We start from the raw sequence: 57671 nt of genomic DNA on the forward strand, positions 1-57671 counted from the left end.
GCCGGATCGGCCAGCAGCCGGTCGAGCGCGCCCCCGGCCCGGCCCGGCGTGAAACGGCGGCGGCTCACGCTGGTGCCGAGGCCGAGCCGGTGCAGGCGCCGCGCCTCGTCGAAGTGATCGAAGGCGACGGGGACCACGAGTTGCGGGATTCCGGCCGCGAGCGCCTGGGCGACGGTGCCGATTCCGCCGTGGTGGATCAGGGCCGCGCAGCGCGGCAGCAGGCGGCTGAACGGTGCGTAGGACAGATGCAGCACGTTCGGGGGCAGAGCGCCGGGCACCTGCCCGCCCTGCGGCGCGAGGAGGATGCCGCGGCGGCCCGTGCGTGCGCAGAGGCGGAGCGCCGTCCGGAAGAAATCCTGCGCCCGGCCCATGGCCGATCCGTAGGTGAAGGCCAGGGGCGGCGCGTCCACATCCAGGAAGGCGGAAACGGACGGGTCGAGTTCGGCCCGATCGCCGAAGCGGTCCGCGAGCGGAAAGCCGGTCTGGATCGCCTGGGGCGGCCAGTCCGGCTGCGGCGCGGCGTACCAATCGGGGAAGGCGAGGAGCACGCGCTGCGGGCTGCTCCACCAGTGGCGCAGCCGGCGCACGGGGGGCAGGCCGAGACGCGCACGGAATGCGTTCAGAGGCGGCAGGGCGGCCGGGTCGATCACGGTGCGATCCGCACCGCGCCCGATCCAGTGACGGAAACGGGGCGGCAGCCATTCCGGAAGCGGCAGGCCCGGCAGCATCGGCGGATCGCTGCGGCTCTCGACCAGCAGCGGCATCAGATGCAGCGTGGCGAGGCTGACGCCGAGCTTGTCCTGCGCCACGCGGGCGCCGAGCGCCAGCGTCGAGGCGAGCACGACGCTCGCGCCGGGGCGGACGGTCCCGGCAAGCCAGTGATAGGTCGGCTCGGTCAGCGCCGAGACGTGTCGGAACATCGCCCACGCTCCGCGCCAGGGGCGCCACAGGCTCGGCTCGGCCACGACACGGCGGTAGTCCGCCTCCGTCCCCAGGGCGAAGAAGGGAAGTCCGGCCCGGGCGGCCATCGCCGCGAAGGGGGCGGGGGCCGCGAGCGTGACCGCGTGACCGCGTGACCGCAGCGCGCTTCCCATGGCAAGCAGCGGCAGCACATCGCCGTGGCTGCCGACGGCAACGATGAAAACCTGCATGGATCTCGACTTCGGCTTGCACTCGTCGTGCGCGGGACGGGGCAGACAGCCGGCTTCGCCGGATCAGAGCGGAAGGGCCGGTTCGAGTTCGAGAGAGAGGGCCGGGACGGGGGCCGGGGCCGGGACCGGCGCGAGCACGCGCTCGCGCAGGCTTTGAGATCCGAGCGTCATCGCGAAGAAGTCGTAGGCACCGGGCCGCTCGTTCGCGAGGAGGAACTGGAAGTGCATGCGGAAGGGACGGAAACGCACCCGCCGGTAGGTTTCGGGGCGGAGCAGGTCGCGGAAGCGCGCCGAGCGGACCAGCGGATTGGCCACGGGCCGCCCGCACAGGCCGAGATCGAGATCGTGCAGCGGGTTGAAGCCCGGAAAGTTCATCCAGTCCTGCGGCGCGTGGAAGTCGCACCAGACCACGCGCCGGTCGGTGACGAGGCGGGCGATCTGCGCCCGCAGAGGCCCGGCCGAGGGCTGCATCGCCACGAGCGGGAGCCCGGACCCCAGCGTCACGAGCGACAGGGCTGGGCACGGCGGGCCGATCATCGCCTCCTCCCCCGCCTCGCGGGCGAGGAGGCGGGCGGCGATCTCGACCGCGGTCAGCCCACCCGAGGAATGGCCGACGATCATGACCTCGTCGATCCGCTCGCCCCCCTCCCCGCGCGCCTGCGCCAGACAGGAGCGGACGTGATCGGCGAAGGCGTCGAGGCGACGGTCGTAGTCCGGCCGGCGACCCCCGCCGTGCTGCCAGTTGAAGACCCAGTCGTTCAGGAGCTGCCAGAAGAAGACGCGGTTCAGGAAGGCCTCGATGGCCTTGATCCAGGCGAGGCCGGCGGCGATGCCGAGCGGCAGGGACACCCAGATCGGCAGGCCGAGGCTGTGGCCGAGATGGGCGTGAACCGTCCCCCCGATGAGGATCGACAGGAGTCCGAGGAGGACCACCATCGCGAACGGGTAGAGGATGACGTTCCCGTATTTCCAGTTCAGCCGGTAGAAGCGGAACAGCAGGCCGCTCACGAGAGCGTGCAGGGTGCCGACGATGAGGAGCGCCACGCTGACGAAGCGGGAGCGGGCGAAATCGGCGGCGACGATATCGTCCCACAGGAGCACGTCGTAGCGGGTCTCGGCCCCCTCACCCCGGTCGGGCGCACTCACGGTCCAGCTCTGAACCAGTCCGTCCCCGCTCAAGCAGGCGCGGGAGATCTCCCGCTTCCCGCCGCCGAAGCGCTTGGTGTAGCGAGACCATTCCCGCACGAAGAGCAATCGATAGCGGGTCCGCGCCTCGGGATCGTAGCCGGGAGCATAGAAGACGTGACGGCGCCGCACCGTCTCGAACGGCGTTCCCTGCAAATCCGGCGGCGTGAAGCTCAGAGAATTTCGCATACGCTCGAGCGCCTTATCCGGATCAATGCTCTCACGCGGCGACGACAAGTTCACGCGCAGCCTTCAATGAGCATCGATGCTCTGCGAAGCACATCATCATACGATATAATTCCACGACTCGTGATTCGAACCCGTCACGGCAAGCAGGAAATGTAATATCCATTCCGCGGGCATATGCCCGGGCTCTGCATTCGCTCCCACGAGGGGTCACGAACGCGCCTGCGACGTCGCTGCCACGATCTCACGCTTCGTCATCCCGGGACGCCGACAAGCGAACCCGGACCCGAAGGGGCGCGCCAGGGGCGTGCCATCCACGACGGGCCGCGACGCCGCATCACGGGTGGATTTCCGGGTTCCGCTGCGCGGTCCCGATGGGAGCGTCAGCCCGAGTTCGGAGCCCTGGGCCGGCGCGCCGGACGCTTGAGCGCGCCCGTTCCGTCGCCCAACCCGTCGGCCCGCCCCTCACAGGGGGCGGGCGAGTCTCCGGCAGCCGATGACGATCCCGGACACGGACACCAGCAGGCCGCCGAGGGCGAGGAGCAGCATGAGCGCATCCCAGGCCGGACGGTTGCGGACGAGGACGCGGACGTCGAGGCTGTGCAGGCCGTTGAACAGCCAGCGCTGGATCCGGTTCGAGCGATCCATGCGCCCCAGAATCTCGCCCGTCGCCGGATCGATGTGGAACCATGTCGCGGCCGGATCGGCGAATGCGACCCGCAGAACCGGGAGCACCGGCTCGTCGTGGTGCCCGTACCAGTAGGCATCCTCCTGCCCGACGACCCTGATGCCGGGCGGTGGGGCGTCGGGCAGGAGACGGCGCGCCGAGGCCGCGAGCGCCGCCCTCGGCAGCGCGTCCGCCCGGCAGCAGAGGCGCGACCGGCCGTCGGGACACGCGAGAACCACGACGGGCCGGCCGTCGACCCGGCTGAAGCGCCCCTCCACGGCACCGGGACACGCGGCGGTCAGGGCCGCGCGGTCGTCGGGAAACGGGATGCCCGCGGGGCCGGCATACCGCACCAGGGCCGCGCGGTCGGGCTCGGGAGCGGAGAACCAGCGGTTGGGGTTCATCGAGAGCCAGCCGCTGACGATGAAGGTGAGGACCGCCGTGCCGGCGACGAGGCCGCCGAGATGGTGCCACGCCATCCAGCCGCGATAGGGCGTGACCGCCCCCCGGGCGTAGCGCCGCCGCAGCCGCACGCGGATCAGGCCGACCGTCAGGCCGGTGGCCGCGCCGAGGATCGCGACCCCGGAGAGCCACAGGATCACGTCGCGCCACAGCCCCTGCCGCGCCCGCAGCGGCGTGAAGTAGAGCCAGTGCGGCACCGCGCCGAACCAGTTCCAGAACCGCTCGCGCCGCGTGGTGTCGAGAACGATCTCGCCGCTTGCGCGCGAGACGTAGAGCTGCGTACCGGCCTCGTCCCCGAGGGCGATGCGGTGGAAGGGCCGCGAAGCGTCGAAGCGCTGATGGACCGACCACTGGTCGCGCTCGACCACGCCGAGATCCACCGGCGCACGGGCCGCCGGGTGAGCGGAGGCCGCCGCCAGGGCCCGCTCCGGATCGATCCCGGCGATCATGCCGCCGTCCACGGCCGAAACCGTCCGGGCCGGCCCGTCCCACGGCACGATCCGGTAGACCGGCCGGTCGACGAGCATGGACAGCGTGATCCGCCGCGCGTCGCGCTCGCCGAGGCCGGCGCGGCCGAGCGCCGCCTCGGGCGTCAGGGCGACCCGGTCCCAGGCGATGGCGGGAAGGGCGGCGCGGCGCTCGGCCTCGGTCAGGCGCGGGAAGCCGACATACATCATCACCACGCCGGACACGAACCAGACGGCGAAGAACAGGCAGGTCACGATGCCGAGCCAGCGATGGCCGAGATAGAGCCACCGCCGCAGGCGCTTTCCCGGCCGTGTCATGGCCCAGCGTGTCATGGCCCAGCGTGTCATGGCCAGGGCGCCACCGGACGCGACCGCCTCACAGGAACTTCGCCGGATCGGACTCCGGCGGCGGCGGGGCGACGTCGCTGCGGTTCCACCAGCCGCCGCCGAGGGCCTGGAACAGGGCGGCGGTGTCGGCGTACTCGGTCGCGCGCGCGCCCGCCGAGGTGACGAGCGCCGAGAGGTAGCCCTGCTGGGCGATCAGCACCTGCGTCGCGTTGACGGCGCCGGCCGAATACTGCTTGCGGACGAGCCCGAGGCTCTCGCCCGTCGCCTTCTCGGCGGCGGAGGCCGCCGCCACCGCTTTGGCATCGAACTGGAGCGCCCGCAGGCTGTCGGCCACGTTCTGGAACGCGGCGATCACCGTGGCCCGGTACTGCGCCTGGGCCTGGTTCAGGGTCTCCTCGGAGGCGCGCTGGCGCCGATAGAGCGTGCCCGCATCGAAGATCGGCTGCGTCGCTTGGCCGATGATGGTGAAGAAGCCCGCCGCCGGATTGGTGAGCTGGGCGAGCCGCACCGCGCTGGAACCGCCCGTCGCCGTGATGTTGAACTGCGGCAGCCGGTTGGCGACGGCGACGCCGACATTGGCGCTCGCCTCCTTCACCTGGGACTCGGCGGCCTTCACGTCGGGCCGCTGCTGCACGAGGCGCGAGGGCAGGCTCACGGGCAGCCGCGTCGGCAGGCGCAGCGCATTCAGGGTGAAGGTCTCGGCGACCTCGTCGCTCGGCAGACGGCCGGTCAGGGCGGTGAGCAGGTTGCGCTGCTGCGCCAGTTGCTTCTCCAGCGGCGGCAATTGCTGCTGCGACAGCGAGAGCGCGGCCTGCTGCACCACCACGTCGGCGCCCGCGATCTGACCGAGCTTGAGCTGCTTGTTGTAGAGTTCCAGCACCTCGGTCTGCGCCTGGATCACCCGCTTGGTCGCCTCGATCTGGGCGCGCAGGGCCGCCTCCTGGATCGCGGCGGTCACGACGTTGGCGGTGAGGCTGAGATAGGCCGCCTCGAGCTGGAAGCGCTGGTTCTCGGCCTCGGCCTCCAGCGCCTCGATCTGGCGGCGGTTGCCGCCGAACACGTCCGGGTTGAAGGCGACGGTCACCTGCGGCGTGTACAGGCTGTAGAGATAGCGGCTCTGGTCCTGCAGCGGCGATTGCAGTTCGAGCCCCGGCGCCCGGGCGCCGAGCGCCTGCGGGTTGGCGGTCAGCGTCGGGAACAGCGTGCCGCGCTGGGCCAGAACGTTCTGCTGCGCGATGCGCAGGGAGGCCTGCGCCGCCTCCAGGGTCGGGTTGTTGGCCAGCGCCTCCTCCACGAGGCGGTTCAGCGCCTTCGAGCGGAACAGGGTCCACCACGCCCCCGGAATGTCGGCCCCGGAGACGAAGCTCTGGTCGGCCGAACCGCCCTGGCCGGTGCGGATCGCGTCGGCCGCACTCGGATTCCTCAGCGGCTCCCTGGTGTAGCGCGTCACCGGCGGATCCGCCGGAGGCCGGTAGTCCGGTCCGACCATGCAGCCGCCGAGCGCGCCGCAGAGGCCGGCGATGCCCAGGCCGGCGGCGAGACGAGCCCTCCGCCGCACGTTCCGCTCCTGACGACCCATCACGCGGCAACCCGGTTTGCGGCCGGCACGGCCCCGTCGTTCGGCCGGCGGCGGGAGAACAGGGAGATCAGGACCGGCAGCACCACGAGGATCAGGTTCGGGGCGAGCAGGATGCCGCCGACCACCACCAGCGCCAGGGGCTTCTGCACCTGGGACCCGATGCCGGTGGAGACCGCCGCGGGCAGGAGGCCGACGCAGGCCGCCACGCAGGTCATCATCACCGGCCGCATCCGCACGATCGAGGCGTGGCGGACGGCCTCGGCCCGCTCCCAACCCTCGTCGAGGAGCTGGTTGTAGTAGGCGAGCAGGATCACGCCCTCCATCGTCGAGATGCCGAACAGGGCGATGAAGCCGATCGCCGCCGAGATCGAGAACGGGGTGTCCGTGAAGAACAGGGCGAAGATGCCGCCGATCATCGCCATCGGGATCACCGAGAGGGTGAGCAGCATGTCGGTGACGGAGGAGAAGTTGACGAACAGGAGCAGCGCGATCAGCCCCAGGGTGATCGGCACGACCACGCTGAGCCTCGCGACCGCCTCCTTCAGGTTGGTGAACTGGCCGACCCATTCGAGGTGGAAGCCGGGCGGCAGCGCCACCGTCTCCGCGACGCGGGCCTGCGCCTCCAGCACCGCGCCGCCGAGGTCGCGTCCGCGCACCGAGAACTTCACCGGGATGTAGCGCTGCTGGTCCTCGCGGTAGATGAAGGCGGCGCCCGAGACGAGCTCGACGGTGGCGATCTCCGAGAGCGGGACCTGCACCACGCCGCCGTTCGGGTTCGGCGCCCCGACCGTGATGCTGCGGATCGTGTCGAGCGAGGAGCGGTACCGGGACGCGAGCCGCACCCGCATCGGAAAGTGGCGGTCGGAGCCGTACTCGTAGAGGTCGCCCGCGGTCTGGCCGCCGATCGCCGCCGCGACGGTGGTGTTCACGTCGCCGATCGAGAGGCCGAAGCGGGCGGCCTTGCGGCGGTCGACGTCGATCTGGACGGTCGGCTGGCCGAGGGATTCGAACACCGCCAGATCGGTGATGCCCGGCACGCTCGCCAGCGCCGCCTTCACGGCGTTGGCGGTGCGGGTGATCTCGGCGAGGTCGTTGCCGTAGATCTTGACCGAGTTCTCGCCCTTCACGCCCGATGCCGCCTCCTGGACGTTGTCCTCGATATATTGCGAGAAGTTGAACTCGATGCCGGGAAACTCCGCGTCGAGGCGCTTCGAGAGGTCGCGGATCAGCGTCTCCTTGTCCAGTCCCTTGCGCCACCGGTCGATGGGCTTGAGCGGCGCCAGGATCTCGACGTTGAAGAAGCCGGTGGCGTCGGTGCCGTCGTTCGGCCGGCCCTGATGCGAGATCACGGTGACGACCTCCGGCACCTCCCGGAAGATCTTGCGCAGGCGCTGGACGTAGGCGTTGCCGGCTTCCAGCGAGATCGAGGCCGGCATCGTGCCGCGGACGTAGAGGTTGCCCTCTTCGAGCCGCGGCAGGAATTCGAGGCCGAGGTCGCGGGTGGCGAGCCCGGACACCGCCAGGATCGCCAGGGTCACGCCGAGGGCGAGGATGCGGTTGCGCAGGCCGAAGCGCAGGACGATGCGGTGGCCGAACCGCAGGATCCGCACGATCGGCGTGTCGCGCTCCTTCACGCGCCTGGGCAGGATGATCGCCGAGAGCGCGGGCGAGACCGTGAAGGTGGCGAGCAGGCCGCCGACCAGGGCGTAGGCGTAGGTCTTGGCCATCGGCCCGAAGATGTGGCCCTCGACGCCGGTCATCGTGAACAGCGGGAGGAAGCCGACGATGATGATGGTCGCGGAGAAGAAGATCGCCCGGTTCACCTCGGCGCCGGCGATGGCGATGGTGCCGAGCCGGCCGGTCAGACCGCCGGGCGCAGGCACCCCCTCGGAATGCTCGGGCTCGGCCAGATGCCGGAAGATGTTTTCGACCATGATCACGGTCGCGTCCACGATCAGGCCGAAATCGATCGCGCCGAGCGACAGCAGGTTGGCCGAGTCGCCGCGCAGCACCAGAATCAGGATCGCGAAGCCCAGCGCGAACGGAATCGTCGCCGCCACGATGATCGCGCTGCGCAGCGACCCCAGGAACAGCCACTGCACCACGAAGACCAGCACCACGCCGAAGACGAGGTTGTGCATCACGGTGTGCGTGGTGGTGTGGATCAGTTCCGAGCGGTCGTAGATGCGCTCGATCTTCACGCCGGGCGGCAGGATGGTCGAGCCGTTGATCCGCTCGATCTCGGCCTCGACGCGCTGGAGCGTCGGCAGGCTCTGGCCGCCGCGGCTCATCAGCACGATGCCCTCGACCACGTCCGGGTCGTCGTCCTGGCCGACGATGCCGAGCCGCGGCGCGTGCGAGACGCGCACCTCCGCCACGTCGCGCACCAGCACCGGCACGCCGTTCACCTGCGTCAGCATGGTGTCGCGGATGTCGTCCATGTCGCGGATCAGGCCGATCCCGCGCACCACCGCCGACTGCTCGCCGACGTTGAGCGTCTGGCCGCCGACATTGATCGAGGAATTGTCGAGGGCGTTGACGAGCTGGACCAGGGTCATGCCCAAGCCTTGCAGCCGGGCCAGATCGACGGCGATCTCGTACTCCTTGGCCTTGCCGCCGAAGGCGGTGACGTCGACCACGCCGGGGATCGCCTTGAAGCGGCGCTGCAGCACCCAGTCCTGCAGCGTCTTCATATCGGCCGGGGAGAAGCCCGGCGGGCCGACGAGCTTGTAGCGCATGATCTCGCCGACCGGGCTCGTCGGGGAGATCTGCGGCTGGGCGCCGTTCGGCAGCGGCGGCAATTGCGACAGGCGGTTGAGGACGCGCTGGAGCGCCTCCTCATAGGTGAACTCGTAGTTGAACTGCACCTTCACGTCGGAGAGGCCGAACAGCGAGATGGTGCGCACCACCTGCGCGTTCGGGATGCCGGCAAGCTGGACCTCGATGGGGATCGTGATGTAGCGCTCGATCTCCTCCGCCGACTGGCCCGGATTCTGGGTGATCACGTCGACGAGCGGCGGGACCGGATCGGGATAGGCCTCGACGTTGAGTTGCAGGTAGCTCGCGTAGCCGAGCGCGAGCATCATCACGAAGCCCAGGAACACCAGCACGCGCTGGCGCAGGGCGAAGACGATCAGGCTGTTCATCGCCCGCCCCTTACGACGCCTTGTCGCCCGAGGCGGCACGGTCGATGAACAGGGCGCCGCGGGTGACGATCGCCTCGCCGGCCCGCAGGCCCTCGACGACCTGGGCGACGTCGCCGTTGACGAGGCCGATCCGCACGGGGCGGGCGGCGATCGTGCCGTCGGCCCCGGCGACCCAGACATGGGCGCTGGGCCCCTCGTAGACGATCGCCGCGAGCGGCACGGCGGGCGAGGGACGCGGCGGGCCGGTGACGATGGTGAAGGTGGCGAACATCTCCGGCCGCAGCACCCGGTCCGGGTTCTCGACCTCGCTGCGCACGGCGAGCCGGCGCGTCGCCGCGTCGAGGCTCGCGGCCATGTAGTCGATGCGGGCCTTGAACACCCGGTCGCCGAAGCCCGCCACCCGCGCCTCGACCGGCTGGCCGACATGCACCTTCGGCACTTCGCTCTCGCGGATGTTGGCGATGAGCCAGACCGTCGAGAGATCGCCGATGACGAAGGCGGGATCGCTCGACGAGGAGAGGAACTGGCCGACGCCGACCTTGCGCTGGACGATGGTGCCGGCGATCGGCGCGCGGATCTCGACGTCCGAGTTGAGATGACCGCTCTTCTCGAAGGCGGCGATCTCCGCGTCCGACTTGCCGAGGAGGCGCAGCCGGTTCTTCACCGCGTCGAGACTCGCCTCGGCGGTCTTCAGGTCGCTCTGCGCGGCGATGACGTCGTTCTGGGCCGACTGGTAGTCCTTCAGCGCGACGGCCCGGGCCGCGAACAGTTCCTGCTGGCGGGCGGCGATGGTCTGGTCGAGCTTGAGCAGCGCCTGCTGCTTCTGCAAGGTGTTGAGCGCGCTCTGGTAGTCGTTCTGCGCCTGGACCATGTCGCTGGCCTCGAGCGTCAGCAGGAGGTCGCCCGCCTTCACCTCCTGGCCCGCCCGGACCTGCACCTTGGTCACACGGCCCGAATAGGGTGAAGCCACCGGCACGTTGTCGTCCTCGTTGAGGGCGATGCGCCCCTCGGCCGACCCCTCGGGTCGGAACGTCACGGTCGCGACCGGCTGGATTCCGAAGGTGGCGCGCTGCTCCGGGCTCGGGCGGAAGACGCGGGCACCGGCCGCGTGCGCCTCGCCTGCGGGCTCCGAGGCCGGCTCCGCCGTGCGCCCGGTCAGCCGGGCGACGAGATCGATCGCGCCCTCGGCCGCGCGCCGCGTCGGCTGCGGAAAGGCGACGGCGGCCGCCACGAGAGCGACGACCGGGATCAGCACGACGACCGCGCGCCGCAGGCCGGTGCGGTGCCGGCGCGCGTCGCGAGCGCCCTCAGGGGTCTGAGGCGAACAGGGCTTACCCGCGTCCATGGTCGTCTCTGGTGGATCGGTTCGACCGAAGCCGAACCGGATGCGGCCTATCGTCGATCATTATGACAAGCCCAAGTCTGACCCGAATTCTGTCCCGAATTCCGTCGCCGGACGAGGACACGGCGCTTGAAGCTTTTCTGTGGCCATCGCGAGGGCGTGATCCACCGCGAGCCCGGCCTCATCCGGCGGCTCCGTCAAGGCGCCGGACGTGGGGTCAGGATCGGCAGGGATGGGATGGTGCCGGTTGCGGGACTCGAACTCGCGACCTACCGCTTACAAGGCGGTTGCTCTACCAACTGAGCTAAACCGGCAGTGCTCAACCCGCTACCAGCCCGACCCGGACCGCGCAAGCGCGCCCATGGGTATCGCCCCCGTCTCCACGGACCGCCCCTTGTATATTGCGCGCAACTGATCTTGCGTTTCACGGCCGAGTGCAAGCATTCGGCCCGAGCCGGCTCCGGGTCATCGCCTCGAAACCCTGTCGAGCCTGCGGTTCACGACGCATCGTCCGGCCTCGGTGCGGCGGCAACTCGCTGTCGGCGAGCATCTGCTCCGCCGTGTGGACGAAGCGGGCGCTGCGCAGTCGCGTCGCCGACAGATGGACTGCGACCGTGAGATGAGCGGGCCAGGCGGCCGCCTCGCGGCAAGGCCTCGGCCAGGATCCGGGCCCCGATCTCGGGCATCAGGCCCGCTTCCTCGGCGCCCGCTACGAACCCGGCGGGCGAGATCGCCACCCCGTCCGCTCGGCATCATCGGATCGACGGCCTGGGCAGCCGGCCAACGGCTTGCCCTGAAGTTGAACGTTTTCGGGAGAACCCGACCGTCCCGCCGCAACCCGTTACGAATCGCTCGGACCGCGCGTTCCTCGCCGCGGCGAAAGCGTAACCGCATCACACAGATGTGATACGATATCCGGTTGATGAGTTCGGCCTCTCCTCCGTCCTTGCGAGGCGAAGCCGTGGCAATCCAGGGCGCGTCCTTTCCGGACCTGTCGCGCCCTGGATCGCTTCGCGGCCGCTCGCGATGACGGAGGGTGGCCAAACCCTGAAGCAATCAATCGGAAACGGTATGATGCGTTTCGCACCTCTCCTGCGTGCGTGTTGGGCCGCGGCCGGCTCGCACGGCCTCACGGGGCCGAACCTTCCCGCATCGGCCCGTTCCGGACGCCTCCCGACCCCCGAGCCACGCGTGATCAGGCCGTATCGGCCGTCCGAGGAACCGCTCGCATGCCGCAGCGTCCCTACACCCTCGACGCGGACGGGCTCACCCTCGCGGTGCGGCTGACGCCGCGGGCAAGCCGCAGCGGGCTCGACGGCGTCCGCGCCGATGCGGACGGACGCCCGGTCCTGTGCCTGCGGGTCGCGGCACCGCCGGTCGAAGGCGCGGCCAACGCGGCGCTGACCGTCTTCCTGGCCAGGAGCCTCGGGCTGAGGAAGGCCGAGGTGACGCTCGTCTCCGGCGAGACGTCCCGGACCAAGCGGCTGCATCTCTCGGGTGAGCCGGGGGATCTCGCCGCGCGGGTGGAGGCGTGGCTCGACGGGGCGGAAGGAGGTCTCAGGCGGCCTTGAGCCGCTCCACGAGGACGACCGCTTCGGCGAAGGCGGCGTCGGCATCGAGTTCGGTGGTGTCGAGCACCACCGCGTCCGCGGCGGGCTTCAGGGGAGCGGCGGCGCGGCTCGAATCGCGGGCGTCGCGGGCGCGGATGTCGGCGAGGATCGCGGCGAGCGTGGTCTCCTCGCCGCGGCCGAGCAGTTCGCGGTGGCGCCGCCGCGCCCGCTCCTCGGGGGCGGCGACGATGAACAGCTTCACCCGCGCCTCGGGGCAGACCACGGTGCCGATGTCGCGCCCGTCGAGAACGGCGCCCTCCGGTCCTTCGGCGAAGCGACGCTGCCAGGACAGCAGGGCGGCGCGCACCGCCGGCACCGAGGAGACCCGCGAGGCCGCCTCGCCCATCGCCCGTTCCCGCAGGCGCAGGTCGGACAGCCGCTCCGCCGACAGGGCGGAGGCGGCCCGCGCCGCCGCGCCCGCATCGTCGAGATCGGCCCCGGCATCGATCAGGGTCAGGGCGACGGCGCGGTAGAGCAGGCCGGTATCGAGATGCGGCAGCCCGTAATGCCGGGCGAGCCGCCGGGCGAGCGTGCCCTTGCCCGAGGCCGCCGGACCGTCGATGGCGATGACGAGGGGAGTCATGTCGGCGTCGGGGCTCATGCCTCTCGGGATCATGCGGCGGCCCCGTCCTCGATCCGGGCGCCGAGCGCCAGCATGGTCGGCCGGAAGCTCGGGAAGCTCGTGGCGATCATCGCGCCGTCGTCCACGGTCACGGGCCTCTTCGCGGCGAGCCCCATGACGAGGAAGGCCATGGCGATGCGGTGGTCGAGATGCGTCGCGACCGTGCCGCCGCCCGCGGGTGCGTCGCCGCGCCCCGTCACGATCAGGTCGTCGCCCTCGATCGCGTGCGCGACGCCGTTGGCGGCGAGGCCGGCCGCGACCGCCGCGAGTCGGTCGGATTCTTTGACCCGCAATTCGTGCAGCCCGTTCATCCGGGTCGTGCCCTCGGCGAAGGCCGCGGCGACCGCCAGGATCGGATATTCGTCGATCATCGAGGGCGCGCGCTCGGCCGGCACCGCGACGCCCCTGAGGCGGCTCGCGCGCACGCGCAGGTCGGCCACCGTCTCGCCCCCCTCCTCCCGCTCGTCGAGGCGCGCGATGTCGGCGCCCATCTCGATCAGCGTGGCGATCAGGCCGATGCGCAGCGGGTTCATCATCACCCCGCGCAAGGTGACTTCGGAGCCGGGCACGATCAGCGCCGCCACCAGCGGGAAGGCGGCCGAGGACGGATCGGCCGGCACGATCACCGCGGTGCCGCGCAGGGTCGGCTGGCCGGTGAGCGCGATCGCGCGGCCGTGGCCGCCCGCGCCGCAGGGCGTCACGGACACCTCGGCGCCGAACAGGCGCAGCATCCGCTCGGTATGGTCGCGCGAGGCGGCGGTCTCGATCACCGTGGTGATGCCGGGCGCGTTCAGCCCGGCGAGCAGCACCGCCGACTTGATCTGGGCCGAGGCGACCGGCAGCTCGTAGCGGATCGGAATCGCCTCGCGCGGCCCCTTCAGGGTCAGCGGCACGCGCCCGCCCTCGGCCTCGGAGACGATTTCGGCGCCCATCGTCAGGAGCGGATCGAGGATGCGCCGCATCGGCCGCTTGCGGAGGGAGGCGTCGCCGTCGAAGGTCGCGGTGACGGGCTGACCGCCGACGACGCCCATCATCAGCCGCGAGCCGGTGCCGGCATTGCCGAAATCGAGCACGCCCTCCGGATCCTGCATGCCGCCGACGCCGACGCCGACGATGCGCCAGCGGCCCTCGCCCTCGCGGGTGACCCGAGCGCCCAGCGCCCTGGCGGCGGCGGCGGTGCGCAGCACGTCGTCGCCCTCCAGAAGGCCCTCGACCCGCGTCTCGCCGATGGCCAGCAGGCCCAGGATCATCGCCCGGTGGGAGATCGACTTGTCCCCCGGCGGCTTCAGGGCCCCGTTCAGGGCCCCTCCGGGAAAGGCGGTGACGGGCTGCGGTTCGGAATCGTGCGACACGGCAGGGAGTCTTGTGGCTCGAGTCTCGGGCTGAAGCTCTGCGCCGAAGCATCAGGGCGCCGACGGCCGTCCGCCGGACGGGGCCGGCGCGACGGGCGCCGCGTTAGCACGCGGACCCGGCGGCGTCATCCGGCGCGTCACCCGTTCTGCTAGCGCCGCTCCGTGGTGCATAGAGACCCAGGCGGACCGGCTCGGCGCCTCCCGAACCCTCGACAAATCCCAACATATGTTTATTCTCCGATCCATGACGCCGGTGAGCCAGTGCCTTCGCAAGATCGATCATGCCTCCGCCGTCGCCGATGCGACGGTCTCCGAGCGCGTCCTCGAAGCTCTCAACGAGCTGGAAAGCGCCTATCGCCGCCCCAGCGAGCGCATCGTCGCCCTCGAAGCCGTCCTGCAGGGATTCGACCGCGGCAGGCCGGCCGGCGGCACGCCCTTCGGCCGCTTCCTGCGCGTCAGCGTCGAGCGGCGGCAGAACAAGTGGTCGCGCCGCGCCTGAGGTTGCGGCCCCTCCCACGGCGGGCGACATGGCGTTTGACATGGGCGGAGGCTGCGACTAACGGGGCCGCTCTCCCGGACCCTTTCCCCCTATTTCGTCCCCAGAGGTTCGCTGCCGTGGCTAGACCGGAACTCGGCGTCAAGCGCCAGTGCATGAATTGCGGTGCCAAGTTCTACGATCTCGACCGCGATCCGGCGACCTGCCCGAAATGCGGCACGATCTATCAGATCGCGACGACCCGCGTCGCCCCGCCGGTCGCCAGCCGCTCGGATGACGACGAGGACGAGGACGAGAAGGGCGGCCCGGAGATCGTCTCCCTCGACGAGGCCGAGACCAACGAGGACGACTCGGACATCAACGTGGACGACGAGGAGGGCGGCGGCGATTCCAGCGGCGGCGGCGACGACGACACCTTCCTGGAGGAAGAGGACGGCGACGACGACGTCTCCGACCTGATCGACAACGATTCCGACGGCGACGAGGAGGGCTGACGCCCTCCGCTGCAGCGGCCGATCGGAGAGATCAGCCGCCGAACCGCTCGGTGCGGATCGTGCCGGGCTTCACGCCGGCATCGACCAGCAGGTCGGCCACGGTGCCGACGAAGCCGTTGCCGCCGCAGACGAAGCTGTGGCGCGGCATGCCGAGGCATTCGATCGCCGTGTCGATCATCACCCGGTCGATGCGCCGGCCCGCCGTCGGGCCCTCGCGGGTGAGGAGCAGGGTCAGGTCGAACCCGGTCTCGTCGCGGGAGCGCGCGGCGAGTTCCGCCCGGGCGATGGCCTCGGCCGCGCCGCGCACCGAGTAGATCAGCAGCATCGGCACCCCGGGCGCGCTCAGGGCGCGCGCGCGCACCATGGCGAGCAGCGGCACCACGCCGGAGCCGCCGCCGATCAGCAGCACCGGCCCGCCATCCTCCGGCTCCCAGGCGAAGGCGCCCAAAGGCCCGCGCAGTTCGATCGCGTCGCCGACCTCGGCGACCTGATCGAAGAAGCCCGAGACCTCGCCCGCCTCCAGTCCCTCGATCATCAGCTCGATTCCGGCGGGATCGCCGGGTGCCGAGGCGATCGAGTAGCTGCGCTGCGCCCGGTAGCCGTCGGGGGCGGTGAGGCGCACATCGACGTGCTGGCCGGCGCGGTGGGGCCGGTCCAGCCCATCGAAGCGGACGCTCTTCACCCGCGGCGTCGCGGGCGCGATCGCCCGGATCGTCGAGGCCCGCCAGGGAGAGGGCGCGGTGCCGTTCACTTCAAGGCCGCCCTCAATCGCCGCTGAAGCGCTGCTCGCGCCAGGGATCGCCGTACATGTGGTAGCCGCGCAGTTCCCAGAAGCCGGCCTCGTCCCGTTCGGTGAAGCGCAGGCCCTTCACCCACTTGGCGCTCTTCCAGAAATACAGGTGCGGCACGAGCAGGCGGGCCGGGCCGCCGTGATCGGGCGGGATCGGCCGCCCGTCGTAGAGGGTCGCCACCATCGCCTGGCCACCGATGAGATCGGCCACCGGCACGTTGGTGGTGTAGTCGTCGTGACCTTCCGCGAGCACGAAGCCGGTCGGCGCCTCGATCCCGGCGGCGGCGAGGATGTCGTCGAAGCTCACCCCCTCCCAGGCGGTGTCGAACTTCGACCACTTGGTCACGCAGTGGATGTCGCCCTGCCAGCGGGTGCGGGGCAGTTGCGCGAACGCGTCCCAGCTCCAGCTCGTCAGCGGGCGCGAGCCCTGGCGCAGGGTGAAGCGCCAGCCCTCGGTCGGGACCCGCGGCGTCGGCCCGAGTTGAAGCACGGGGAAGTCGTCGGTGAGGTACTGGCCCGGCGGCAGCCGCTCGCGGACCGCCGCGGCGGGGGGACGTCCGGTAAAGCCTCGCGTCGCCATCTCCGCTCCTCCATCGTCCCCAGCCGCGACCGTACCGCCCGACACACGTATCGGGCGATCCGACACGGCCCCCAGGCGCCGCAACGAGGCTTGGCCGGAAAGCGTTCCCCGCCATGCGGCCCTCGGCCGCCGGAAGATAGTCCGGCGTCGCTGGGGATCGGCCTTTTCAGGCCGGCCGCGACGGATCGGGGCGCGGCAGCCGCAGGATGCGGGGCCGCCAGATGCCGAGCACGACGTTCAGCACCGCCACCGCCAGCAGCACCCACAGGGTGTTGCGTTCGGCCGCCAGCGCGCCCGTGAGGGTGGCGGGGTCGATCTCCCCCGTCAGCGCGGCGGCGCTGCGGCGCGCCTCCTCCTGCATCGGTCCCTGGATGCCGACGAAGCCGCCCTCGAACACCAGCACGCCGGTGGCGAGCTTCACCCAGGCCCAGCCCGCCTCGCGGAACCCCGGATGCAGGGCGACCGCGAGCAGGCCGGCCACCAGCGTCAGGGCGAGGGAGGGCAGGAAGATCCAGGTGGCGACGGCGCCCATCGCCCCACGCATCAGGGCGTAGCCGGCGAGCGAGGCGGGCGGCGGCGTGAGACTCAGGAGGACGACGAGGCAGGCCATCGCCCCCATCAGCCCGATCGCCCCCATCGTATGGAGAAACTTGAGAAGGCGTCGCATGCCCGTGCGCCCCACCTCGGCCATCGTCCCGGGATTGTAGACGCGAAGACGGGGGCGGCGCGAGCGCTGCTCCCGCCGGGACGGAGCGGGCTTCGAAACGAGCACGGGCGGTGACGGCCGACGGCGCACCAAAGCTTTTACACGCGCGCCCGGCGCCGAGCCGTTTCTACTTTAGACTTGGAATAAAATGTTGTCCTGCCGCAACGACATGATCTCGCTCAGTCGAATCCCACAAAATATTCAGGAACACGCTTGCGATCGGGAGAGCAGCCTATGTAAACGCGCCGCACCGGCTTTGGCGAGCCGGCTCTCGAGACGGAACGGCGATGGGCAAGGCAGCGCGGGACGCGATCCGTCCCGAAACTCACAGGACCGTCGCCCTCCTCGCCGGCTCGGGCGTCCTGTTCGGTCTCGCATCGTCCTGGCCGCCCGTTGCCCGAGCACAGACGGTTCCGCCGGAGGCCGGCGAGACCGTCCTGTCCGAACTCTCGGTGACGGGCAGCGGCGAGCGGGCGGGCGGTCCGGTCGTCGGCTATCGGGCGACGCGCTCGGCCAGCGCCACCCGGACCGACACCGCCCTGCGGGACTCGCCGCAATCGGTCCAGGTCGTGCCCCGCGAGGTGCTGGTCGATCAGCAGAACGTGCGCCTGACCGACGCGCTCACCAACGTCAGCAACGTCCAGCCGGCGGGCACGATCCAGGGCCGTTCCGACACCTACATCCTGCGCGGCTTCCGCACCCAGACCTACGCCATCGACGGCCTGCTGCTGAACCCGGCCAACTCGTTCCAGCCGACGCAGCGCGACCTCGCCAACGTCGAGCGGGTGGAGGTGCTGAAGGGCCCGGCCTCGGTTCTCTACGGGCAGGGCGATCCCGGCGGCCTGATCAACATCGTGACGCGCCAGCCGACCTTCACGCCCTCCGCCGACGCCACCGTGCAGGGCGGCTCGTTCGGCTTCCGGCGGGTGCAGGGCTCGGTGTCGGGGGCGATCCCGAGCGTGGAGGGGCTCGCCGCCCGCTTCAGCTTCGGCACGCAGAACGAGGCGACCTTCCGCGATTTCGGCGGACCGGAAAACTCCCGCCACTTCTTCGCGCCGGCCTTCTTCTGGAATCCCGACCCGTCCACCCGCGTCTATCTCAACGCCGAGTTCAGCCGCCAGCACAGCCAGTACGACGAGGGTCTGATCGCCTTCCGCGGCCGGGTGCCCCTCGACAACGTCCGCCGCTTCTATGGCGAGCCGTGGTCCCGCTACTACGGCGAATCGAACATGATCACGCTGCTCGCCGAGCACGACGTGAACGAGAACCTGACCCTGCGGCAGGCGATCAACGGCCAGTGGGGCGGCTTCGACGTGTTCGCGACCCGCGCCACGGGCGTGAACGCCGCCGGCACCACGGTGACGCGCCGCCTCACGGAAGCGGAGTCGATCTACCACTCCATCGACAGCCGGACCGAGGCGGTCGGGCGCTTCGTCGATCCGTTCGGCTTCCGCCACACGGCGCTGGCCGGCTTCGAGGTGGTGGACGGCTTCCGCCACCCCTACTCGACGCAAGGGGCGGCGACCGCGGTCTCGTTCCTCAACCCGATCCGGGGCTCGGTGCCGCAGGTCGGCACACTCACCCTGCAGAGCGACCTGAGGCAGAAGCTCCACCTGTTCGGCACCTACCTGCAGGACCAGATCGAGTTCTTCCCCGGCCTGCAGCTCGTCGTCGGCGTGCGGGTCGACACGGCCAACCAGTTCTACTTCCAGCGCACGCCCACAAGTCAGACGCCGGCGCCGGATCAGAACCTGACGGGCGTCTCGCCGCGGGTCGGCCTCGTCTGGCGACCGGCCGAGCCGCTCACGCTCTACGGCAGCTACACCACCTCCTTCACGCCGCAGACCGCCAACCTCCTCGGCGGCACCGCGCCGCCGCCCGAGACCGGCGAGCAGGTGGAGGTCGGCGCCCGCTTCGACCTGATCCCCGACCGGCTCACGGTCAGCGGCGCCGCCTTCCGCATCCTGCGGGCGAACGTCGCCGTCACCGACCCGACCGACAGCCGCTTCTCGATCATCACCGGCGAGCAGCGCTCGCAAGGGTTCGAGGGCGACATCGCCGGCGAGATCCTGCCCGGCTGGAAGATCATCGGCGGCATCGGCTATCTCGACGCGCAGGTGACGCGGGACACGACGGTCGCGGTCGGCAACCGGCTGCCGGCGGTGCCGGTCTTCAGCGCCAGCGTCTGGTCGACCTACCAGTTCCAGGGCGGTCCCCTGCGGGGTTGGGGCCTGGGGGGCGGCGTCACCTATGTCGGCGAGCGCTTCGGCGACATCACCAACACCTACAAGGTCGGCGCCTATGCCCGCCTCGACGCGACCGTGTTCTACGAGATCGATCCGACATGGCGCTTCGCCGTGAACGGCCGCAACCTCACCGACCGGCGCTACATCGAGCAGCCGTTCAACGCGTTCAACAACCTGCCCGGCGCTCCCCTGACGGTGCTCGCCAGCCTGACGGCGCGGTACTGAGGGGACATGCCCGGACCTTCATCCGGACGCTTCATGCCGTCAGCCCCCTCCTTGCGCACCATCCTGTTTCGCCTGCACTGGGCGCTCGGCCTCACCGCCGGGCTCGTGCTCGCGCTGATGGGCGCGACGGGGGCGCTGTTGAGCTACGAGGAGGCGATCACGGCGTTCGCCAACCGCGACCGCGCGGTCGCGACGGTGCGGGGCGGGCGCCCCGCCCTCGCCCCCGCGACCCTCGTGGCGCGGATCGAGGCCCAGGCGCGGGAGGGCGGCCAACGAGGCGTGCGAGTGGCCGCGCTGACCCTGTCGGGCGACCCTGCGCAAAGCGTCGTGGCCCGCTTCGCCCGGGGGCGGGCGGGCGGCGAGCGTCCGCCCTCGGTCCATGCCGATCCCTATGACGGGACGGTGCTGGGCCCGGTCCGGCTCGAGGCCGCCTTCGCCACCGTGCGCGGGCTTCACCGCTGGCTTCTGATTCCCGGCGACGGCAAGGGCTGGGGCCGCACGATCACCGGCGCCGGCGCCCTCGCTCTCCTCCTCTTCCTCGGCAGCGGCCTGTATCTGCGCTGGCCCGGGCGGCACGGCTGGCGGGTCTGGCTGCGGCCGAACCTCGCCCGGCCCGGCCGGGCGCGCTGGTGGTCCCTGCACGCCGTCCTCGGCACGTGGCTGCTGCCGGTCTACGCGGTGATCGCCCTGTCGGGCCTGTGGTGGTCCTACGAATGGTACCGCGCGGGCGCCACCTGGATCCTCACCGGCCAAGCCCCCGAGACCCGTCCCGCCGCCCGGACGCCCGGACGTCCGGCGCCGGACGCGACGTCCGACGGCGCGTCCGCGATCGATGCGGCCTGGGCCAGCTTCTCGGCCACCCACGGGGCGGCGCTCGCCACCCTGACCCTGCCGGAGCCGGAGGCGGCGACGATCCGCATCCGCTGGCGCGCCGCGGACACGGTCCTGCGCCACGAGGCGACCTACGACGCGCGCACCGGCGCCCTCGCCGGCGAGCCGCATGCCGACGACGCCGGCCTCGGCCGGCGCATCGCCGGCAACATGCTGGAGGTGCATCGCGGCCGCTTCTTCGGCGCGCCCGCCGCCCTGCTGTTCTGCCTCGCCGCGCTGGCCATGCCGGGCTTCTTCGCCACCGGGCTGACCCTGTACCTGCTGCGGCACCGGGCGGGACGGCGACGGGCCTCCGGAACCGCATCCCGGCCGGTTGCGGCCGCCGGGCGAGGGTGACCGCCCGTTTGCCGTGCGGCCGCGCGAGGGCCATTCCGCGAAGCCGCGTCCGGGGTGCCGCCGGCTCCGGGACGGCTCGGCGCGTGGCGGCCGGACGGGTCGGCTCGGACGCGGGCCGTTCGAGGCGGTGACGTTGCGGGAGTGGTGTTTTGCGGTGCAATGCGTTTCGCGAGGCGCTATGGCATATATTATCCACCGGCGAGATCGCATGGATGCCACGCTCGCGGGGTGGGTTGCGCGGCGGGGCGCCAGTCTCCAGATGTGCGCCTCTGCCGCTGCCTCAGCGAGATTTGGCCCGTGCGTTGCAGCAGACGCCGACGGTCCGTTTCACCGGACGAATCTGCGGTGTTGGGACGAGGTCGAGACCCCGTCGGGGGCGCCCGGCATGCATGCGGATCGAGGCGGGCGTCGGACAAGGACGATGAGGTGAGTGAGGCCATGACCGACGCGGCCGAGCAAGAGGCGAGTTTCCTGAACGAGCTGGGCCGGCGGGTGCGCCACGCCCGGACGGTGCGCGGCCTGTCGCGCAAGCTGCTCTCGCAGACCTCCGGCCTGTCCGAGCGCTATATCGCCCAGCTCGAAAGCGGCCAGGGCAACGTCTCGATCATCCTGCTGCGGCGCGTCGCCAACGCGATGGGCATGCGGCTCGACGATCTCGTCGCCAGCCAGGAGGCCTCGTCCGACTGGCGCGTGATCCGCGACTTGGTCGATCAGGCCGATCCCGATCAGATCGCCCTGGCGAAGTCGGCGCTCGCCGGCTCGGCCGGCGCCGACACGCGGGCGATCCGGCGGCGGGTGGCGCTGGTGGGCCTGCGCGGGGCCGGCAAGTCGACCCTCGGGCGGATGGCGGCAGCCCATCTCGGCTGGCGCTTCGTCGAACTCAACACCGAGATCGAGCGCGAGAACGGCCTGTCGGTGCGGGAAATCTTCGCGATCTACGGCCAGGAGGGCTACCGCCGCCTGGAACAGAAGGCCCTGCGCGGTCTCGCCGAGCATCCGGGACCGATGGTGCTCGCCACCGGCGGCAGCATCGTCGCCGAACCGCTGACCTACGACCTGCTGCTGTCCTCCTTCTACACGATCTGGCTCCAGGCCCGGCCCGAGGAGCATCTGCAGCGGGTGCGCGACCAGGGTCATGTCGAGGGCAAGGGCGATCCGACCTCCGTCCTCGAGGATCTGCGCGCCGTGCTGCTCAGCCGGGAGCCGCTCTACGCCCGCGCCTCGGCCGTGGTGGACACCTCCGATGTGCCGGTCGAGACCATGGCCGCGCGCCTGATCGAGGTGATCGAGGATCGCTTCAGCGGCAACGACAACGGCGGCAGGCGCCCGGCCGCGTAAGGGTCGCGGTCACCATCCGATCCGCTCTTGATACGGGCCGGGGTCATCCCAAGCTGTAAGGCTTGACGCGGCGCGGGCGGAGACGTTTCTCTCACCCCGCGCCGCTCCCGCGACATCCGTCGTGCCCGGAAAGCCCGGCTCCGCGGCATATCCGTCTCGCCGCGGCCGCGCGTGCGGCATCGAAGCCGGATGGACGGCCGGTGCGTCCCGTCGAGGAGGAATGCATGTCCGCCAGTCCTTCGCTCAGCCCGGCCATCGGGCGCGAGGCGATCGCCGGCGTCGTCGATCCGCTCTGGACGCGCGTGCGCACCGAGGCGGAGGCGGTGCTGGGCGACGAGCCGCAGCTCGCCTCGTTCTTCGTGGCCACCATCCTCAACCACCCGACCCTGGAGGCGGCGGTGGCCCACCGCGTCGCCGCCCGGCTCGGCCACGCCTCGCTGCCGACCGAACTCGTCGCCCACGGCTTCCACGAGGCGCTCCAGGACGATGCCCGCATCGGCCAGAGCATGCGCGCCGACATCCTCGCGGTGATGGACCGCGACCCCGCCACGACCCGGGCGGTCGAGCCGCTGCTGTACTTCAAGGGGTTCCACGCGATCCAGGCGCACCGGCTGGCCCACTGGTACTGGGGCCAGGGCCGGCGCGACCTCGCCCTCTATCTCCAGAGCCGCTCGTCGGAGGTGTTCCAGACCGACATCCACCCGGCGGCCCGGATCGGGCGCGGCGTGTTCTTCGACCACGCCACCGGCCTCGTGGTCGGCTCGACCGCGGTGATCGAGGACGACGTCTCGATCCTGCACGCGGTGACGCTCGGCGGCACGGGCAAGCACGGCGGCGACCGCCACCCGAAGATCCGCCGCGGCGTGATGATCGGCGCGGGCGCCAAGATCCTCGGCAACATCGAGGTCGGGGCCTGCGCCCGGGTCGCGGCCGGCTCCGTCGTGCTGCGGCCGGTGCCGCCCCACACCACCGTCGTCGGCGTGCCCGCCCGCGTCGTCGGCGCCGCCGGCTGCGCCGAGCCCGCCCGCTCGATGGACCAGCTCGTGGCGATGAGCGAGTTCGTCGACATCGCCGGCGGGATCTGAAGCCCGGCATCGGGACCGGATCGGTCGCCGAGCGCTTGCCTGCCCTGCCCCGCCGTGGCAAGCCGCCCTCCACCAACTGAAAGCCCATCTGCGCTGCCGCCGGGACCGCCCGTCCCGGTACGCGGCGCCTCGCAAGAAGGTTGACGGCGTGACCAAGACCGAAGTCGCCAAGCTGCAGGACTATCTGCGCCGCAAGTTCGCCAACGCCAGCATCCGCGTGGTCGCGATGAAGACCGGCGATTCCGCCGAGGTGTTCATCGGCGACGAGTCGATCGGCGTGCTCGCCGACGACAAGGAGGACGGCGACGATTCCTTCACCTTCCGCATGGCGATCCTCGACATCGACCTCGAAGAGGACGCCTGAGACCGCATCCGCTCGATGGCTTCCATCTCCCCTCCGCCATCGCTTCGCTGACGCTCGCGATGACGGAGGGGAGCAAAACCCGAAGCGATCAACCGGAAACCGTGTAAAGCCCGCGCATCGTTCCGACGGGCTTTCCGGCCTGCGGACGAGGGCAACGCTCTGAAAGATGGCGGCTTCCAACGCCATGGACGGCGCCGCCCCGGGCTCCGGGCCTGTGGGCGGCGTTTACGTTAACGGAACGTGTTTCTTAACAAGCCGTAAACGATCGGCCAGACTGCGCGTCCATCCTGAGAAGGAGCGTCGAGCGCGTCATGACCGTGAGCCCGTCTTCCCTCGAATCGATCCAGGCCCTCCTCGTCGGGCTCGCGCTGGCCGGGCTGCTCGCGAGCGCCTTCGAATACGCCACCAACCGGCGGGCGAGCTTCCGCCTCCTCGAGGCGGGCGGCGTCTCGGCCGTCGCGGCGCTGCCGATGATCGCGGTCGTCGCGCCCTTCATCATCCTGCGCAACACCCTGCGCGGGCGGCGCCTGGAGCGTCGGCCGATCCCCTTCGTGATGATCGCGACGATGATCGCCTGCGGCTGGAGCCTGCTCTCGGGCCACGTCGCCCTCGACGTGGCCCACCGGCTGGCGGGCCTCTGACGACGGCCCGCTACTGCCGCACCCACATCACCCGGACCATCCAGGCGACGTCGGCGAGCGGCACCGTGCGATCCTCGTGGTCGGGGTTGAGCGAGACGAGTTCGATGGTGCGGGCGGTGCGGCGGCGCAGCTCCTTGGCCAGCACCTCGCCGCCGCTGAGCCGGGCGACGATGCGGTCGCCCTTGCGGATGCTGGCGGTGGGCGAGACGATCAGCACGTCGCCGTCGCGGTAGAGCGGCAGCATCGAATCGCCCTGGACCTCCAGGGCGAAGGCGCGGTCCCCGCCGAGATCGGGAAACTCGATCTCGTCCCAGCCGGGACCGCCCGCCGGCATGCCCTCGTCGGTGAACAGGCGGCCCGAGCCGGCCTGGGTCAGGCCGATCAGCGGCACCATCGTCCGCGCCGGCCCTTCTTGGGAATCGACCAGGCGCAGGAAGTCGTCGAGGCTGGCGCCGGTCGCGGCCAGCACCTTGGCGATCGACTCGGTCGAGGGCCAGCGCTTGCGCCCGTCCGGCCCGACCCGCTTCGAGCGGTTGAAGCTCGTCGCATCGAGCCCCGCACGCCGGGCGAGGCCCGAAGCGGAATAGCCGTGGCGCTCGGCCAACCGGTCGATGGCAGTCCAGATCTGCTCGTGCGACAGCATGGCAGCCTCGGCCCGGCCCGTATGCCGATGAGACATCGATGAGACATACGGCCTAGAGTTAGGAAACTAGAACCCGCTGGCCCCGGACGCAATCGGAGCGTCCGGGGAGGCCAGTGTCGCATCGGAGCGGCCCGGGGTGAAGACGTTCCGCTCCGCATCCGGTATCATGTCGAGCCGGTTGCTCCGCGCAGGCCCACGCTCTATCGCTCGGACGAATTCGCCGCGCGGAGACCGGATGGCCCTCGTCTACAAGATCTGCCCGCGCCCCCTCTGGCGGGAGGCGGAGGCGCTCGGCCGCTTCACCGGCGCGCCAGCCGACCGCGCCGACGGCTTCATCCATTTCTCCACCGCCGGGCAGGTGGCCGAGACCGCCGCGCGCCATTTTTCCGGGCAGGACGACCTGCTGCTCGTGGCGATCGAGGGCGACGATCTCGGCGAGGCCCTGCGCTTCGAGCCGTCGCGGGGCGGCGCGCTGTTCCCGCATCTCTACGGCGACTTGCCGCTGAGCGCCGTGCGTTCCGTGGCCGACCTGCCCCTCGGGGCGGATGGGCGCCACGTCTTCCCGGCGGAGATCCCGCGGGCATGATCGAGGCCCTGTTTCCCCTCGCCCGCCCGCTGCTGCACGGGCTCGACGCCGAGACGGCGCACGACCTGACGATCCGCGGCCTCTCCCTGCTGCCGCCGCGCCGGCCGCCGGCCGACGACGCGGCGCTCGCCGTCGAGGCGCTCGGTCACCGCTTCCCCAACCCGCTCGGCCTCGCCGCCGGCTTCGACAAGGGCGCGCGGGTGGCCGACGCCCTGTTGGGCCTCGGCTTCGGCTTCGTCGAGGTCGGCGGCGTGGTGCCGCGAGCCCAGCCCGGCAATCCGCGCCCGCGGGTGTTCCGTCTCGACCGCGACCGGGCGGTGATCAACCGCTTCGGCCTCAACAGCGAGGGGCTCGACGCGGTGGCCGACCGGCTCGCGGCCCGGGCCGGCCGGGCCGGCCTCGTCGGCGTCAACATCGGTGCCAACAAGGAATCGCAGGACCGGCTCGCCGACTACGTCGCCTGCACCACCCGGCTCGCGCCGCACGTGGCCTTCATCACCGTCAACGTCTCCTCCCCCAACACCCCGGGTCTGCGCGACCTTCAGGGCGAGGCCTTCCTCGACGACCTGCTGGCCCGCGTCGTCGCCGCCCGCGACGCCAGCGGGTCGCAGGCCGCCGTGCTCCTCAAGATCGCCCCCGACATCGCGCTGGACGGCCTCGATGCGATGACGGCAACGGCGCTCCGGCGCGGCATCCAGGGCCTCGTGGTCTCGAACACCACGATTGCCCGGCCGGCCACCCTCGCCGAATCGACCCTGGCCAAGGAAGCCGGCGGCTTGTCCGGCCGGCCGCTGTTCGGCCCGGCGACCCGGCTCCTCGCCGAGACCTTCCTGCGCGTGGGCGAGCGAATCCCGCTGGTCGGCGTCGGCGGGGTCGATTCGGCGGAGGCCGCCTGGACCAAGATCCGGGCGGGCGCGCGCCTCGTGCAGCTCTATTCCGCCCTGGTCTACGACGGGCCGGCGCTCGTCGGCACGATCAAGCGCGGCCTCGCCGACCGGGCGCGGGCGGAAGGGCTGACGAGCCTCGCCCCCGTCGTCGGCCGGGATGCGGCAGCAATCGCGCGGGGTGCGTGAGTCGGGTTCCCGACCGAGCGGTTCGGCGCGAGTGCCGGCGCGGCAAGGGCTCGGTCTTCGGTCGAGCGGTGCGCTGGATGGCTACGGCCTCGCCTCGCGATGATGGAAGAAGCGGAAACACGCCGTCATTGCGAGCCGTCAGGCGAAGCAATCCAGCACCGCGACGGCACCGGACGAGGCATCCCAGCGGTTTGATACCGTTTCCGATCGATCGCTTCGGGTTTCGCCACACACCGTCATCGCGAGCGGCAGCGAAGCGATCCAGGGCGACATGTCCGGCAAGGTCGCGCCCTGGATTGCCACGGCTTCGCCTCGCAAGGACACAGGAGAGGCCGAAGTCATCAACCGGAAACGGTATGACACCATTCACCGGCTGCATCGTCCTCGCCTCGTCACGGGAAAAGCGGGTGGTTCGTGACCGTCCGAACCGCGCGCTGCGGCCAGCCCGCATCCGCATGCCACGTCATTTCCTGCACCCGGAATTTTGGTGCAACGCATCAAATCTCCGAGCGATATTTCAGCGAAACCCGCGTTGAGCCATTCCAGAAACGGGCATCTTCTGGATTCGATTCAAATTGCCTTGCGCGGCACGAATACCTCCCCCGCCGCCGGTCGCTCATCAACACGCATCCGCGAGATGCTATCTTCCGGTCACGACATCCGAAACCGCTCACCCGCCAGGGGGCGAAGCGGCGGGCGCGGATCGTCGAATGCCTCTCCCACATCGCGAAAGACCGGGCTGTCGGATGGACCGTTCGCAAGGCTCACCCAAGCGCTCCTCCGCCGCGGGCGGCTGGGGCGCGCTGAAGAGTTGCGGCAAGCACCTGTTGGGCAGCCGGGCGCCGCTGTCGGGTGCGCGCGCCCTGCTCTCGGCCAACCAGCCGGACGGGTTCGACTGCCCCGGCTGCGCCTGGGGCGACCCGGCCCACGGCTCCTCCTTCGAGTTTTGCGAGAACGGCGTGAAGGCGGTCTCCTGGGAGGCGACGGACAGGCGCGCCACGCCGCGCTTCTTTGCCAAGCACACGGTCTCCGAACTGCGCGGCTGGACCGACCACGCGCTGGAGAGCGAGGGCCGCTTGACCCATCCGATGCGCTACGACGCGGAAACCGACACCTACCGCGCGGTGGCGTGGGAGGAGGCCTTCGCCGAGATCGGCGCGACCCTGCGCGGCCTCGACCATCCCGACCGCGTCGAGTTCTACACCTCCGGCCGCGCCTCCAACGAGGCGGCCTATCTCTACCAGCTCTTCGCCCGGGCCTACGGCACCAACAACTTCCCCGACTGCTCGAACATGTGCCACGAGGCGAGCGGCATCGCCCTCACCCAGGCCATCGGCATCGGCAAGGGCACGGTGCTGCTCGAAGACTTCGAGAAGGCGAACGCGATCTTCGTCGTCGGCCAGAACCCCGGCACCAACCATCCGCGGATGCTGGGCGACCTGCGCCGGGCCGCCGAGCGCGGCGCGCGGGTCGTGGTGCTCAACCCCGTGCGCGAGCGCGGGCTGGAGCGCTTCGCCGATCCGCAGAACAGCGTCGAGATGCTGCGCGGTGCGAGCCGCCCCATCGCCAGCCATTACTACCAGCCCAAGCCCGGCGGCGACATGGCCGCCTTCCGCGGCATCGCCAAGGCGGTCTTCGCCCGCGACGCGGCGGCGCTTGCGGAGGGCCGGCCCTCCCTCCTCGACCACGCCTTCATCGCCGCGCATACCAGCGCCTTCGCCGACTACCGCGCGGCGGTGGAAGCGACGGCGTGGGCGGCGATCCTCGACCAGTCGGGCCTGACCCGCGAGGCGATCGAGACCGCGGCCGACGTCTATCTCGGCGCCGACCGGGTGATCGCCACCTGGGCGATGGGCGTGACCCAGCACCGCCACTCGGTGGCGACGATCCGCGAGATCGCCAACCTGCTGTTCCTGCGCGGCCATATCGGCCGGCCCGGCGCCGGCCTGTGCCCGGTGCGCGGCCATTCCAACGTGCAGGGCGACCGCACCGTCGGCATCAACGAGAAGCCGCCGGCGGCCCTGCTCGAAGCGCTCGACCGCGAGTTCGGGCTCAGCGTGCCGCGCAAACACGGCCACAACGTCCTCGGCGCCATCGGCGCGATGCTCGACGGCTCGGCGAAAGCCTTCATCGGGCTCGGCGGCAACTTCGTGCGGGCCACGCCCGACACGAAGCTGGTCGAAAAGGCCCTGAGCGGCTGCGAACTCACCGTGCAGATCGCGACGAAGCTCAACCACTCGCACCTCGTGCCGGGCCGGATCGCCTACCTGCTGCCCTGCCTCGGCCGCACCGAGATCGACCGCAACAGCAGGGGCAAGGTGCAGATCGTGACCGTCGAGGATTCGATGAGCATGGTCCACGGCTCGGGCGGCATCAACAAGCCGGCCTCTCCGCATCTGCGCTCGGAGATCGGCATCGTCGCCGGCATGGCCGCGGCCACCGTCGGTTCGGAGCGGATCGACTGGGTGGCGCTCGCCGACGATTACGACCTGATCCGCGACCGGATCGAGCGGACGATCCCGGGATTTGCCGGCTTCAACACCCGGGTGCGCCGGCCGCGCGGCTTCATGCTGCGGAATCTGGCCGCCGAGCGGGTGTTCGAGACGGCGACCGGCCGCGCCGGTTTTTCGAGCGGGCCGCTGCCGGTCGCGACCGAGCACCAGCGCGCGAGCGCGCGAGGCGACACGTTCGTGCTGCAGACCTTCCGCAGCCACGACCAGTACAACACCACGATCTACGGCCTCGACGATCGCTACCGCGGCGTCTACGGCGAGCGCCGGGTGGTGTTCGCCCATCCCGACGACCTCGCCGCCCTGAAGGCGCGGGCGGGCGAGCGGGTCGATCTCGTCTGCGTCCATGCGGAGGACGGGATCGAGCGGGTCGCGGAGGATTTCCGGCTCGTGCCCTTCGACATGCCGCGCGGTTCGCTCGCCGGCTACTACCCCGAACTCAACGTGCTGGTGCCGCTCTCGGCCTTCGGCGAGTTCTCGGACACGCCGACCTCGAAATCGGTGCTGGTCCAAGTGCGTGCCCGCGCCCAAGTGCGTGCCCGCGCGGCCAAGCCCTTGGGCCGGGCCGCGTGAGCGAACCCCCCGCCGACGCCGAGACGTTCCTGGCCGCGACCGACACCCTCGCGGCCCTGCGCCCGGAACTGAGCCTCCTGGAGGCCGGCATCCTCGCCGGCCTGCATCTCGGGCTCGCGGGCGACAGCCGCAGCTTCGCCCGCATCTTCGGCGTCGAGCACGCCCTGGTGCTGCGGGCGGTGGAGGGACTTGCCGGCGCGGCGCTCCTCACCGTCACCGCCCGCGACGGCCGCACCCAGCGCACCCGCTACGCGGCGAGCGCGGCCGGAACTGCGGTGTTGACGGCGCTCGCGGCTTAAAATCGGGCGGTCAGGAACAGCCGCACGTTGCGCCCCGGCAGCACCACCTCGTCCTTACGGAAGGAGGCGGCGTTGCGGATCACGTCGTCGAGCAGGTTGGTGCCGCGCAGGCCCAGCGTCACCTCGCTCAGACCGTACACGGCCGGATCGAGCGGGCGGCTGCAGGCGATCTCCGCCCTGAGGTCGTTGTAGCCGGGCGTCGGCGTCTCCAGCGCTCCGGTCTGCGTCTGCGCGAAGGCGTGGAGCAGGCTCACCTGTGCGGACCATCCGTCCGCCCGCAGGAACACGCCGCCGCCGACGCGGTGGGGCGGGATGCGCGGCACGAAGCGGCCGTCGTCGAACTGCGCCCGCACGAAGTCGTACTGGGCGCTGATGCCGGCAAACCCGTCGCCGACCGGCACGAGGTCGATCTGGCCCGCGATCTCGGCCCCGGTGAAGGTCGTGCCGGCCTGCGAATAGGCGACCTGCCGCAGATCCCCGCCACCGATCCCGCAACTGCCGAAGGTGTCGCCGCAGGTGAAGCCGGTCAGGCGCTTGTAGACGAAGCCGGTGTAGCGGGTGACGTAGCCGGTCGCGTCGAGGCGGAAGGGGCCCTCCGCGCGACGGATGCCGAGCTCGACGGTGCGGGCGCGCTCCGGCCTGAGATCGGGATCGCCGATCTCGAAGGTGGCGGAGGCCTCGTGCGGTCCGCGCGAGAACAGTTCCGGCGCGGTCGGGGCACGCTCGACGTAGGAGCCGGTGAGGCTCGCGACGAAGCCGTGGGGCAGATCCTGAAGCGCGCCGAAGCTCGCGCTCTTCGGGACGGAGCGGCGGGTGCGGCGGGATTCCACCGGCTCGTCACCGGGCCCCTCGGGCAGGAAGCCGGACGGGAACAGCGCCTGGGTGCCGGCGACCCTGTTGCCCTCGATGCGGCCCGCCGCCTGGAACCGCAGGCCGCCGCCGAGCGCCAGTTCCTCGAACAGGTAGGCGGCGTCGACCCGGGTGTCGGCGGGGCGCAATAGGCCCCCTTCCGCGCCGGAGATGCCGATCCTGCGCCGGTCCGATTGGAGGCCGAGCTGGCCGCTCAGGGTTCCGAACGCCGTCTCGACGGGACGGTGGTCGAGCTCGATCCGCCCTTCCGCCGCGCGGTTCCTGAACACCGCCTCGATGTCCTCGACGCCGTTCGCGCCGGTGCCGAACTCGTTGTGCCGGTAGTTCGAGCCGCCGGCCCAGAACCGGATCGCCGCAAACGGCCCGTCGAGCGGACGATACTCGCCGCGGGCCTGGAGCTTGTCCTGCCTCGGGTCGAGGCGGGTTCGCTGCGCCGCGGCGCCGCGGCCGGGGATGCCGTAGACGGAATCGAAATGGCTGAAGGACAGGCCGACGAAGCCGCGGTCGAACAGGAGGGAGGTGCCGAAGGCGCCGCCCTGCGACCGGTTGAAGGCGTTGCGCTGGATGCCGAGGGGCGTGTCGTAATCGTCCGCCGCGCTTCGGAAAGCGTCGGCGTGGACGGCGACGTTGCCGCTGCCGGCATCGACCGTGGCGGCGACGTTGCGACCGTCGTCGACCGTCGAGGTGCCGGTCGTGACCCGCCCCGCGACACCGCCCGCCGGAATGCCCGTTGGAATGCGGTCGTTCTCCACCGAGACCACACCGCCGACCGCCTGCGAGCCGTAGCGCAGGCCTGCCGGCCCGCGGATCACCTCGATGCGGTCGGCGATCAGCGGGTTGATCGGCACGGCGTGATCCTCGCCGAGATCGGACATGTCCTGCACGCCGGTGCCGTTTTCGAGGATGCGGACGCGGTGGTTGTCGAGACCGCGCACGATCGGGCGCGAGGCGGAGCCCGGCGCGAAGGTCGAGGCGGACAGGCCCGGCCTGTCGAACAGGGCCTCGCCCAGAGAGGTCGGCTGCGAACGCGCGAGCTCGTTGCCGGGGACGACGGTGACCGTCGAGAAACGACCGGTCGCCACCGGCAGGACGCCGACGGCACCGTCCGGGGCCGGATTCGGTCCCGCCGCCGCCTCGCCCGCGCGCCGGCCCGGCCTGTCCGAGGTGACGCTAATCTCGTCCAGGGAGATCTCCTCGGCCTGCAGCGGGGACACGACGAGGCTGGCGAAGCCGATCCCGGCCCAACGGCCAAGCCCATAACGCTTCCTCGGCATGAGACCTTCTCGTCCAAATTATAGCTTGAGCTATAAATTCGAGTGCAACCGTTGTCGAGCCGGGAGGTGACGCGCGATGCGTGAGGAAGGGTCCGCCTGGACGATCGTGCCGGTCAGAAAACGCGAAAGCGCGCCGCCCTCGAATGAGGGCGGCGCGCCGAAGGGTGATCCGAACCGGGCGAAGCGGCTCAGTAATCCTGGGGCTCGGGCTCGACCAGGATCTCGCGCTTGCCGGCGTGGTTGGCCGGGCCGACGAGACCTTCGGTCTCCATGCGCTCCATCAGCGAGGCGGCACGGTTGTAGCCGATCTGGAGGCGGCGCTGGATGTAGCTGGTCGAGGCCTTCTTGTCCCGCAGCACCACGGCCACCGCCTGCTCGTAGAGGTCGCCGCCCTCCCCGCCGCCGAACTGGCCGGCATCGAAGACCGGGCCGTCCTCGGACGCCGCGGCACCGGCCGGGATCTCGCCCTCCTCCGCCGTGACCGCTTCGAGGTAGGAGGGCCGGCCCTGGCGCTTGAGATGGGCCACCACGCTCTCGACCTCCGCGTCCGAGCAGAACGGCCCGTGCACGCGGGTCGTGCGCCCGCCGCCGGCCATGAACAGCATGTCGCCCTGGCCCAGCAACTGCTCCGCGCCCATCTCCCCTAAGATCGTGCGCGAGTCGATCTTGCTCGTCACCTGGAACGAGATCCGGGTCGGGAAGTTCGCCTTGATCGTGCCGGTGATCACGTCCACGCTCGGGCGTTGCGTCGCCATGATCAGGTGGATGCCCGCCGCCCGCGCCATCTGCGCCAGCCGCTGGATCGCCCCCTCGATGTCCTTGCCCGCCACCATCATCAGGTCGGCCATCTCGTCGACCACGATCACGATGTAGGGCAGCGGGTTGAGGTCCATGACCTCGTCCTCGTAGACCGCCTCGCCGGTGGTGCGGTCGAAGCCGGTCTGCACCGTCCGCGTCAGGGTCTCGCCGCGGGCGCGGGCCTCTTCGAGGCGCGCGTTGAAGCCGTCGATGTTGCGCACGCCGACCTTGGACATCTTCTTGTAGCGCTCCTCCATCTCGCGCACGGCCCATTTGAGGGCGATGACCGCCTTCTTCGGGTCGGTGACGACGGGGGAGAGCAGGTGCGGGATGCCGTCGTAGACCGACAGTTCCAGCATCTTGGGATCGACCATGATCAGGCGGCACGCCTCCGGCTTCATCCGGTAGAGCAGGCTGAGGATCATGGTGTTGATGGCCACCGACTTGCCCGAGCCGGTGGTGCCGGCGACCAGCAGGTGCGGCATGCGGGCGAGGTCGGCGATGATCGGCTCGCCACCGATGTTCTTGCCGAGGCACAGGGCGAGCTTGTGCCTGGTCTCCACGAAATCGACCGAGGCCAGCAGCTCGCGCAGGAAGACCGTCTCGCGCTTGGCGTTGGGGAGTTCGATGCCGATGGCGTTGCGGCCGGGGACGACGGCGACGCGGGCGGAGACGGCGGACATCGAGCGGGCGATGTCGTCGGCCAGCGCGATGACGCGGCTCGACTTGGTGCCCGGCGCCGGCTCCAGCTCGTAGAGGGTGACGACCGGGCCGGGGCGCACCGCCAGGATGTCGCCGCGCACGCCGAAATCCTGAAGCGTGGCCTCCAGCATCGTGGCGTTCTGCTCCAGCGCCTCCGCCGAGACTTCCGAACCCGGCGCCGCCTCGCGCGGACGGGCGAGGAGTTCCAGGGCCGGCAGCCGGTACTCGCCGGCCTCCGGGCGCGGCTCGACCGGGCGCGGGCGTGCGGTGGGGGCCTGCGGCGGCGGGCGCGAGACGCGAGAGGGCGGCTCGACGGCGCTCAGGTCGTCCTCGTCGGGGAGCGATGCCGGGCGGGGCGGGGCGGGGCGGGCGGACGCCGCCGCCTCGTCGGCCTCCGGCTCGAACATCGGCTCGCGGCGACCCGCGGCGGCGGCGCGCTCGCGGGCCTGGGGCGCCCAGGGAGCGTCCTCCGGATCTGAGAAGGCGCGCCGCGCCGCGAGCGTGGGCGAGGTGCCGGCATAGGCCAGCCCCTCCCCCGCATCGGCCGGCGCCTGCCACGCCAGGAGCCGGCTGCGCAGCAAGGCGCGCCCGCGCATGACCGCCTGGGCCAGGGCGCCGAGCGAGAGGATGCCAAGGCTCGGCTCGTCGGCATCGTGGCGCTCGTCGTAGGCCGCGGCGCGTCCGGAGCGAGGCGCATCGTAGGCCGCCTCGTCGTCCTCGAATTCCGGCTTGGTCACCCGGCAGGCGCCGGTGAGGCCGAGGATCGCGATGCCCGCGAACAGAAACCCGGAAAAGTTCGCCAGCGGTCCGATCAGCATCCGCGTGCCGGCGAGCAGCGCGTCTCCCGTCACGCCGCCGAGGCCGGTGGGCAGGGGCCACCGGGTGGTCGGCGGCAGCGCGCTCGCGACCGCGCTCACGCACAGGACGCCGACGAACCACAGCACGATGCGCATGCCGCCATGCGGCAGGTCGCGCTCGCGCATCAGCCGCATGCCCCACAGGGCGGGGGGCAGGGCGAGCGCGATCGAGCCGAGCCCGAGGAGCTGCATGGCGAGGTCGGCCACCACGGCGCCGGGGCGGCCGAGCACGTTGTGCGCCCGCTGGTCGGTGGCGTGGTTGAGGCTCGGGTCGTCGATCGACCAGGTCGCCAGGGCCACCGTCAGCGCGATGGCGCCGGTGAAGAGGATCAGGCCGCCGCACTCCGTCAGCCGCTTGGCCAGGAAGGGCCGCAGGCTGTCGACGAACGTGTCGTAGGGCGACGCGGAACGGCGAAGGGAACGCATGCGCAAACCGGTCCGGTGTCAACGGTCCGGTAAGGCTAATGCCGGACGGTTAACGCCGGGCTAAGCATCCGCGCGCGAGGTCGGACCGCTGCCCCGTGAAACGCGAGAGGCCCCGGATCTCTCCGGGGCCTCTCGAGGCGGGACCGTCCCCGGCCGGCGAACCGGCCGGCGGCGTCAGAAGGTGAAACCGGTCTCGACGAGGTAGCGCTCCTGCGAGCGGCGGGTGCCGTCGCGGCCGAAGCCGAAGCCGGGCGTCACGTCGTAGGCCTGCACCGTCGCGAACTCGCCGCGGAGGAAGTAGCGGTCCCAGGTGAAGGTCGGCGTGATCGTGAACGAGAAGGCCGAACTGCCCGGGCCGTAGAGGACGCTGGTCGCCGCGGTCGGCGAGACATCGCCGCGCGTGCCCGACTGCGCGATGTACTCGACGCGGCCGGCCAGCGCGAAGTTGTCGGTGAAGGTGTAGCCGGCCAGCAGGGCGCCGCCCCAGGTCTCCGCACCGTTGATCGGGGTGAGATAACCCTCCTTGCGGGCGACGTTGGTGTACTGGACGTACGGCGAGATGATCCACGGCCCGTTGGCGTAGGTGTAGTTCACGCTGACGATGCTGCTGTTCTGCAGCGAGTTGATCGTCGCGAACTGGAAGCGCGGGCTGCGGGTCGAGGCGTCGAAGTCGCTGAAATGCGTGCCGCCGTTGATGCCGATCGTGTTCGAGTCGTCGAGCTTGTAGGTGGCGAAGCCCGTCACCCAGTTCAGTTCGCCGGAATAGAAGCCGTCGGTCACCGCGAGGGCGGCCGCGAAGGGCCCGCTGGCGTAGTTCACCTGGACGCCGTGGTTGATGAAGTTCTCCTGGTTGAACACCAGGCCGCGGGAGATGTTCAGGTTCTGGTAGGAGAACAGCAGTTCGGAGCCGATGTTGGTGAACATCCGGCCGGCCTGGATCGACCACTCGTCGTTGATCTGCCACTTGCCGAAGGCGACCGGGATCGGGCCGAACAGCGACTCGGTCTGCTCGAACGAGGAGTAGAGCGGCAGGCCGAGCGCCGGGATCGAGTAGAGGCCGGCATGCACGTAGAACTGCAGCGGGCCGTCCGCCTTCTGGATCCAGCCCTGCAGGTTCGAGAAGTCGACGCGGCCGTAGCGGTCCACCTCACCGCCGGGCGAGACGATGCCGAAGGCGTTGGTCTGGGTGTAGGCGAATCCGGTGATGGCGCCACCGACATAGATGTCGCCGAGGCCCGTGACGATGCAGGCCGGGTTGGGATTCGCCTTGATGAGACCGCCGAAGGTCGGGGTCGAGATCGCGGCCTTGCAGTGCTCTTCGACGATCACGGGCGCCTGCGCCGGCATGTCGGCGGCCAGGGCCGGCATCGCGATGACAGTCGAGAGCATCGCCCCCGCGGCCAGGATCTTCGTGTCGATTGTCATCAGGCTCAGCCCCCAGGTCTTTGATACTGCCAAGGTGCCGAACTCGACCGTTCGGGGCAAAATGAAGTTTTGCGCATTTGCCTAGTTTTTGAGCAAATCCGCGTCGGGGCAACCTAAGGAAGATCCCATGTTGCGGGAAGGCAACGCCTGCTCCCACCACAGAAGTCGGATCTTTCGCAGAAAACCGGCGCGCTCTTCACGTTTCGTCAACCTTGTAAAAACCGACAGCCGGAGAATCCGCAGGGCGCAGCAAATCCGTCTTCGCATCCGGTGACGCAAAAAGGCCCCGGCGCGGCGCGCCGGGGCCCTCGTTCGCGTCACCTGCCCCAGGGGCAGGGACATCGATCAGTAGTTGTAGGCGCGCTCGCCGTGGTCGGCGATGTCGAGACCCTCGCGCTCTTCTTCCTGCGTGACGCGCAGGCCGATCGTCAGATCGACGAGCTTGTAGAGGATCGCCGAGCCGATCCCCGACCACAGGAGGGTGAAGCCGACCGCCTTCGCCTGGACGATGAGCTGGGCAACCATGTCGTAGGAGCCCAGCACCAGCTCGCCGGGTTTGGTGGTGTAGTCGGGGATGCCGGCGCCGCCGAGGTCGGGCGAGACCAGGATGCCGGTGGCGAGGGCACCGATGATGCCGCCGATGCAGTGCACGCCGAACACGTCGAGGGAGTCGTCGTAGCCGAGCGCGTTCTTCACGGTGGAGCACATCACGAAGCAGACCGCGCCCGCGACGAGGCCGAGCACGATCGAGCCCATCGGGCCGGCGAAGCCCGCGGCCGGGGTGACGGCGACGAGGCCGGCGATGGCGCCCGAGAGCATGCCGAGCAGCGACGGCTTGCCCTTGGCGGCCCACTCCACGAACAGCCAGGACACGGCCGCGGCGGCGGTGGCCACGAAGGTGTTGATCATGGCCACGCCCGTGGTGCCGTTGGCTTCGAGGTTCGAACCGGCATTGAAGCCGAACCAGCCGACCCAGAGCAGCGAGGCGCCGATCGTGGTCATGGTCAGGGAGTGCGGGGCGAGCAGGTCACGGCCGTAGCCGATGCGCTTGCCGAGCATCAGGCAGCCGACGAGGCCGGCGATGCCGGCGTTGATGTGCACCACGGTGCCGCCGGCGAAGTCGAGGGCGCCCCACTTGAAGAGCATGCCGGCGTCACCGAGCACGGCGTCGTACTCGCCCTTGGCGGCGGCGTTGGCCTCGCCACCGGCGGCGGCGAGCTTGCGCGCGGCGTCGGCGAAGACGTCGGGGCCGCCCCAGTACCAGACCATGTGGGCCATCGGGAAGTAGATCAGCGTGACCCAGAGGATCGTGAACACGATCAGCGCCGAGAACTTCATCCGCTCGGCGAAGGCGCCGACGATGAGGGCGGGGGTGATCATCGCGAACGTCATCTGGAAGCAGATGTAGACGTATTCGGGGATCACGACGCCGTTGGAGAAGGTGGCCGCCACCGCGTTGGCGTCGACGCCCTTGAGGAAGGCCTTGGAGAACCCGCCGACGAAGTCGTTGAGGCCGCCGCCGTTGGTGAAGGCCAAGCTGTAGCCGTAGGTGACCCACAGGAGGCAGACGATCGAGGCGATGGCGAAGACCTGGGTCAGCACCGAGAGCATGTTCTTGGTGCGCACGAGGCCGCCGTAGAACAGCGCCAGGCCCGGCACGGTCATCATCAGGACCAGGACCGCCGAGAGCAGCATCCAGGCCGTGTCGCCCTTGTTGGGCAGGGGCGCGGACGGCGCCGGGGCCGCGGCGGCCTCGGGTGCGGGCGACTGCGCGAGCGACGGCTCGACGAGGAGGAGGCCGATGGCGGCCCCTCCCAGCCCGAGCGCGAGAAGGGTACGAGGTTTCATGGACAGGAAGCTCCTGATCGCAATGCGTCGAGCGTGAAGGGATAGGGGGGACAAGGCGATGCGGCCGGGCGCTTCGCTGGAACGGAAAGCCTCGAGGCCGCGGCCGTGGAAGCCGGGATGGAGCAGGACCTCAGAGCGCGTCGGCGTCGGTCTCGCCGGTGCGGATGCGGACCGCCTTCTCGAGCGGCATCACGAAGATCTTGCCGTCGCCGATCTGACCGGTGCGGGCGGCGCCCGCGATCGTATCGATCACGCTGGTCACGAGATCGGCCGAGACCGCCACCTCGATCTTGAGCTTGGGCAGGAAGCTCACGGCGTACTCGGCACCGCGATAGATCTCGGTATGGCCCTTCTGGCGGCCGTAGCCCTTGACCTCGGTCACGGTCAGGCCGTGCACGCCGATGCCGGTCAGGGCGTCGCGAACCTCCTCCAACTTGAACGGCTTGATGATCGCCATCACGATTTTCATGGGCGGCGCCCCCTTTGTTCTGCCTTCTCACCGCCGGCCGCGCACCGGCCGAGACCCAGCGGTTCCGCGAGGATCGGTATGACCCTGCGACCGCGCGCCTTCATTCAAGGACCATGCCAAGCGGAACCATTTTCAGCCTCGCACTTCTGCCCAGAACGTAAGCGGCATATGATCGCCCAATGGGCATCGACGGCGCGATGCCCGCCCAATAAATGCGCAATCAGTCCGTTTACGCGCCACAAACGAGCGCCCTCGCCGAAAGACGCATCCCCGCCGCCCGTTCAGACGCGACGCAGGCGGATCAGCCCCTCCTGGGCGACGGAGGCGACGAGACGTCCCTCCTCGTCGTGGAACGTGCCGCGGGCAAATCCCAGGGCCCCCGCGGCGCTCGGGCTGTCCTGCGCGTAGAGCAGCCAGGAATCCATCCGGAACGGACGGTGGAACCACAGCGCGTGATCGAGGCTGGCGGACTGGATCTCGGGGTCGAACACCGTGCGCCCATGCGGGATCAGGGTCGAATCGAGCAGGGTCATGTCCGAGGCGTAGGCGAGCACGGCCCGGTGGATCGCGGGATCGTCCGGCAGAGGCTTCGTCGCGCGCATCCAGACGTGGTAGCGCGGGGGCCTCGGCGTGCGGTCGCGGTAGCGCTCGACCTCGACCGGCCGCAATTCGATCGGCCAGGCCTTGGTGAAGTAGGCACGCAGGGGCTCGGGCACGATGCTGCCCTCGTCGCGCGCAAGCGTCCGCGCGTCGGCGAGCGCCTCGGGACCGGGCACGTTGGGCCGCGCCGCGGCGTGATCGAACCCCTCCTCCGCCACATGGAACGAGACGGACATGGCGAAGATCGCGCGGCCCTTCTGGACCGCCTTGACCCGGCGGGTGGTGAAGCTGCCGCCGTCGCGGATGCGCTCGACCTCGTAGACGATCGGCACCTGGGGATCGCCGCCGAGCAGGAAGTAGGCGTGCAGCGAGTGCGGCGGGCGCGACGCCTCGACGGTGCGGGAGGCCGCGACCAGCGCCTGTGCCACGACCTGACCGCCGAACACCCGCGGCCAGCCGATCCGGGGGCTGATCCCGCGGAACAGATCGGTCTCCAGGCGCTCCAGATCGAGGATCGCGAGGAGCGCATCGACGGGATCGGGCATGGCAGCTTCACGACGGCTTGCGTGGGGGGAAAGGGACGGAAGACCCGGCCCCGCGGATACGGACGAGCCACATAGCGGCCCCTCCGGACAAGGCCACGGCGTTTCATCCCGCGGCGAATGCAGCCGAATCCGTCACGCCCGGGTGCGGGCGGCGGACGGGCGGGCTATCACGGACCGATTCCGGCGTCGCGCGCCAGGGTCGCGCGCCAAGTAGGGTCGCGCGCCAAGTACGGCACCGAACCGGCAGCGGGGGGGGAGGGGCACGCCCGATGAGCGCAATCGACCATCCTCTCCGGGAGCATCCGATCGGGGATCCTCCCATCGGGGACCGCCGCGCCGGGAGCCGCAGCCTGCTCGTGGCCGGGGCGGGCATCGCCAGCCTCACCCTGGCGCTCGCCCTGAAGCAGGCGCACGGGGCCGCCCTCGACGTGGCGGTCTGCGATCCCGGCCTGGCGGCGGGCGCGGCGCGCCATCGCGGGCGCGCCTACGCCGTCGCGGCCGGACCGCGGCGGATGTTCGAGCGCCTCGGCCTGTGGCCCCGGATCGCTCCGGCGGCGGAGCCGATGCGCCGCCTCGTCATCAGCGACAGCCGGGTCGGCGACCCGGTGCGGCCGGTCTTCCTCACCTTCGGCGACGGCACGGAGGCGCGCGAGGCGGGCGAGCCCTTCGCCCACATGGTCGAGGCCGAGCCCCTGGCCGGCGTTCTGATCGACGCCTGCCGGGACGCGGGCGTCCGGCTCGCGACGGCGGGCGTGCGCGCCGCCGTGCCGGGCCCGCGCGCGATCCGGGCCCGCCTGAGCGACGGCAGCGAGGCCGACGCCGCGCTCGTCGTCGCCGCCGACGGCGCGCGCTCGGCGCTGCGGGAGGCTGCCGGCATCGGCTGGGTCGGCTGGTCCTACACGCAATCGGGCATCGTCGCGACGATTCGGCACGCCCGCGCCCACGAGGGGCGGGCCTTCGAGCACTTCCTGCCGAGCGGCCCCTTCGCGATCCTGCCGCTCGCGGCCGGGGGCGCGCTCGGCCACCGCTCCTCCATCGTCTGGACCGAGCGCAGCGCCGAGGTGGCGGCCCTGCTCGGCGGGGGCGCCGAGGAGGCGCTGGCGGAAATCGAGCGCCGGTTCGGGCCCGAACTCGGGCGGATCACCCTGGAACACGGCCCGAGCGCCCACCCGCTGCATCTCGGCATCGCCCGCAGCTTCCGGGCGCCCCGCCTCGCGCTGCTCGGGGACGCCGCCCACGTCATCCACCCGCTGGCCGGCCAGGGGCTCAATCTCGGCCTCGCCGGGGCGGCGGCGCTCGCCGAGGCGGTGACCGGCGCCCTGCGGCTCGGGCTCGATCCCGGCGCGGACGCGGTGCTGCGCGACTACGAGCAGGCGCGCCGCTTCGACACGGTGGCGATGGCCGCAGTGACCGACGGGCTCAACCGCCTGTTCTCCAACGACAGCCTGACCCTGCGCCTCGCCCGCGACCTCGGCCTCGGCCTCGTCGACCGGATGCCGGGCCTGAAGCACTTCTTCATCGGGCAGGCCTCGGCCCTGCGGGGACGGACGCCGCGCCTGCTGCGGGGCGAAGCTCTGTGAGGCGGGCGCAAGGGGTGCATGGCTGCGGCAAACCCCGTCGCCGGCCGTCTTCGAGGAGCGATCGAGGGTTCAGGTCGCCTGCGCTGCCGCGCGACCGGCATTGCGGCCGCTGAACAGGCATCCGCCCAGGAAGGTGCCTTCGAGCGAGCGGTAGCCGTGCATGCCACCGCCACCGAACCCGGAAGCCTCGCCGGCCGCGTAGAGGCCCGGCATGATCGCACCGTCGCGCCCGAACACGCGGCCGTCCAGGTCGGTCTCGAAGCCGCCGAGGGTCTTGCGTGTGAGGATGTTGAGCCGCACGGCGATCAGCGGGCCGTGGGTCGGGTCGAGCAGGGCATGGGGCTTGGCCGTCCGGATCAGCCGGTCGCCCAGCGACCTGCGGGCGTTGCGGATGCCCATCACCTGCGCATCCTTGCAGAAGACGTTCGCCAGTTCACGGTCCCGTGCGACGATCTCGGCGCGGAGCGCATCGAGGCGGATGCGGTCGTTGCCGGCGAGCGCGTTCATGCCCGCGACCAGCGCCTCCAGATCGTCGCGCACCACGAAGTCCGCGCCGTGCGTCTTGAACGCTTCGACGGGCGCCGGCGCGTTCCTGCCGACGGCGCGCTTCAGCGTCATGCGCCAGTCCTTGCCCGTGATGTCCGGGTTCTGCTCCGAACCCGAGAGTGCGAATTCGCGGCGGATGACGGTCTGGTTCAGCACGAACCAGGAATAGTCTTCGCCTGTCCTGGCAAGATGCTCCAGGGTGCCGAGCGTGTCGTAGCCGGGATAGAGCGGCGCCGGCAGCCGACGCCCGAACGCATCGAACCACATCGAGGACGGGCCCGGCAGGATGCGAATGCCGTGGTTCGGCCAGATCGGGTTCCAGTTCCGCAATCCCTCGACGTAGTGCCACATGCGGTCGCGGTTGATCAGGCGGGCGCCGGCCGCTTCCGTGATGCCGATCATCCGCCCATCGACGTGCTCGGGCACGCCCGACACCATCCGCCGCGGTACAGGCCCGAGCCGGGACGGCCAGTTCCTGCGAACGAGTTCGTGGTTGCCGCCGATGCCGCCGGACGCGACGATGACCGCCTGGGCACGGAACGCGAACGTTCCGGTCTCGATGCGGCTCGAAGGGGCGCCGCGCGCCGCCGCGCTCGGTTCGAGGACGGCGCCGTGCACCCCCTCGACGGTGCCGTTGGTGACGACGAGGCCGTCGACCCGGTACCGGAACCGGAAGGTCAGACGGCCGTGCTTCTCCGCCTCCCGCGCCCGCCGCTCGAACGGCGCCACGACACCAGGGCCGGTGCCCCAGGTCAGGTGGAAGCGCGGCACCGAGTTGCCGTGCGTCGTCGCCGCGCCGCCGCCGCGCTCGGCCCAGCCCACGACCGGGAACAGGCGGTGCCCCATGGCGCGCAGCCAAGCCCGCTTCTCGCCCGCCGCGAAGGCGACGTAGGCCTCGGCCCAGCGGCGGGGCCAGCCATCCTCCTCGCGGTCGAAGCCCGCCGAGCCCATCCAGTCCTGCAGAGCGAGGTCGAGGCTGTCGCGAATACGCTGGCGCCGCTGCTCGGGGGTATCGACCATGAACAGGCCGCCGAGCGACCAGAACGCTTGGCCGCCGAGAGCCTGTTCCGGCTCCTGATCGAGCACGATGACCCTGCGCCCCGCATCGGCGAGTTCCGTCGCGGCGACGAGGCCGGCCAGCCCCGCACCGACGACGATGACATCCGCATCCGCCACCGTCTTCCCTCAGGTCACAGAACGATCCGCCGTCGGTCGTACGATGGCCGCCGCCGCCCGCGAAGCGCGCCGCCGGGGCGGCCCGGCACGTTCGCGCGCGATTGTCACGCGATTGTCAGCCGAGTTGGCCGCCGACACCTCGGGCCGGCACGCCTCCGCCGCCATTTGCGGCCACCCGGTTTTTCGTTCATGTAGCGGCACCGCGCGCCGGGCGCGTCCGCGCCTGCGATCCGCTCCGCCCGACCGCATCGGGATTGTCTGAAAACCCGGGATCTTCGAACCCATGGCCACACCGGATTTCGACCTCGGCGACATCAAGCGCCGCATGCAGGGTGCCGTCTCCTCCCTGAGCAAGGATCTGGGATCGCTGCGCACCGGCCGCGCGACGCCGAGCCTGCTCGATCCGATCCAGGTCGAGGCCTACGGCGCCTCGATGCCGATGGCCCAGGTCGCGACCGTGAGCGTGCCGGAGCCGCGCCTGCTCTCGATCTCGGTGTGGGACCGCTCGATGGTCACCAACGTCGAGAAGGCGATCCGCGAATCCGATCTCGGCCTCAATCCGATGACGGAAGGCCAGACCATCCGCCTGCGCATCCCCGAGATGAACGAGCAGCGCCGCAAGGAGATGGTCAAGGTCGCCCACAAATACACCGAGGAGGCCCGCGTCGCCGTGCGCCACGTGCGCCGCGACGGCCTCGACATCCTGAAGAAGCTGGAGAAGGACGGCGCCATCGGCCAGGACGACGAGAAGCGTCAGGCCGGCGAGGTCCAGAAGGCCACCGACGACGCCATTGCCGAGATCGACGGCGTTCTGGCGGCCAAGGAAAAGGAGATCATGCAGGTCTGAACGCCCGACCTGCATCGCGCGAGGATGGGCGGGGCGGGGCCGCGCCGGGCCGCGGCGGCAAGGGGGGGCGGCAAGGGGTGCGACGAGAGGGGGAGGCTGCGTTGGTTCGCTCGGAGAGCGCGCGGCAGATCGGGGAGGCGGCCGGGGCCGCCCCCGAGGGCGCGGCGCGGCCGGCGCCGCGGCACGTCGCCATCATCATGGACGGCAACGGCCGCTGGGCCGCGCGCCGGGGCCTGCCCCGCTTCGAGGGGCACCGCCGCGGCGTCGAGGCCGTGCGCCGTGCGGTGCGCTCCGCGATCACCCTCGGCGTCGACTATCTCACCGTCTACAGCTTCTCCTCCGAGAACTGGCGCCGGCCGCCCTCGGAAGTCTCCGAACTGATGGGCCTGCTCAAGCTGTTCGTGCGCGGCGACCTCGCCGACCTCCACGCCAACAACGTGCGCATCCGGGTGATCGGCGACCGGGCCGACCTCTCGCCGGACATCGCCGGCCTGCTCGACGAGGCGGAGGCGCGCACCGGCGCCAATACCGGCCTGACCCTGGTCGTCGCCTTCAACTACGGCGGACGCCAGGAGATTCTCCGGGCCGTGAAACGCATTGCGTCAGCCGTCGCCGAGGGACGCCTGCGGCCCGAGGAGATCGACCTGCCGACCATCGCGGAAGCGCTCGACACCGCCGGCATCCCCGACCCGGACCTCGTGATCCGCACCTCCGGCGAGCAGCGCCTCTCGAACTTCCTGACCTGGCAGACGGTCTATGCCGAGTACGTGATCGAACCGGGCCTCTGGCCGGATTTCGACCACGACGCCTTCCGCGCGGCGATCGACGAGTATCACCGCCGCGACCGCCGCTTCGGCGGCCTCGGTGCCGGGGCCGGCTGATGGCCGCCGACGAAGCCGTTTCCACGGCACGGCGCGCGCCCTTCGCCACGCGCGAGTTCGGCCTGCGCGTCGCCTCGGCGCTGGTACTCGGTGCGGCGGTGCTCGGCACCCTGATCGTCGGCGGCTGGGCCTTCGCCCTCGTCTGGCTGATCGCCGGAACCGTCGGCGCCGCCGAGTGGCTCGCCATGACCCGCTCCGAGCCGCTCCTGCCGCTGCTGGGCCTCACCGGCGCGACGATGTTCGGAGCGCTCGCCGCCGTGCTGCTCGGCGCCCCCCCCTGGATGCCGCTCCTCGTCCTGCTGGCCGGCAGCCTCGGCCTCCTCGTCCTCGGGCACGGTCCGGGCCGGCGCAAGCCGGTCTGGGGCCTGCTCGGCGGCGCGGTGGTCGCCCTGGTGCCGACGCTGCTGCGGATCGATCCCGGCATCGGCCTCGTCGGTCCGGCCTGGATGTTCGCCGTGGTGTGGTCGACCGACAGCGTCGCCTACTTCACCGGCCGCCTGATCGGCGGGCCGAAGCTGATGCCGCGGGTGAGCCCGAAGAAGACATGGTCGGGCGCGCTCGGCGGCCTCGCCGCCGGCATCCTCGGCGGCACCGCGACCGTGCTCGTCGCCCGCGCGCAGGGCTGGGACGCGCTGCCCGCTCTCTCCACCGCGGCGGTCGCCGTCTTGAGCGGGCTCGCCTCGATCCTGTCGCAGGGAGGCGACCTCGTCGAGTCCGCCCTCAAGCGGCGCTACGGCGTCAAGGATTCCGGCCGTTCGATCCCCGGCCATGGCGGCGTCATGGACCGGCTCGACGGCTTCTTCGCCGTGGCCGGGCTCGCCGGCCTGTGCCTCGCCGCCCTGCGGCTCCTGAATGCCTGAACGGAAACGATCCCCGTGAGCCTCACCGTCACCGTCCTCGGCGCCACCGGCTCCATCGGCCGCTCGACCACGGACCTGCTCGCCCAGCATGCGGGCCGCTTCCGCGTCGGCGCCCTCGTCGGCGGGAAGGACGCCGCAGCCCTGGCCAGGCTCGCCCGGGAGCTGAAGCCCGACTTCGCCGCGCTCGCCGACGCGAGCGCCGGTCCGGCGCTGGCCGAGGCGCTCGCGGGTTCCGGCATCCCGAACGGCGCGGGCGAGGGCGCGGTGCTGGAGGCGGTCGCCCGCGAGGCCGACATCGTGGTCGCGGCGGTGAGCGGGGCGGCGGGCCTGAAGCCCACCCACGCGGCGCTCCGGCTCGGGCGCACCATCGCGCTGGCCAACAAGGAGAGCCTCGTCTGCGCCGGCGACGCCTTCATGCGCGACGCCGGGCGCTACGGCGCCCGCATCCTGCCGGTGGATTCCGAGCACAACGCGCTCGCCCAGGCGATGGGCGACGGCCGCGTGTCCGACATCGCCAGGATGACGCTGACCGCCTCCGGCGGCCCGTTCCGCACCTGGACCCGCGAGCGCATCGCCGCAGCAAGCCCGACCGAGGCCGCCGCCCACCCGACCTGGTCGATGGGCATGAAGATCAACATCGATTCCGCCTCGCTGATGAACAAGGGGCTGGAGCTGATCGAAGCCCACCACCTCTTCGGCATCGAGGCCGGACGGCTCGACGTCATCGTCCACCCGCAATCGATCGTGCACGGGCTGATCGCGTGGCGCGACGGCGCGGTGACGGCGGGGCTCGCCATGCCCGACATGCGCGTGCCGATCGCCCACTGCCTCGGGCTCGGCGATCGCCTGGAGATCGCCCGCGGCCGTCCGCTCGATCTGGCCGCCACCGGCAGCCTCACCTTCGAGCCCGCGGACGAGGCCCGCTTCCCCTGCCTGCGGGTCGCCCGCGCGGCGCTCAGCGAGGGGGGTGCGGCACCCACCGTGATGAACGCCGCCAACGAGATCGCGGTGGCCGCCTTCATCCGCGGCGCCATCCCCTTCTACGGCATCGCCGAACTGGTGGAGCGGGCGGTCGAGCGCTTCGCCGCCGAACACCGCCGGGCCCCCGATGACGTCGAGGAGGCCCTGGCCATCGACGCGCAGGTGCGCGCCTGGAGCCGGGAGGCGGTCCCGGCCGCCCGCGCGGCGGGTTGACCTTCACCGAGTGTGATCGGGGACGGCCGTCGAGCAAGAGCACGCACCAAGAGCACGCACGGCGCGCGATTAGATCTCGCGCTCGAACGTGAGGCGTGCGACGATCCGCGGATTGCGGGCCGTGAGGCCGCCCTGTCAGGGCGGACGGCCGATACGACCGGAACCGATTGCGGTCTCGACAGTCGGCTTCCTAACGACAGTCGCGGCCTGAAGGAATGGCGGCCATGGAATTCTTGAGCGGCATGGGCGGCAACGCGGCCGGCTTCTTCGGCGCGGTGATCCCGTTCCTGTTCGTGCTGACCATCGTCGTGTTCGTGCACGAGATGGGTCACTTCCTGGTCGGGCGCTGGTGCGGGGTCGGCGTCACCGCCTTCTCCATCGGCTTCGGCCCGGAACTCGGCGGCTTCAACGACCGGCGGGGCACCCGCTGGAAGCTCTCGGCGATCCCGCTCGGCGGCTACGTCAAGTTCGTCGGCGACGCCAACGGCGCCAGCGTGCCCGATCCGGAGGCGGTCGCCCGCATGAACCCGCACGAGCGGGCGGTCAGCTTCCCGACCCAGCCGGTGGCCAAGCGCGCGGCCATCGTCGCGGCGGGCCCCATCGCCAACTTCATCCTGGCCATCGCCGTCTTCGCCGGGGCGATCTACGTCAACGGCCGCCACGAGACGCCGGCCCGGGTCGAGGCGGTGCAGCCGAACAGCGCCGCCGCGCGGGCGGGTTTCCAGCCGGGCGACGTGATCCGCACCATCGACGGGCAGGCGGTCGACACCTTCGGCGACATGCAGCGCGTCGTCTCCGCCGCCGCCGGCTCCTCGCTGACGGTCACCGTGGACCGCGGCGGGCAGGCGGCGACCCTGACGGCCGTGCCCGACATGATCGAGGAGCGCACGCCCTTCGGCCGCCACCGCTTCGGCCGGCTCGGCATCAACGGGCCGAACGCCGGCGCGGCCAAGCTCGTGCATTACGGCGCCCTCGACTCCCTGCGCCTGGGCGTCCACGAGACCGCCTTCGTGGTGGAGCGCACCTTCGACTACATCGGCAAGCTCGTCACCGGCCGCGAGTCCGCCGACCAGCTCTCGGGTCCGATCGGCATCGCCCGGGTCTCGGGCGAGGTCGCGCGGGTCGGCGGCGTCGGCGGGCTGATCGGGCTGATCGCCCTGCTCTCGGTCTCGATCGGGCTCCTGAACCTGTTCCCGATCCCGCTGCTCGACGGCGGCCATCTGCTGTTCTACGCCTTCGAGGCGGTGCGCGGGCGCCCCTTGAGCGAGCGGGCGCAGGAGATCGGCTTCCGCATCGGGCTGGCCTTCGTGCTGATGCTGATGCTGTTCGCCGCCTGGAACGACATCCTGAATCTGGGCGCCTCCCTGAGCCAGCGCGGCACCTGATCCGACGCGTGATCCCACCCGATTCGACGGCCCGGCTCGCATGCCGGGCCGCTCGCGTTTTGGGTTGACAAGCACTTGGCACGATCCGGACAGGATCGGGAAAGTCGTGATCCCGACCATATTTACGCCCTATTCACCTTAATCCGGGATCATCCGGAACGGGTCTTTCGCGTTAAGTGGCGCGAAGGCCACGACCCCCCAAAATCCCGGGATGCCGGACTTCGCCCGCGTTTGCTTCGTGGGGGAATCCCGATACAAGCGTGGCTGGGACCAGAGGGCGGCGAGCCTTAAGGGCGGCTGCCTGCGGGTGCGAACCCGTGCTGAGACAAAAAGAGACGGGCGATTACATGATGTCGATGACGGGAAAGCGCCGGCGAAAGTCGGCGGAGCAGGCCATCGTTCTGGTCGCCACCGCCGCCGGCGTGATCCTCGGCGGCGCGGCCGCGCAGGCCCAGCAGATCGTCGTCGAAGGCAACCGTCGGGTCGATTCCGACACGATCCGCTCCTACGTCACCGGCACCGCCTCCGGCTCGCCCGAGGAAGCGCGGCGCAACCTTCTCTCCACCGGCCTCTTCTCCGACGTGCAGGTCTCGGGCCGCGGCGGCACCACCGTGGTGCGGGTGCGTGAGAACAACGTGGTCGGCCGCGTCTTCTTCGAGGGCAACAAGAAGGTCGAGAAGGCGACGCTGGAAGGCGTGGTCGAGACCAAGGAGCGCGGCGCCCTGAGCCAGGCGGTGATCGCCGCGGACGTCGAGCGGATCCGGGACGTGTACAAGCGCTCGGGCCGCGGCACGGCCAAGGTCGGCTCCCGCCTCGTCGACCTGCCCAGCGGCCGCTCCGACGTCGTCTTCACCATCGACGAGGGCGACAAGACCGGCATCCGCGAGATCCACTTCGTCGGCAACCAAGCCTACTCGGAATCGACCCTCAAGGGGCTGATGTCCTCCTCCGAGATGAACTTCCTGTCGTTCATCAAGACCTCCGACGTCTACGATCCCGACCGCATCTCCGCCGACCTCGACGTCGTGCGCCGCTACTACCTCAAGAACGGCTACGCCGACTTCCGCGTCGTCAACGCCGATGCCCGCTACGTCGAAGCGGGCGAGGAGGCCGGCTGGGTCGTCACCGTCACCGTCGAGGAAGGCGAGCCCTACACGGTGGGCGCGGTGGCGGTGGACCCGCGCATCCCCGGCGTCGACCGCGAGGCGCTGGACGGGCAGATCCGCGCCCAGGTCGGCGACGTCTACAACGCCGAGGACGTCGAGAAGACGCTGGTCGGCGTCACCAACGAGGTCAACCGCCAGGGCTACCCCTTCGCCCAGGTGCGCCCGACCGGCCAGCGCGACCGCGCCACGCATCAGGTCGCCCTCGGCTTCGTGGTCGAGGACGGCCCGCGCGTCTACGTCGAGCGCATCAACATCCGCGGCAACACCCGCACCCGCGACTACGTCATCCGCCGCGAACTCGACCTGACCGAGGGCGACGCCTACAACCGCGTGCTGGTCGACCGGGCCGAGCGACGGCTGAACGGCCTCGGCTTCTTCAAGAAGGTCCGGTTCTCCAACGAGCCGGGCTCGGCGCCGGACCGGGTGGTGGTGAACATCGACGTCGAGGATCAGCCCACGGGCTCGTTCTCGGTGGCGGGCGGCTACTCGACCCAGGACGGCATCATCGGCGAGGTCTCGGTCTCCGAGTCGAACTTCCTGGGCCGCGGCCAGTACGTGCGCTTGGCCGTGCAGGGCGGCCAGTTCGCCCGCGGCATCGACTTCTCCTTCACCGAGCCGTACTTCCTCGGCTACCGCCTCGCGGCCGGCTTCGACGCCTTCTACAAGTACTCCGACCTGACCCGCTGGTCGCGCTACGAGACCACCGTCTACGGCGGCCAGCTCCGCCTCGGCCTGCCGATCACCGAGGAGTTCGGCGTCACCTTCCGCTACTCGCTCTACAACACCGAGCTGCGGGTGCCGAACACGATCAAGCGGCCCTACAACGACTGCTCGGTGGCCATTCCCGGCTACACCGCTCTCAATCCGACCGGGACGATCGATCCCTCGAGCGGTCGCGACGTGAGCGGCACGCCGGCCTACCCGGCCTGCGCCTTCGACGGCGAGGCCTCGATCGCCCTCAAGGGCCAGCAGGGCAACGTGCTGACCTCGCTGGCGGGCGTCACCCTGGCCTACTCGACGCTGGACAACCTCCAGCGCCCCTCGAACGGCTTCTACGGCGAGGTGAAGCCCGACATCGCCGGCATCGGCGGCGACTCCAAGTTCTTCCGCGTGACGGGCGACGCCCGCTACTACAAGGAACTGTGGGAGGACGTGGTCGGCTTCGTGCGCGTCCAGGGCGGCCACATCTCGAATCTCGACAGTCAGCCGCTGCGCATCACCGACCAGTTCTTCCTCGGCCCGTCCCTCGTCCGCGGCTTCGCCCCGAACGGCCTCGGCCCGCGCGACGTCGGCATCGCCGACGCCCGCTCCAACGCCATCGGCGGCACCACCTATTTCGGCGGTACGCTCGAGGTTCAGTTCCCGATCTGGGGCCTGCCGAAGGATCTCGGCCTGAAGGGCGCCGTGTTCGCCGATGCCGGTACGCTGTTCGGCTACGCCGGCAGCCGCAACTTCGACGTGAACGGCGACGGCTTCATCAACGGCTTCGCCCCCGGATCGGGCTGCAACTACACGAACTTCGGCAGCACCGCGATCAAGGTCGAGCCCGAATGCGTGAACGTGCGCGACAAGCCGACGATCCGCTCCTCGGTCGGTGCCTCGATCCTGTGGAACTCGCCGCTCGGCCCGATCCGGTTCGACTACGCCTACGCCCTGACGAAGGACGAGGGTGTCGCGACGGCCGTGGGTCGGGCCGGCAAGGACCAGCTCCAGGCGTTCCGCTTCTCCGGCGGCTCGCGCTTCTGATCCCCGAGGCCCGTACCTGAAAGAGCCGTGCCCAGTCGATCCCGGGCCCGGCTCTTTCGTTTTGTCCGGGGCCTCGTCCCGAAAGGGGGCCTCCGGCTTCCAGAACCATGCGCCGGGACGCGCTTCCTTGCCCGCGGCGGGTGCCGCCCGCACCGAACGACGCTATAGCGGCGCTCCGACCCATCCCGCGCCGGCGCATTCGAGCCTCATGTCAGATCCCGTCTTCATCGCCCCGAAGGGCGGCCTGACCCTCGGCGGCGTCGCCGAAGCCTGCGGCGTCCCGCTGCCCGAGGGTATCGACCCCGACCGGGCCGTGACCGGCGCCGCTCCGCTCGAAACCGCGGGTCCGACCGAAGTCGCCTACATGGACAATGCCCGCTACGGCGACGCGCTCGCCGCGACCCGGGCCCTGGCCTGCCTCGTCGCCCCGCGCTTTTCCGCCCGCGTGCCCTCCGGCACCGTGGCGCTCGTCACCCGCGATCCCTACCGCGCCTATGCCGGGCTCCTGGCGCGCCTCTACGAGGAGGCGATGCGGCCGGGCTCGCTGTTTGCCGCGGGCGGGATCTCGCCCGGCGCCCATGTCCACCCGCAGGCACGGCTGGAGGACGGAGTGCGCGTCGATCCCGGCGCCGTGGTCGGCCCCGGCGCCGAGATCGGCGCGGGCACGGTGATCGGCCCCAACGCGGTGATCGGCCCGAACGTGCGGATCGGCCGCGACTGCTCCATCGGCGCGGGCACGACCCTGACCCACGCGCTCGTCGGCAACCGGGTGATCGTCCATCCCGGCGCCCGGATCGGCCAGGACGGGTTCGGCTTCGCCATGGGCGCCGGCGGCCATCTCAAGGTGCCGCAGGTCGGCCGCGTCATCGTGCAGGACGATGTCGAGATCGGCGCCAACACCACGATCGACCGGGGCGCCTCGCGCGACACGGTGATCGGCGAGGGCACCAAGATCGACAACCTCGTGCAGATCGCCCACAACGTGGTGATCGGCCGTCACTGCGTGATCGTCTCCGGCGTCGGCATCTCCGGTTCGACCACGCTGGAGGATTACGTGGTGCTCGGCGGCCAGGTCGGCGTCGTCGGCCACCTGCGCATCGGCATGGGCTCGCAGATCGCCGGCTCCTCCAACGTCAACCGCGACGTGCCGCCGGGCTCGCGCTGGGGCGGCACGCCGGCCAAGCCGGTGCGGACGTGGTTTCGCGAGATGACGACGCTCGCCCGCCTCGCCGAGCGGTCGGGCAAGGATGACACCGGGAATTGACGTTCAGGGCTCCGCCCTGAAACCCGCCGAAGGGCTTGCCCTCTGGGAACCCGTGACGGGCACCTTCACGCTTCGAACAGCGAGACGATGTCGGGACGGCCGCGCCAGTGCTCGATCCGGTGGCAGGTCAGCGACGCAGGCGGCAGCGTCCGGTAGATCGCGAGGCTTTCCGCCACGAAGGCGTCGAGGCTCAGCGTCTCGGGCGGCGCGTTCCGGCGCTGGCGGCGCTTGAACACCGTGGAGCCCGCCACGCCGTAGAGCGTCGCCACCGGCGGATAGACCGGCCAGATCGCATCGTCGAGGAGCACGTCCGGCGCGTAGGCCTCGACCGGGACCGGGCGCGGCGTCAGCCCCGCCTCGCGCGCGAGCCGCGCGGCGACGTCGCCGAGCACGGCCAGCCGCGGGTGGTTGATGTTGTGCATGAACAGGCCGCCCCGCGACCAGCGCAGCAGGTCGCCCGAGAGGTCGAAGCCGATCGCCCGGCTCGACGCGATCAGGTCCGCGGCGGCGATGTCCCAGGCATCGAGATAACCCAATCGCGAAAAGACGTCCTCGCGGAACAGCCCGACGATCCGCTCCGGCGCGAGCCCCTGGAGGAAGCCGAACAGGACGATCGCCGAGTGATAGGTGCCGAGCGGCGACGGCGCGAGCCGGACGCGGGCCACCGAGGCGAGATCGCCGACATAGACCGCGTCGGGGTGGAAGGCGGTGAAGACGATCGACGGAAACAGCCGCATCCGCGGCAGCCGTTCGCCCAGCGCCTCCGAGCCGCCCTCGGGGAAGAAGCCCGCCGGGAAGGGCTGCGAGAAGACGTGGTCGCACGCGCCGAGCGATCTCGCGAAGGCGTCGAGGCCCTGCCCGCCCTTGCCCAGCGCGCTCATCGGGATCAGGCGCACCCGTGCGCCGACGAGGATGCGCAGGGCATCGGCGACGCCGCGGGCCTGGCAATTGCCGATCACCGCGATCCGGGGACCGGTCAGGCCGGCATCCTCAGCCCCGCCGCGTCCGGCCCAGGGCCGGCGCGCCCAGCGAAGAAGGCGGGCGAGGCCCAAGGCGGCGCGCCTACTCGCGCCGCAGCAGGCGGTCGACCACGAGGTCGGACCAGAAGCCGGCGCGGAAGCTTCGGGTGAGCGCCTGCGGATCGTAGGTCTGCTCGACCCACTCCAGGAAGCCCTGCCCGCGCGCCTCGCCCTCGCGCAGATAGGTGGCGAAGAACGCGTCCAGGATGCCGGTCTTGGCGAAGCGGAAATGGCCGTAGCGCGGCGAGAGCTGGCGCAGGGCCTCCCGTACCGGCCGGCCCTCGTGCAGGATCAGGAACAGGGTGGCGGCGAGCCCGGCCCGATCCGCACCCGACTTGCAGTGCATGACGGCCGGGTACTCGATCCCGGCGAAGAAGTCGCGGGCGGCGAGCAGGGTCTCGCGGGAGGGGGCCTCGCGGGAACGCAACACGAACTCCACCAGAGTCAATCCCTGCCGCTCGCAGGCCTCCCGCTGCAGCGGCCAGGAGCCGTGCTCGCGCCCGCCGCGCAGCGACACCACCGTGCGCACGCCCTGGCGCTTGAACCACGCGAACTGGTGCGGGCTCGGCTGGGCCGAACGCCAGACGAGCCCGGTGCCGATCCGGTGCCGGTTGAGATAGGCGAGCCGGAAGATGCCGTGATCCACGAGCAGCATGTTGGCCCAGGCCTTCGCCCGGGCGACGGAACCGTCGATGGGCCGCTCGAACTTCGCGATGCGCGCCATGCGCCGCGCGTAGCGCGTCTCGGGAGGAAGGAAGCGGTTGAACACGGATCGCGCGGGGGGAAGCCTGTCGGAGCGTCCCTCTACCAGCCCGCGATTCGGGCGACAACGCGGACCGCTTCGCACCGTTGCCGAAGCGGTCGCTCTGTCGGCATCATGCGCCGTCCACCCGCCGACCGGAGCCCGCGATGACGACGAACACGGTGAGCGTCCGCCGCGCCCGTGCGGCGGACGCCGACGGACTCGCGGCGGTGTTCGACGCCGCTTGGCGCGAGGCCTACCAGGGCGTGATCCCCGGCCTCGCCCTGGAGCGCTTCCTCGCCCGGCGCGGGCCGACGACGTGGCACGGCATGATCGGGGGCGGGCGCGGGCTCGCCGTCGTCGCCTTCGGCGAGCGGGTCGCGGGCTACGCCGCCTACGGCCGGATGCGCGACCGGGCGATGCGGGCGGACGGCGAGATCGACGAGCTCTACATCGCCCCCGCGTTCCAGGGGCTCGGGCTCGGCACCCGCCTGTTCCGGGCGGTGCGCAACGATCTGATCGACCGCGGGCTCACCCGCATCGGCGTCTGGGCGCTCGCCGACAACGCCCGCGCCTGCGCCTTCTACGAGGGCCTGGGCGGCGTGGCCGGTGCGGAATCGATCGAGCGCCTCTCCGGCATCGGCCTGCCGAAGGTCGGCTACCTGTTCTCCTGAGCCGCGTCCGGCCCCGCTCGGCGGGCCGATCCTCCGCAAACGTCTGAGAGCCTGTTTGACTGCGGTGATCCCATCTCGACCCTCATCCTGAGGTGCCGGAGTGCAGCGGAGGCCTCGAAGGGTGCTCCAGAAATCGCGCGGGATCTGGAACACCCTTCGAGGCCGCTCACGCGGCACCTCAGGATGAGGGTGAGGATGGGAGCATGGCCTTCTCGCCCTGCCGTTGCTTGGCGAGGACACGTCGGCCGGTCAAACAGGCTCTCATACCGTTTCCGATCGATCGCTTCGGGTTTGGCCATCCTCCGTCATCGCGAGCGGCCGCGAAGCGATCCAGGGCGCGGGCATGTCCGGAAAGGGCGCGCCCTGGTTTGCCACGGCTTCGCCTCGCAAGGACGGTGGAGAGGCCGAGGTCATCGACCGAAGGGCGTCTGAATGAGCCCCGCGCGACCAACCCGCGCAGCTTGTTCGCCTACGTTATATCGGGCTAACCCGGATCGCATCACGCCGCGCTTCCGGCCGACGAAGGGCCGCCTGCGCGGAAGAACGCCTGCTTGCGATCCGCAGGATCGCCGCGCGCCTCGGGCGCCCGGCACGGAGATCTGACCGAATGACGTTATCCCGTCCTGCCCAGCAGGCGCATTTCGGCTGGTTCAAGCGCCGACGCGACCTCGACATCGACGAGATCACGCGGGTGGACCCCGCGCTCGTGCGCCGCGCGGTGGGCGCGGCGGCGCTGGGCAACGCGATGGAGTGGTTCGACTTCGGCGTCTACGGCTACCTCGCCGTGACGCTCGGGCGCGTCTTCTTCCCCGAAGGCGATCCCACCGCGCAGTTGATCGCGACCTTCGCGACCTTCACCGTCGCCTTCCTCGTCCGCCCGCTCGGCGGCCTCGTGTTCGGGCCGCTGGGCGACCGCTACGGCCGGCACAAGGTGCTGGCCTTCACCATGATCCTGATGGCGGTCGGCACCTTCTCGATCGGGCTGATCCCCTCCTACGAGCGGATCGGCATCGCCGCCCCCATCCTGCTGCTGGTCGCGCGGCTGGTGCAGGGCTTCTCCACCGGGGGCGAGTACGGCGGCGCGGCCACCTTCATCGCCGAGTACAGCACCGACCGGACCCGCGGGCTGATGGGAAGCTGGCTCGAATTCGGGACGCTCGGCGGCTACATCGCCGGCGCGGCCACGGTCACCGCCCTGCAATTCGCGCTGAGCGAGGCCGACATGCTGAGCTGGGGCTGGCGCATCCCGTTCCTCATCGCCGGGCCGCTCGGGCTGCTCGGGCTCTACATGCGGCTGAAGCTCGAAGAGACGCCGGCCTTCCAGGCGCATGCCCGGGAGACCGACGAGCGCGAGAGCGAGCGGCCCGGCCTGCGCACCCTGTTCAGGCTGCACTGGCGGCCGATCCTGCACTGCATCGGGCTGGTGCTGGTGTTCAACGTGACCGACTACATGCTGCTCACCTACATGCCGAACTACCTCACGGTGACGGTGGGCTATCACGAGACCAAGGGACTCCTGCTCATCATCGTCGTGATGCTGGTGATGATGCCGCTCAACGTGGTCGGCGGCCTGCTCAGCGACCGGCTGGGGCGGCGCCCCATGATCATCGGCGCCTGCACGGCGCTGATCGTGCTGTCCGTCCCGTCGCTGATGCTGGTGGGCAGCGGCCACGACGGGCTGATCTTCCTCGGCCTGATGCTGCTGGGGCTGGCGCTGGTGTGCTTCACCAGTTCGATGCCCGCGACCCTGCCGGCCCTGTTCTACACGCCGGTGCGCTACAGCGCCCTGTCGATCGCGTTCAACCTGTCGGTCTCGCTGTTCGGCGGCACCACGCCGCTCGTGACCGCGTGGCTGGTGAGCAGGACCGGCGACCCGCTGGTGCCCGCCTATTACCTGATGGGCGCCGCGACGATCGGGCTGCTGACCATGCTGACGGTCCGCGAGACCGCGGGGCTGCCCCTGCGCGGCTCGCCCCCGTCCGTGGCGAACGAGGAGGAGGCGCGCGAAGTCTGCGCGGGCGACGTGCCGCTCACCGTCGATCCGGTGCTGCCCGGCACCGCCTCGGCCCCGCCGGCCTCCGGGGGAGCGCCGGTGGCGGGCTGAGACCCGCCGGCCCGGCACAGGCGGAAAATTTCCGTCTTCGATCCCCGGCCGGTGAGAGAACTTGGCCGGAGGAACGATTTCATTTCCCCTCCGCGCATTCTAAGACTTCCGTCGATGGGTGCGGCACCGTGAGCCGCCCCCGCACGATGCACCCGCCGGACGGGGCGACGCGTCCGACGGCCGGATTTCAGAGAGCACAGGGCCATGGACATCAACGCCATCTCGATCGGCAGGAACCCGCCGCACGACGTCAACGTGATCGTCGAGGTCCCGCTCGGCGGCGAGCCGATCAAGTACGAGATGGACAAGGAGGCCGGCACGCTCGTCGTCGACCGGTTCCTCTACACGCCGATGTTCTATCCGGGGAATTACGGCTTCATCCCCCACACCCGCTCCGGCGACGGCGACCCCTGCGACGTGCTGGTGGCCAACACCCGCGCCATCATCCCGGGCGCGATCATCAGCGTGCGCCCCGTGGGCGTGCTGGTGATGGAGGACGACGGCGGCGAGGACGAGAAGATCATCGCCGTCCCCTCGCGCAAGCTGACCCAGCGCTACAACCGGGTCGAGAACTACACCGACCTGCCCGAGATCACGATCAGCCAGATCCAGCACTTCTTCGAGCACTACAAGGATCTGGAGCCCGGCAAGTGGGTGAAGGTCGTCCGCTGGGGCGACAG

The 57671-nt window shown here is 70.9% G+C and carries 46 protein-coding genes and 1 tRNA gene (2 of these 47 only partly in view); 24 read left to right on the forward strand and 23 right to left on the reverse strand.

What is annotated here, in order from left to right; all coding sequences use genetic code 11:
• The 7 genes from PGN25_09200 to PGN25_09230 form a co-directional block, all read right to left on the reverse strand.
• On the reverse strand, positions 1-1151 hold the 5' portion of the coding sequence (locus tag PGN25_09200) for a glycosyltransferase (GenBank protein MEH3117752.1). The gene continues 103 nt to the left of window position 1, outside the view; 1151 of the gene's 1254 nt are visible here — the first part of the coding sequence; it begins with the start codon at positions 1149-1151; its stop codon lies beyond the left edge, outside the window.
• A gap of 63 nt (positions 1152-1214) precedes the next feature.
• Positions 1215-2525, reverse strand: a complete 1311-nt coding sequence (locus PGN25_09205) for an alpha/beta hydrolase (protein MEH3117753.1) — start codon at positions 2523-2525, stop codon at positions 1215-1217.
• A gap of 462 nt (positions 2526-2987) precedes the next feature.
• Positions 2988-4436, reverse strand: a complete 1449-nt coding sequence (locus tag PGN25_09210) for a PepSY domain-containing protein (GenBank protein ID MEH3117754.1) — start codon at positions 4434-4436, stop codon at positions 2988-2990.
• A 58-nt stretch (positions 4437-4494) separates the two neighbouring features.
• Positions 4495-6024: an efflux transporter outer membrane subunit gene (locus PGN25_09215; GenBank protein MEH3117755.1), complete on the reverse strand. Its 1530-nt coding sequence runs from the start codon at positions 6022-6024 to the stop codon at positions 4495-4497.
• Positions 6025-6044: 20 nt separating this feature from the next.
• Entirely contained in the window at positions 6045-9191 is a 3147-nt protein-coding gene (locus tag PGN25_09220; protein ID MEH3117756.1) for a CusA/CzcA family heavy metal efflux RND transporter, read from the reverse strand.
• Between the two features lie 10 nt (positions 9192-9201).
• Positions 9202-10536, reverse strand: a complete 1335-nt coding sequence (locus PGN25_09225; GenBank protein MEH3117757.1) for an efflux RND transporter periplasmic adaptor subunit — start codon at positions 10534-10536, stop codon at positions 9202-9204.
• 235 nt (positions 10537-10771) lie between these two features.
• Positions 10772-10847, reverse strand: a tRNA-Thr gene (locus tag PGN25_09230).
• A gap of 915 nt (positions 10848-11762) precedes the next feature.
• On the opposite strand from PGN25_09230, the gene PGN25_09235 reads away from it, so the two are divergent.
• Entirely contained in the window at positions 11763-12104 is a 342-nt protein-coding gene (locus PGN25_09235) for a DUF167 family protein (GenBank protein ID MEH3117758.1), read from the forward strand.
• Here the strand turns inward: PGN25_09235 and PGN25_09240 are convergent.
• Positions 12091-12744 carry a (d)CMP kinase gene (locus tag PGN25_09240; protein ID MEH3117759.1) on the reverse strand — a complete coding sequence of 218 codons (654 nt, stop codon included), beginning with the start codon at positions 12742-12744 and terminating at the stop codon, positions 12091-12093. The genes PGN25_09235 and PGN25_09240 overlap by 14 nt on opposite strands.
• An 11-nt stretch (positions 12745-12755) precedes the next feature.
• Positions 12756-14117: a 3-phosphoshikimate 1-carboxyvinyltransferase gene (gene aroA / locus PGN25_09245; GenBank protein MEH3117760.1), complete on the reverse strand. Its 1362-nt coding sequence runs from the start codon at positions 14115-14117 to the stop codon at positions 12756-12758.
• 226 nt (positions 14118-14343) lie between these two features.
• On the opposite strand from aroA, the gene PGN25_09250 reads away from it, so the two are divergent.
• Together PGN25_09250 and PGN25_09255 are read left to right on the forward strand one after the other, a co-directional pair.
• Positions 14344-14616, forward strand: a complete 273-nt coding sequence (locus PGN25_09250) for a hypothetical protein (protein ID MEH3117761.1) — start codon at positions 14344-14346, stop codon at positions 14614-14616.
• A gap of 116 nt (positions 14617-14732) precedes the next feature.
• On the forward strand, positions 14733-15107 hold the full coding sequence (locus tag PGN25_09255; protein MEH3117762.1) for a TIGR02300 family protein: 375 nt from the start codon (positions 14733-14735) through the stop codon (positions 15105-15107).
• 31 nt (positions 15108-15138) lie between these two features.
• Here PGN25_09255 and PGN25_09260 read toward each other — a convergent pair whose 3' ends face one another.
• The 3 genes from PGN25_09260 to PGN25_09270 form a co-directional block, all read right to left on the reverse strand.
• A complete protein-coding gene (locus PGN25_09260) occupies positions 15139-15858 on the reverse strand; it encodes a ferredoxin reductase (GenBank protein MEH3117763.1) in 720 nt (239 codons plus the stop codon).
• 13 nt (positions 15859-15871) lie between these two features.
• Positions 15872-16477 carry a sulfite oxidase-like oxidoreductase gene (locus tag PGN25_09265; protein ID MEH3117764.1) on the reverse strand — a complete coding sequence of 202 codons (606 nt, stop codon included), beginning with the start codon at positions 16475-16477 and terminating at the stop codon, positions 15872-15874.
• A 166-nt stretch (positions 16478-16643) separates the two neighbouring features.
• The gene (locus PGN25_09270) at positions 16644-17144 is read right to left on the reverse strand and encodes a hypothetical protein (protein MEH3117765.1); all 501 of its coding nucleotides are present in this window, start codon (positions 17142-17144) and stop codon (positions 16644-16646) included.
• Between the two features lie 326 nt (positions 17145-17470).
• On the opposite strand from PGN25_09270, the gene PGN25_09275 reads away from it, so the two are divergent.
• From PGN25_09275 to PGN25_09300, 6 genes are all read left to right on the forward strand, one after another.
• Positions 17471-19654, forward strand: coding sequence for a TonB-dependent siderophore receptor (locus PGN25_09275; protein ID MEH3117766.1), 2184 nt, complete (start codon positions 17471-17473; stop codon positions 19652-19654).
• Positions 19655-19687: 33 nt separating this feature from the next.
• Positions 19688-20881: a PepSY-associated TM helix domain-containing protein gene (locus PGN25_09280; GenBank protein ID MEH3117767.1), complete on the forward strand. Its 1194-nt coding sequence runs from the start codon at positions 19688-19690 to the stop codon at positions 20879-20881.
• 438 nt (positions 20882-21319) lie between these two features.
• Positions 21320-22219, forward strand: coding sequence for a helix-turn-helix transcriptional regulator (locus tag PGN25_09285; GenBank protein MEH3117768.1), 900 nt, complete (start codon positions 21320-21322; stop codon positions 22217-22219).
• Between the two features lie 224 nt (positions 22220-22443).
• Positions 22444-23304 (forward strand): serine O-acetyltransferase, encoded by an 861-nt coding sequence (cysE, locus tag PGN25_09290; GenBank protein MEH3117769.1) that lies wholly within the window; start codon positions 22444-22446, stop codon positions 23302-23304.
• A gap of 148 nt (positions 23305-23452) precedes the next feature.
• Complete coding sequence (locus PGN25_09295) at positions 23453-23668, forward strand: DUF3126 family protein (protein ID MEH3117770.1); 216 nt, start codon at positions 23453-23455, stop codon at positions 23666-23668.
• 311 nt (positions 23669-23979) lie between these two features.
• The gene (locus tag PGN25_09300; GenBank protein ID MEH3117771.1) at positions 23980-24309 is read left to right on the forward strand and encodes a hypothetical protein; all 330 of its coding nucleotides are present in this window, start codon (positions 23980-23982) and stop codon (positions 24307-24309) included.
• A gap of 10 nt (positions 24310-24319) precedes the next feature.
• Here PGN25_09300 and PGN25_09305 read toward each other — a convergent pair whose 3' ends face one another.
• Positions 24320-24952 (reverse strand): helix-turn-helix transcriptional regulator, encoded by a 633-nt coding sequence (locus PGN25_09305; GenBank protein MEH3117772.1) that lies wholly within the window; start codon positions 24950-24952, stop codon positions 24320-24322.
• A gap of 235 nt (positions 24953-25187) precedes the next feature.
• On the opposite strand from PGN25_09305, the gene PGN25_09310 reads away from it, so the two are divergent.
• The gene (locus PGN25_09310; GenBank protein ID MEH3117773.1) at positions 25188-25538 is read left to right on the forward strand and encodes a DUF952 domain-containing protein; all 351 of its coding nucleotides are present in this window, start codon (positions 25188-25190) and stop codon (positions 25536-25538) included.
• A complete protein-coding gene (locus tag PGN25_09315; GenBank protein MEH3117774.1) occupies positions 25535-26611 on the forward strand; it encodes a quinone-dependent dihydroorotate dehydrogenase in 1077 nt (358 codons plus the stop codon). The genes PGN25_09310 and PGN25_09315 overlap by 4 nt, the downstream gene beginning before the upstream one ends.
• A 138-nt stretch (positions 26612-26749) precedes the next feature.
• On the opposite strand, the gene PGN25_09320 is transcribed toward PGN25_09315, so the two are convergent.
• Positions 26750-26914 carry a hypothetical protein gene (locus PGN25_09320; GenBank protein MEH3117775.1) on the reverse strand — a complete coding sequence of 55 codons (165 nt, stop codon included), beginning with the start codon at positions 26912-26914 and terminating at the stop codon, positions 26750-26752.
• A 443-nt stretch (positions 26915-27357) separates the two neighbouring features.
• On the opposite strand from PGN25_09320, the gene PGN25_09325 reads away from it, so the two are divergent.
• Positions 27358-29694, forward strand: a complete 2337-nt coding sequence (locus tag PGN25_09325) for an FdhF/YdeP family oxidoreductase (GenBank protein ID MEH3117776.1) — start codon at positions 27358-27360, stop codon at positions 29692-29694.
• Positions 29691-29993, forward strand: coding sequence for a hypothetical protein (locus tag PGN25_09330; protein MEH3117777.1), 303 nt, complete (start codon positions 29691-29693; stop codon positions 29991-29993). Before PGN25_09325 ends, PGN25_09330 begins: the two co-directional genes overlap by 4 nt.
• On the opposite strand, the gene PGN25_09335 is transcribed toward PGN25_09330, so the two are convergent.
• The 6 genes from PGN25_09335 to tesB all read right to left on the reverse strand — a co-directional run bounded on the left by PGN25_09335 (position 29990) and on the right by tesB (position 39807).
• Positions 29990-32137: a TonB-dependent receptor gene (locus tag PGN25_09335; GenBank protein ID MEH3117778.1), complete on the reverse strand. Its 2148-nt coding sequence runs from the start codon at positions 32135-32137 to the stop codon at positions 29990-29992. The genes PGN25_09330 and PGN25_09335 overlap by 4 nt on opposite strands.
• Before the next feature lie 188 nt (positions 32138-32325).
• The gene (locus tag PGN25_09340) at positions 32326-34920 is read right to left on the reverse strand and encodes a DNA translocase FtsK (protein MEH3117779.1); all 2595 of its coding nucleotides are present in this window, start codon (positions 34918-34920) and stop codon (positions 32326-32328) included.
• A 174-nt stretch (positions 34921-35094) separates the two neighbouring features.
• Positions 35095-36345 (reverse strand): outer membrane beta-barrel protein, encoded by a 1251-nt coding sequence (locus PGN25_09345; GenBank protein MEH3117780.1) that lies wholly within the window; start codon positions 36343-36345, stop codon positions 35095-35097.
• Between the two features lie 345 nt (positions 36346-36690).
• Positions 36691-38193: an ammonium transporter gene (locus tag PGN25_09350; protein MEH3117781.1), complete on the reverse strand. Its 1503-nt coding sequence runs from the start codon at positions 38191-38193 to the stop codon at positions 36691-36693.
• A 130-nt stretch (positions 38194-38323) separates the two neighbouring features.
• On the reverse strand, positions 38324-38662 hold the full coding sequence (locus PGN25_09355) for a P-II family nitrogen regulator (GenBank protein MEH3117782.1): 339 nt from the start codon (positions 38660-38662) through the stop codon (positions 38324-38326).
• 281 nt (positions 38663-38943) lie between these two features.
• Complete coding sequence (tesB, locus tag PGN25_09360; GenBank protein MEH3117783.1) at positions 38944-39807, reverse strand: acyl-CoA thioesterase II; 864 nt, start codon at positions 39805-39807, stop codon at positions 38944-38946.
• A gap of 269 nt (positions 39808-40076) precedes the next feature.
• Here tesB and PGN25_09365 point away from each other — a divergent pair, with 269 nt between their 5' ends.
• Entirely contained in the window at positions 40077-41387 is a 1311-nt protein-coding gene (locus PGN25_09365; protein MEH3117784.1) for an FAD-dependent monooxygenase, read from the forward strand.
• Positions 41388-41456: 69 nt separating this feature from the next.
• Here PGN25_09365 and PGN25_09370 read toward each other — a convergent pair whose 3' ends face one another.
• Complete coding sequence (locus PGN25_09370) at positions 41457-43109, reverse strand: FAD-binding dehydrogenase (GenBank protein MEH3117785.1); 1653 nt, start codon at positions 43107-43109, stop codon at positions 41457-41459.
• 283 nt (positions 43110-43392) lie between these two features.
• On the opposite strand from PGN25_09370, the gene frr reads away from it, so the two are divergent.
• The 7 genes from frr (at position 43393) to lpxD (ending at position 52452) form a co-directional block, all read left to right on the forward strand.
• Positions 43393-43956, forward strand: coding sequence for a ribosome recycling factor (gene frr / locus PGN25_09375; GenBank protein MEH3117786.1), 564 nt, complete (start codon positions 43393-43395; stop codon positions 43954-43956).
• 101 nt (positions 43957-44057) lie between these two features.
• Complete coding sequence (locus PGN25_09380) at positions 44058-44837, forward strand: isoprenyl transferase (GenBank protein ID MEH3117787.1); 780 nt, start codon at positions 44058-44060, stop codon at positions 44835-44837.
• A complete protein-coding gene (locus tag PGN25_09385) occupies positions 44837-45697 on the forward strand; it encodes a phosphatidate cytidylyltransferase (protein MEH3117788.1) in 861 nt (286 codons plus the stop codon). Before PGN25_09380 ends, PGN25_09385 begins: the two co-directional genes overlap by 1 nt.
• A 15-nt stretch (positions 45698-45712) precedes the next feature.
• The gene (gene dxr, locus PGN25_09390; protein MEH3117789.1) at positions 45713-46891 is read left to right on the forward strand and encodes a 1-deoxy-D-xylulose-5-phosphate reductoisomerase; all 1179 of its coding nucleotides are present in this window, start codon (positions 45713-45715) and stop codon (positions 46889-46891) included.
• Positions 46892-47115: 224 nt separating this feature from the next.
• Positions 47116-48276, forward strand: a complete 1161-nt coding sequence (gene rseP / locus PGN25_09395; protein MEH3117790.1) for an RIP metalloprotease RseP — start codon at positions 47116-47118, stop codon at positions 48274-48276.
• A 347-nt stretch (positions 48277-48623) separates the two neighbouring features.
• The gene (bamA, locus tag PGN25_09400; protein MEH3117791.1) at positions 48624-51188 is read left to right on the forward strand and encodes an outer membrane protein assembly factor BamA; all 2565 of its coding nucleotides are present in this window, start codon (positions 48624-48626) and stop codon (positions 51186-51188) included.
• 208 nt (positions 51189-51396) lie between these two features.
• The gene (lpxD, locus tag PGN25_09405) at positions 51397-52452 is read left to right on the forward strand and encodes a UDP-3-O-(3-hydroxymyristoyl)glucosamine N-acyltransferase (GenBank protein MEH3117792.1); all 1056 of its coding nucleotides are present in this window, start codon (positions 51397-51399) and stop codon (positions 52450-52452) included.
• A gap of 65 nt (positions 52453-52517) precedes the next feature.
• On the opposite strand, the gene PGN25_09410 is transcribed toward lpxD, so the two are convergent.
• Positions 52518-53504, reverse strand: coding sequence for a WcbI family polysaccharide biosynthesis putative acetyltransferase (locus PGN25_09410; protein ID MEH3117793.1), 987 nt, complete (start codon positions 53502-53504; stop codon positions 52518-52520).
• A 10-nt stretch (positions 53505-53514) separates the two neighbouring features.
• Positions 53515-54240, reverse strand: a complete 726-nt coding sequence (locus PGN25_09415; protein ID MEH3117794.1) for a tyrosine-protein phosphatase — start codon at positions 54238-54240, stop codon at positions 53515-53517.
• A 140-nt stretch (positions 54241-54380) separates the two neighbouring features.
• Here PGN25_09415 and PGN25_09420 point away from each other — a divergent pair, with 140 nt between their 5' ends.
• From PGN25_09420 to ppa, 3 genes are all read left to right on the forward strand, one after another.
• Complete coding sequence (locus tag PGN25_09420) at positions 54381-54887, forward strand: GNAT family N-acetyltransferase (protein MEH3117795.1); 507 nt, start codon at positions 54381-54383, stop codon at positions 54885-54887.
• 607 nt (positions 54888-55494) lie between these two features.
• The gene (gene proP, locus PGN25_09425; GenBank protein MEH3117796.1) at positions 55495-56991 is read left to right on the forward strand and encodes a glycine betaine/L-proline transporter ProP; all 1497 of its coding nucleotides are present in this window, start codon (positions 55495-55497) and stop codon (positions 56989-56991) included.
• 204 nt (positions 56992-57195) lie between these two features.
• Positions 57196-57671, forward strand: partial view of an inorganic diphosphatase gene (ppa, locus tag PGN25_09430; protein ID MEH3117797.1) — the 5' portion only. It continues 64 nt past the right edge of the window; only the first 476 of its 540 coding nucleotides appear in the window; the start codon lies at positions 57196-57198; its stop codon lies beyond the right edge, outside the window.

Origin of the sequence: Methylorubrum populi, from assembly GCA_036946625.1 — a bacterium.
In the GTDB taxonomy this organism is placed as follows: Bacteria; Pseudomonadota; Alphaproteobacteria; order Rhizobiales; family Beijerinckiaceae; genus Methylobacterium; species Methylobacterium populi_C.

What these genes read in the sequence shown, in the direction of transcription:
- PGN25_09205 (MEH3117753.1), bottom strand. Translation starts at nt 2,525, where the DNA reads ATGCGAAATTCTCTGAGCTTCACGCCGCCGGATTTGCAGGGAACGCCG.
- PGN25_09210 (MEH3117754.1), bottom strand. Translation starts at nt 4,436, where the DNA reads ATGACACGGCCGGGAAAGCGCCTGCGGCGGTGGCTCTATCTCGGCCAT.
- PGN25_09220 (MEH3117756.1), bottom strand. Translation starts at nt 9,191, where the DNA reads ATGAACAGCCTGATCGTCTTCGCCCTGCGCCAGCGCGTGCTGGTGTTC.
- PGN25_09225 (MEH3117757.1), bottom strand. Translation starts at nt 10,536, where the DNA reads ATGGACGCGGGTAAGCCCTGTTCGCCTCAGACCCCTGAGGGCGCTCGC.
- PGN25_09235 (MEH3117758.1), top strand. Translation starts at nt 11,763, where the DNA reads ATGCCGCAGCGTCCCTACACCCTCGACGCGGACGGGCTCACCCTCGCG.
- PGN25_09240 (MEH3117759.1), bottom strand. Translation starts at nt 12,744, where the DNA reads ATGAGCCCCGACGCCGACATGACTCCCCTCGTCATCGCCATCGACGGT.
- PGN25_09250 (MEH3117761.1), top strand. Translation starts at nt 14,344, where the DNA reads ATGTTTATTCTCCGATCCATGACGCCGGTGAGCCAGTGCCTTCGCAAG.
- PGN25_09265 (MEH3117764.1), bottom strand. Translation starts at nt 16,477, where the DNA reads ATGGCGACGCGAGGCTTTACCGGACGTCCCCCCGCCGCGGCGGTCCGC.
- PGN25_09270 (MEH3117765.1), bottom strand. Translation starts at nt 17,144, where the DNA reads ATGCGACGCCTTCTCAAGTTTCTCCATACGATGGGGGCGATCGGGCTG.
- PGN25_09275 (MEH3117766.1), top strand. Translation starts at nt 17,471, where the DNA reads ATGGGCAAGGCAGCGCGGGACGCGATCCGTCCCGAAACTCACAGGACC.
- PGN25_09280 (MEH3117767.1), top strand. Translation starts at nt 19,688, where the DNA reads ATGCCGTCAGCCCCCTCCTTGCGCACCATCCTGTTTCGCCTGCACTGG.
- PGN25_09285 (MEH3117768.1), top strand. Translation starts at nt 21,320, where the DNA reads ATGACCGACGCGGCCGAGCAAGAGGCGAGTTTCCTGAACGAGCTGGGC.
- cysE (MEH3117769.1), top strand. Translation starts at nt 22,444, where the DNA reads ATGTCCGCCAGTCCTTCGCTCAGCCCGGCCATCGGGCGCGAGGCGATC.
- PGN25_09300 (MEH3117771.1), top strand. Translation starts at nt 23,980, where the DNA reads ATGACCGTGAGCCCGTCTTCCCTCGAATCGATCCAGGCCCTCCTCGTC.
- PGN25_09305 (MEH3117772.1), bottom strand. Translation starts at nt 24,952, where the DNA reads ATGCTGTCGCACGAGCAGATCTGGACTGCCATCGACCGGTTGGCCGAG.
- PGN25_09310 (MEH3117773.1), top strand. Translation starts at nt 25,188, where the DNA reads ATGGCCCTCGTCTACAAGATCTGCCCGCGCCCCCTCTGGCGGGAGGCG.
- PGN25_09315 (MEH3117774.1), top strand. Translation starts at nt 25,535, where the DNA reads ATGATCGAGGCCCTGTTTCCCCTCGCCCGCCCGCTGCTGCACGGGCTC.
- PGN25_09325 (MEH3117776.1), top strand. Translation starts at nt 27,358, where the DNA reads ATGGACCGTTCGCAAGGCTCACCCAAGCGCTCCTCCGCCGCGGGCGGC.
- PGN25_09335 (MEH3117778.1), bottom strand. Translation starts at nt 32,137, where the DNA reads ATGCCGAGGAAGCGTTATGGGCTTGGCCGTTGGGCCGGGATCGGCTTC.
- PGN25_09340 (MEH3117779.1), bottom strand. Translation starts at nt 34,920, where the DNA reads ATGCGTTCCCTTCGCCGTTCCGCGTCGCCCTACGACACGTTCGTCGAC.
- PGN25_09345 (MEH3117780.1), bottom strand. Translation starts at nt 36,345, where the DNA reads ATGACAATCGACACGAAGATCCTGGCCGCGGGGGCGATGCTCTCGACT.
- PGN25_09350 (MEH3117781.1), bottom strand. Translation starts at nt 38,193, where the DNA reads ATGAAACCTCGTACCCTTCTCGCGCTCGGGCTGGGAGGGGCCGCCATC.
- PGN25_09355 (MEH3117782.1), bottom strand. Translation starts at nt 38,662, where the DNA reads ATGAAAATCGTGATGGCGATCATCAAGCCGTTCAAGTTGGAGGAGGTT.
- tesB (MEH3117783.1), bottom strand. Translation starts at nt 39,807, where the DNA reads ATGCCCGATCCCGTCGATGCGCTCCTCGCGATCCTCGATCTGGAGCGC.
- PGN25_09365 (MEH3117784.1), top strand. Translation starts at nt 40,077, where the DNA reads ATGAGCGCAATCGACCATCCTCTCCGGGAGCATCCGATCGGGGATCCT.
- frr (MEH3117786.1), top strand. Translation starts at nt 43,393, where the DNA reads ATGGCCACACCGGATTTCGACCTCGGCGACATCAAGCGCCGCATGCAG.
- PGN25_09385 (MEH3117788.1), top strand. Translation starts at nt 44,837, where the DNA reads ATGGCCGCCGACGAAGCCGTTTCCACGGCACGGCGCGCGCCCTTCGCC.
- rseP (MEH3117790.1), top strand. Translation starts at nt 47,116, where the DNA reads ATGGAATTCTTGAGCGGCATGGGCGGCAACGCGGCCGGCTTCTTCGGC.
- bamA (MEH3117791.1), top strand. Translation starts at nt 48,624, where the DNA reads ATGATGTCGATGACGGGAAAGCGCCGGCGAAAGTCGGCGGAGCAGGCC.
- lpxD (MEH3117792.1), top strand. Translation starts at nt 51,397, where the DNA reads ATGTCAGATCCCGTCTTCATCGCCCCGAAGGGCGGCCTGACCCTCGGC.
- PGN25_09420 (MEH3117795.1), top strand. Translation starts at nt 54,381, where the DNA reads ATGACGACGAACACGGTGAGCGTCCGCCGCGCCCGTGCGGCGGACGCC.
- proP (MEH3117796.1), top strand. Translation starts at nt 55,495, where the DNA reads ATGACGTTATCCCGTCCTGCCCAGCAGGCGCATTTCGGCTGGTTCAAG.